Source organism: Pradoshia sp. (genome assembly GCF_051873915.1).
GTDB lineage: Bacteria > Bacillota > Bacilli > Bacillales > Pradoshiaceae > Pradoshia.
On record NZ_JBJEFJ010000086.1, the window covers coordinates 10,433 to 51,390 of the forward strand.

Sequence of the window (40,958 nt, forward strand, 5' to 3'; positions counted from 1 at the left end):
AACAGAGCCTTTCGTTCAAATGATAGGTCTGTGCATCCTTTCAAGGGCGACTAAACAGAAAAAATTTCACGTCCGACATTTAATTGACACAATTCCGTTTTAAAGTGATAGACAGGTTAGTTACATAACTGACGTTAGATAGAGAGGACGGAGAAGAAGGATGAACTTTATCAAACGAGCATTCTTGAGCGTAAAGGCCAAGAAGGGCAAAAGCATATTACAGTTATTTGTCTTTACGGTCATTTGCGTTTTGGTATTGAGCGGGTTATCTATTCAGAGTGCGGCAGAGAAATCAGCAGAGCTTGCTAAACAGCAGCTTGGCGGGACCGTCACACTGAGCTATGACCAAGAGAAAATGATGCAGGAGCAGCGTGAAGCAAGGGAAAGTGCTGGTTCAGAGGAAGACCGTGAGTCATTTCGTTTTGCTCAAACGCCTGTAGAGGTAGAGGATGCGGAGAAATTAACGACCTTATCCCAATTAAGCGGCTATAATTTCACTTCTCGCACACAGGCAGCGGCCAGCAGCTTTGACCCTATTGAAACATCATCAAGTGCCAGTTCGAGTAATTCGAATCCAATGGGTGGAAAAATGCCTGATAACGGCATGAGCGATGCAGATGTTACCCTGCAAGGGGTTGTTTTCACAGATGCAACAAGTGATTTCATGGATGGAAATGCAGAAATGACAGAGGGAACGCATATTTCTGATGAGCATATTGGTAAAAATGTCGCCATCATTGAGGAAACATTAGCAGAGGAAAATGATTTATCTGTCGGTGATACCATTGAAGTTGCCTCTACAAGCGATGAAGATACAACAGTAAAAGTCGAGATTATCGGAATCTACAAAACGACTTCCACATCGACTGATTCGATGGGGATGAGTTTTACTTCCATGAACCCATACAATAAAATCTATGTTCCTTATACAGTAGCCAATGAAATGAAAGGCGAAGATTATGAGGGCACAATTGATAGCGCTACATATTACATGGCAGATCCTGCTGATACAGATTCCTTCATTGAGGATGCAAAGGCAATGGATGTCATTGATTTCGATACATTTAAGCTGGATGCAAATGATGACCTTTATCAGCAAATGGTAGAGCCAATCAATAATGTCGCCTCATTTTCAAAAAACATTGTATATTTAGTGACCATTGCAGGTGCAATTATTCTTGGATTAATTGTGATGCTTGGCATTCGGGAACGAAAATATGAAATGGGTGTCCTTCTTGCCATTGGTGAGAAAAAGAGCAAGTTAATTGGACAATTTATCGTCGAGATTCTTATTGTTGCGATCTTTGCGATTGGGATAGCCTCCCTGACAGGTAATTTAGTGGCTGATAAGATTGGTGACCAGCTTCTATCACAACAAGAGGAAGCTTCAGCAAGTTCTAGTGCAGATACGAATCAGTTTGGCGGCAAAGGAATGCAAATGGGCGGCGGAGGCATGGGTGCTCCAGGCGGTTTCGGTGGTCCTGGCGGACAAGCTGGTGCAGCTGACGCAGAGGCGGCAACGGTTGACTTAGATGTTCAAGTGACGCCATCCGATCTCGCTAAACTGACGGGAATTGGTTTGTTGATTGCGGTCATCGCAACATTAATTCCATCATTATCTGTATTTAGACTGCAGCCGAAAGCGATTCTTTCAAGACAGGATTAAGGAGGAGAAATGAATGACGAATTTACTGGAATTTAAGGATGTAAGTTATTGGTATAAGTTTGAGAATAAGAGGCAAGACATACTAAAGAAAATTAATGTATCCTTTAATAAAGGCCTTTTCTATACCATTGTCGGTCCTTCCGGGTCTGGGAAGACAACCTTCCTGGCATTAGCGAGTGCGCTGGATATGCCGAAGGATGGGGAAGTGCTGTATGAAGGAAAGAATATCAAAAAAATCGGTTATTCCAAATTTCGAAATAAATATGTTTCTATTGTCTTCCAGGCATACAATCTGCTCCCTTATATGACGGCCCTGCAAAATATCACGACCGCTATGGAAATAACGGGAACTAAGGTGGATAATCGCAAGGCCTATGCACTGGAAATGCTTCAGAAGGTCGGGATCGATGAGAAGCAGGCTCATCAGCGTGTGCTTACCTTGAGCGGCGGCCAGCAGCAGCGTGTATCAATTGCGCGGGCTCTGTGCTGCCAATCGGAATTGATTGTGGCCGATGAGCCAACAGGAAACCTGGATGAGGACACAGCGAAGGAAATCATCGACTTATTCCTTGATCTGGCTCATAAAGAAGGAAAATGTGTCATTGTTGTAACGCATGATACTAATCTGGCCAAGATTTCGGATGTGAATATTCGCTTATCAAAAGGTGAAATCACGATTTCAAATAAGGAAGAACCCGTAATGGTGTAAAATAAGAGTAAAACAAAAATCTCCGGACATTTCGGGGATTTTTGTCCTATTCGTTTTTAGCGGGAGAGTGTTGCAGCATGCATAAAATCTTGATTGTTGAAGATGAGATCGCAATCAGCCAAGTGTTAAAGGCATATTTGAAAAAAGCGGGCTATGAGACGAAACAAGTTTATACAGGTGAAGAGGCAATCGATGAATTCCACGAGTATAAGCCGGATTTGGTGCTGCTCGATGTGATGCTTCCTGGTAAAAGCGGCTGGGATATCTTGAAGGAGATCCGCATAGAAAGCACATGCCCGGTGATTATGCTGACAGCCCTTGGTGATGTGAACTACCGGCTCACAGGCTTGAATGATGGAGCAGATGATTATATTACGAAGCCGTTTGTCGGTGATGAGGTTGTCGCAAGGGTACAGGCTGTACTTAGAAGGTCAGTGCAGGTCATTGATGATAAAGAACGGAAGCAATTTGGTTCATTAACCATCAATATGAAGGCTCATTCGGTCACTTTGCATGGTATTGAATTGGATTTGACTCCACGTGATCTCGCACTGCTCATTTTTTTGAGTCAGCATCCCAATCAATTATTCACACGGGACCAGTTGATTGAACATGTATGGGGTCTGGATTATGATGGCAGTGACCGGGCAGTTGATTTATCCATTAAGAGATTGAGAAAAGCCTTGAAAAATTGGCCTAGTACAGAAGGAGAAATTAAAACTTTGCGGGGATTGGGGTATCAGTTAAGTGTCTTCGATAAAAAATAAACTTCAGACTAAAATCACCCATCTCACCTATGCATGGAAAAATAAGTGGGCTAAGGAGCAGGAGGAACAAAAAAGGATCAGCCTCCTGCGCTATTGGACAATACGCTATCTCGTTACGCTTGTGATTGGCTTGGCGGTGATTGGCTTCGTCACGGGAATTATCATCCGGCAATCTACTTTAAATAAAAACCTTGAGATTGATCAATATTTGGCGGAGGAAGTGGCTGCGCGAATGCTTGATCAAATAGTTGGGACCGATATACCGACCGATGGAAATGATGAATTATTTTATAATCGGAAAAAATTACTTGAAACAAGCGGTAGTCCATCCATTTATATCGTCGACCCGTCCGGTACGATTCTTATGGAGAACCGCTCAGAGAATCATTTAAGGATTTCATCCTTTTCGGAGAAGTTAATTTCGAGCGAGGATGAGGTAAGAAAATTAAACAATATTGGCGGGAGAGATTATTATCTCATCAAACGACCGATTACCTTGAATAATTCCGTTCTTGGCTGGGTCGTAGTCATCCAGTCGGAGGCAGAGCTGACTGCTGTCGACCAGGAATACAAGTTGCTCTTTCTGATGATTCTCAGTGCAGCAATGCTTGGCTGGGCAGCGATATACTTCCTGTCTAAACGTCTGCTTAAGCCGATTGAGAATGTAGCAAAGGCAGCAAAGGAAGTCGAAGCAGGTAATTACGATGTTGAGCTGAATGAAAGGGTACGAGAACAAGAGGTGTATGATCTAGTTCATTCATTTAAAGAAATGGCCCTTAAGCTTGAACAGCTGGAATCCATTAGGGCTGAGCTGCTTGCCGGGGTGACGCATGAATTGAAAACCCCTGTCACCTCTATCAGCGGCCTCCTGCAGGCAGTGAACGATAAGGTTGTTACAGGAGAAGAAGCAAAGGAGTTTCTTGCTATTTCCTTGCAGGAGACGAATCGTCTGCAGAAGATGGTCGGGGATTTGCTTGATTTCAATTCTTTTGCGGCAAACGCCATTCCAGTGAATAAAAAACCATGCTTCATTGGAGAAAGCGTGAAAGAGATGGTCTATCAATGGAGCATTATTCAAGATAATTCTGATATAGAGGTTGCCATCGATAAGCCTGAGGAAGACTTCGAAGTGTATACTGATACGCTTCGTCTCCAGCAAATTCTCATTAACCTGCTTAATAATGCAAAGCAGGCTATTCAGGGGGATGGAAAAATCACGATCACCATTCACCCGACGGATGGTGAATGGCTGGCGATTGATGTTCAGGATAATGGCACAGGAATCCCTGATGCTGAGCAGGATTTGATTTTCGAGCGTTTCTACCGCGGTGAAGAAAAGAAATATAAGGTAAGAGGCTTGGGGCTCGGCCTGCCTTTCAGCAAGATGCTGGCAAGAGCCATGGGAGGCGACCTAAAGCTTTTAAAAAGCAACGGGGAAGGGACGACCTTTACCATCAATCTTCCTTACAGGGATGAATAAAGAGGCGGAAGCTGGCGGAGACCATCGCCAGCTTTTCCATTTATTAAAGGAAACACAAGAATAGACTTCCATTTATAATAAAGGTATCATTTTATAAAAATATTACACGCTGACATACCTCTGACACAAAGTGTGGGTATAGTAGGTAATGTAGTCAGGAAACTATTATTTTAACGTAATCATTAATTCATATACTTTCAGCATAATAGGTAAGGAGAGGAATTAGATGGATTTCACTAACCGAAATGAACGTGATGAATGGGAAGAAACAAAGCGAAATGATGAAGAAACGATAAATGAAACAACAGAAGCTGAGCCAACGAGCCGTTCTATTGATCCGACCTATGTATCCTATCAGGGATATCATGAGCTTGATTCCAGCCAAATTGGCAAAGGGCCATACGATCATGCAGCTGAGGAATCAATTGAGCCTGTTATTAGCAACGAACAACCGGACAAACAAGAGCCTCATGAAAGCCAGTCATCGAAAAGCAGAAAAAGATGGCTTACACCTGTGATTACAGCCATTCTTGGAGGAGCGATTGTCCTTGGCTCTGGTTCTTATTTTGGATTTGTTGATTTAACCGGATTCCTGCCTGGCAGCGGAGATGGAACCGTAGAATCAGTTGAAACTGCCGTTGCCCAAGTTGATGATAAGGATGGGCTGCAAATTGATGAGACAGCCATTTCCACAAGTGACACAATTAAGATGATCGAAGAAGTATCCCCTGCTGTTGTGGGGGTCGTCAATATCCAGAAAATGAGCACAGAAAACTACTATAACTATGGATTACCGACCACTGAAGGGGAGAGCTCAGACAAGGAAGAAAGCGGAACTGGTTCAGGTGTCATCTTTAAGAAGGAAGGCGATTATGCCTATATTGTTACGAATAATCACGTAATTGAAGATGCTGATACCATTGAAGTATATTTAGCTAATGAAACAAAAGTGGAAGCTAAGCTTGTTGGTACAGATGCGCTGACAGACCTTGCCGTCTTGCAAATCAGCAGTAAGAATGTCACGAAGGTAGCAGAATTCGGGGATTCCGATAAATTGAGTGTCGGACAGGAAGTGCTTGCTATCGGAAATCCGCTTGGCTTAGATTTCTCTGGTTCAGTGACACAAGGAATTATCAGCGGCCTGCAGCGTACAGTGACTGTTTCTACATCAGCTGGTGAATGGGATATGGATGTTATCCAGACGGATGCTGCCATCAACCCAGGGAACAGCGGAGGAGCACTTGTGAACTCAAGCGGTCAGGTCATTGGAATCAACAGTATGAAAATCTCCTCGGAAGATGTAGAAGGGATTGGATTTGCCATCCCAACTCAAGAGGTCAAAACAATTGTGAATGATCTGCTTGCTGACGGATCCGTCCAACGCGCTTATGTGGGCGTAGGCTTGCAGTCTATTGCAGAGATTCCGCAATACGTACTGGAGCGTCAGCTTAACCTTCCAGCTGACGTGTCAGAAGGGCTGGTGGTTACGCAAGTTGAAGCTGGGTCACCTGCTGATAAAGCTGGCATCGCAACATATGATGTGATCGTCTCAGTCGATGATACAGAGGTTTCGACTCTCAGTGAGTTCAGAAAATACCTATACAGCCATACAAAGAGCGGGGATACCGTAAAAATCAAACTATACCGTGATGGAGCGGAAAAAACCGTATCCGTAACGGTAACAGAGCAATAACATAACCCTTTGTGAATAATTGTTGCTATCTTTCCCCCTAGGATAGTAAACGTTATTTGAATAGAGAAGATTTCGCTAAAGAAGCTTGATAGACTCAAGTTTCTTTAGGCTATTCAGACAGATTCGTCAGAATCTGTCTTTCTTTATGCCTGTATTTCCTTAAGATGAGCTAGAAAGTATAGATTATTTAAATATAGTTAAAGTTGGATAGGTGCATGGACAGTTCATTTCGTGATCCCTTAGCATTATCCAAAATGATAAGGAATATCTCCGAAGTTAAGATGGGATTCGACAGGAGATAGGACATTCATATTTACTGATGATCATGATAATCAATAGAAAAAAGTAACAACGGTTTTATGGTGAAGAAATATAGGGGAATAAATGATAAAAAGGGGAAAAAAGACGGATAGACTCGAATATTTGGAGTTACAAAATATATTACTGTAAGAATATTTAGAAAAAAATGTCATTTTACATTTACATTGCATTTATTTTCCACTAAACTTCATTATAAGCCAACCTATTCAAAAGGGAGAAAAATATGATCAATGACCTTGTTGAAAGTTTCATCATCAACTTGTTTATCATCTTGATCTGCGTACAAATTAATTATTTTTGGCAGGTAAAAAGGGAAACGGACGAAAATAACAACTATTTGGCCTTATTTATCGCGCTTGCTGGCAGCCTCCTCATCAATAGGCTATTTTTTGTTTCTGAAATAAATTCATCCCTCTCCCTGCATATCGGGGATCTGGTTGTGATTATCGGAGTACTGTATGGTCGTGCCTGGATAGGAACCATGCTGTTTATTCTTTTAACTGTCATGTCGACATTGATCCATCCTTTGCAAGGACTTTATACCATCATGACGAGTTTGCCGCCTTTGTTAATCTCACTCTATTTACGAAAAATCTATATTAAGATTCCAATAAAAAAGAAATATACGCAAGCCTTTTTAATTGCGCTGATTTCCTCCATTATCAGTATGTCCTTGGCGAACGGCCTTTTCTCCAATAGGTGGACATGGCTCGACAGCATTCTCTATATGCTTGTCTATATAGGAGGACTTCTCGGCTTAGTGTATTATATGGAGAATTTAAAGAGGAGCAGAATGCTGAAGCGGGAGATCATCAACACGGAGAAACTTCAGGCTGTCAGTCATTTGGCCGCATCAATCTCTCATGAAGTTCGCAACCCTTTAACAGCAACAAAGGGGTTTTTGCAATTATTAAAGAGTGATGATAACCTGCCGGCAGAGAAGAAGCAGCAATTTATTGATATAGCCATATCTGAATTGAATCGGGCAGAGAATATCATCAATGATTATCTTGCCTTTGCAAAGCCTTCTATGGAACTGCAGGAAACCATTGAAATCCAATCTGAGATTCTCAAGGTGATTGAAATTGTGAAGCCGCTTGCGAATATGAATGCGGTCTTTATTCAATGTCATGTACCTGTGTTTTACGTGAATGGAGAAAAGCATTTATTCCAGCAATGCTTCGTTAATCTCGTAAAGAATGCAATTGAATCCATGCAGGAGGGCGGTGTCCTGATTTTGAAGGCAGAGCCAATCAAGAAAGGAATTAATATTACCATATCTGATACAGGAATCGGGATGAATGATGAACAGATCAGCCGGCTTGGTGAGCCTTATTTTTCTACTAAAGGTGTCAAGGGTACGGGCTTAGGGATGGTAGCTGTCTATCGGATTGTGAAGTCCATGCATGGCTCGATACGGGTCAAGAGCAAGCCGAAGGAAGGCACAACATTCACCATCTACTTGCCTGGTCATCCATAAGAAGGTAAGAATAAATCCCCTCGCAGCCAATGTGCGAGGGGATTTTGTATGTCATTTGGTCATCTTAATTCATATAAGTTATTAGGAACATCTTTGATAAATGGACTTGGCTCTCCGCATGAAAGAAGGTGGAGCTCATGCATCGCACGCGTACAGGCTGTATAGAATAAGTTCCGTTCTTGTTCACGATAGTATTGATCCTTCGATGCATTAAAGATAATAACTGCATCGAATTCAATCCCTTTTGCCAAATAGGCTGGAAGAATGAGAATGCCCTTTGTGAAGCTGTAAATGGATTTGTCCATCAGTTGAACGAATTCAATCCCTTTTAACCTTTCAAAGGCCATATCCGCCTCGTATTGTGTTTTGCATATAATAGCGATGGTTTGGTGTCCAGCCTCCTGCAGGCTCTTTAGCAGCTGAGTGATCAGCTTAAAGGATGCATCAATGTCGGTTCGTTGATAGAGGACAGGAAGCATTCCATTTCGATTGAAGGGCTGAATCTGAATATCACCTAGAATGGCACTGGTGAAGTCAATGATTTGGCGTGTGGAACGATAGCTCTTCAATAAGATAATTCTTTCCGTTTCGTCGGCTGGGTAAAGTTCCTCTGACAGCAGTGTCGGTGCTCCGTAGGAATGGGCGTAAATGGCTTGATTCATATCTCCTAATATCGTCATGCGCCCATTTGGAAAGAGCCGTTGAATGACTTCGAGCTGGAAGGCAGAGTAATCTTGTGCTTCATCAATGAAAAGGTAGCGAATCAGTCTGTTTGTTCTCACCCCTTCAAGCTCTTCTTTAAAGTATAGATACGGAGCAGCATCTTCATATGGAAGGCGATTTTGACCTGTTTCCTTAAGGGTAATTCCGCCAATCTCTCCCCAGCTGGCTGGAATAGAAGCTTCCATTTTCAGCTGCTCAGCGATATTTTCCTGAAACAAGTCTTTGTACATCTTCTTGACATTCAAGAAACGGAATTGCTTAACGGCTATTCGAATCGGCTTGAAGTATTTATGGGTAACCTTTTTGGCCAGCTCTTGCTGTTCCCTGTCAAAATCATCAAATGTCTCCTCTGTATAGGATTTCCTTTTGCGCAAAAACTGGAAGGTTTTGGTGTAGTCTGCTGTATCCAGAAGCTCAATCTCCTCCTCTACCCATTCGGAACGGCGCTCCAATTTTTCGATTTTGTACAGTTCCTTTAGAAGCCAGTCCTTTACAAACTCTAGGCGGTTCTGGATGGAGAGCGATGAATCAAGGGAATAAAAATAGTCAGCTATAGCAGAAGACGTTATCAGTGTCTTCTTACGCAAATTGATATTTCTGAACTGAAGCCCGGCATGGCTGAGAGATTGGATATATTGGTCAAGCAGTGCCTTAAATTCCAGTGTATTTTTGTAGCGGATGGCTTCAAGTCTAGCCTCGTAGAAATCATCATCTTCCTCATGCAGGACGTATTCCATTTGCTCAAACGGGTCGCTGACTTCATAGTCGTCCCCAATCATTTTCGCCATGTAATCAAAGAAGGTAACCTGCTGCATATTGTCTTCTCCGAGTGATGGAAGAACAGTGGCTGTGTAGCTGCTAAATAGCGGGTTAGGGGAAAAGAGCAGGATATTATCAGCCTTAATCTCATGAACATGCCGGTATAGAAGGAAGGCAACCCTTTGCAGGGCGGCGGACGTCTTGCCGCTGCCGGCTGCCCCTTGAACGACAAGGTAGCGCTTTTTGTCATTTCGAATCAACGTATTTTGTTCCTTTTGGATGGTGGCAACGATATTCTTCATCTGGCTATCTGCATTTTTGCCAAGCACTTCCTTCAGAATTTCATCCCCAATTGTAATGCCTGTATCGAACATGCTTTTCAGCTGTCCACCCTTAATAATGTATTGCCTTTTCTGCTCCATTTCTCCTTTGATGATGCCGCCAGGTGTTTCATACTGAGCAGGTCCGGGCGAATAGTCATAATAAATGCTTGAGATTGGTGCCCGCCAGTCATAAATAAGGAAATTCTCCTTCGCATCATCCATCAATGATGAAATGCCGAGATAGACAATATCAGTGATTGCTTCTCCTTCTTCGTGAAAATCAACACGTCCAAAATAAGGAGAATCCTTGAGGAGATTCAATGTCTTCAGCTGTCTGCTCATATGGCCGTGTGCCCGTTCACGTTCGGACAAGAGCTCTGCCTGCTGGCGGATACTCGCCAGTGTTTCCACAGCGTCCTCCGGGTCGTCAATATTAACGGTTACGTCGTCCCAGAAGGTTTGGCGGATCTCTGTTACATCCTGTCTGACTCCGCCCTGTGAATTTCTCACAGACTCAGCTCTTTTCTCTATTAAGGAAACGATGTCTGCTAATCTGGCTTTTTCAGCCTGCAGCGCTTCGTTTAAATCAGCTTTGTTCATATGGGACCCCTCCAGAAATATAAAATAAACATGAAACCATATTTCACAGTAATCACCGTTATTTGATTCGTATTTTATAGTTTGTTAAAATTAAATATTGTTATTCAAATCCTGCCAATGACTGGCATTTGGTTTTCTAGAAAGAAGGTAAGAGGATAATGGAAACAAAAACGTGTAATGAATCCAGAGTAGTAAAAACAAGCCGAATCTTTCCGAGTGATGTAAATGATCATAACACATTATTTGGCGGAAAACTTATGAGTGATATTGATATGACAGCTTCTATCTCGGCGACGCGGCATTGTCGGAACGCTGTTGTAACGGCTTCTACCGACTCTGTCGATTTCTTAGCTCCTATCTCTCCGGAGGATTCTGTCTGCTTGGAGTCCTATGTGAGCTGGACAGGGAATAGTTCCATGGAAGTGTTCGTTAAGGTCACTGCCGAGCATTTAATGACAGGTGAACGCAAAATAGCTGCCACAGCCTTCTTGACATTTGTTGCGATGGATGAGAGCGGAAAGCCGACACGAGTGCCAAAAGTCATTCCGGAAACGGAAGAAGAAAAGAAATTGAACGAAACTGCAGCCTTTAGAGCAGCTAAACGGAAGGAACACCGTAAGCAAAGTAAAGAACTCGCAGAATTCTTTAATACTAATCGTCCTTGGGAACGCTCATAATTCCTGCAGCAAGCAGGGTTAACAAGAAAGGAACCATCCTGGTGAAGCATTCGGGAGTGGTTCCTTTTCTTTATTCATGTTTCTTCATATATACGCTTCTGGGGCTTGGCTATTTCATCAAAATGTACAGCAAGTTCATCCAGCTTATGTGATAAATATTCTTCTAACAACGGCAGCCCATGGCCAGTGACAGCATATTTAGGTTTCAAGTCATTCAGTCTTCGGACGGATTCACGAGCAGCTTCCCAGTCAGTAGTGAAGTAGGCTGGCGGCCCGCTGATCTCCTGCTTCTGCGTAAGAACCTTATATAAGGATTCTTGTTTAACTCCAACGAAAGCATCCCCGGCAATCAGGAAGCAATCTTCTTCACGGAAGAGAGAGACGTGGCCAGGTGTATGACCGGGTGTGTGTAGCCATTGCCAGCCGGGCATATAAGGAACGGTTCCGTCGTCTGGCAATGGCTGTACCTTATTGCCTATGTCAATACCATGATTCGGGAAGAAACGGGCGATGTCTGGTACAAGTCCGCCGGCAGCCTTTGTATTCGGTTCAGGGTAATTGCGCTGTCCGGTTAAGTAGGGAAGCTCCAGTTTGTGTGCATAAACGGGGATATCCCATTTCTCAAGCAAGGCCTCGAGTGCCCCGACATGATCGAAGTGCCCGTGTGTCAGAATAATGGCCTTCGGCTTGCTGCCTTCGCCGAAGCGTTTTTCGACAGCTTCGATAATCTCATCATCGGCCTTGGGCATTCCTGCGTCCACTAACACGAAGTCCTCTTGGTTCGGCTGGCCGACTAATATAACATTCACAATCTGGGTGTTCAGTACATAAATATCTTCCTTGACTTCAATCCCCATTCCGCTGGTCATGGAGGTTAAAGGAATATATGTATGCTGGAATGTTTGTTTCGATTTTCGTTCCATGACATACTCCTCCTTCTTTCTTCGCTTTTTTCTCTTTACCCTCTTTATTTTTCTTAATAACGGGAAATCTGAAACTGGTACAAAATGGTGTGCAAAAAAGAAATGGATGCTCATTGGTATCAAAAAGTGTATAATATTAACTTTAGGTTATAAAATTGGCTGATATCCTTTAAGTTGTGATTTTAGCCTGTTCAAGTATAATAAGGGGTATGGCTTTACCTTAACTTTAGGATGAATATGGTGGGTTTACATGTCTAACAATAATAATCGAAATTTCACGTCTAAGATCGATTACGGTCTTTTGTTCATCATTTTCCTTCTATTTGTCACGAGCTGTCTGGCCATATATAGTGCCCAGACAACCGGTCAGTATGGGGAAAACTTTGTCGTAAAACAAATCATGTGGTACGTGGTCGGATTGACAATTGCCTTTTTAATTATGACATTGGATGCGGATCAGCTGAAGAAGATGTCATGGTATTTATATGGCTTTGGTCTCCTTCTCTTACTCGGACTTATTGTAGCTCCAGAAACCTTGGCACCGATTCGAAATGGGGCAAAGAGCTGGTATCAATTCCCAGGGGTGGGTTCTATCCAGCCTTCGGAGATGATGAAGGTATTTTTGATTATGGCCTTGTCAGCCCTTATACAAAACCATCATGCAAAGCACCGTATCAGGACTTTGCAGACGGATTTTATACTGCTGATGAAGATAGGATTAACGACAGGAGCACCATTATTGCTCGTCATGCAGCAGCCTGACCTTGGAACCTCACTCGTTATGATTGCCATCATGATTGGAATGATATTCGTATCAGGGATAACATGGAAGATGCTCGTGCCGATGTTCGGGGGAGGCTTCCTGCTGGTTGGCGTGATTTTTTATCTCGTTGTCTGGCATCCAGATATTATGGAGAAATACTTCCACGTGAAACAATACCAATTTGGCCGGATTTATGCGTGGCTGGATCCGTACAATTATACCTCCTCAGAGGGGTATCAATTAATTAAATCCTTACTGGCCATTGGGTCAGGAACGACCTCGGGCAAAGGATTTGGGAACCGTGAAGTGTACCTGCCGGAGGGGCATACAGACTTTATCTTTGCTGTCATTGGCGAGGAATATGGCTTCCTTGGTGCAAGCATTGTGATTATTCTTTACTTTATGCTTGTCTATAATATGACTAAAATCGGACTTGAAACGAAGAATGAATATAATACGTATATTTGCGTCGGTGTCATTTGCATGCTGACCTTCCACGTGTTCGAGAATATTGGAATGACGATCGGCTTATTGCCAATCACTGGTATTCCATTGCCATTCTTAAGCTATGGGGGGAGTTCACTCCTTGGTAATATGATGGCACTAGGACTGATTTTCAGCATCCGATATCACCATAAGAAATATATGTTTTCAACTTCATGAAGAAAAGGAGGGATTCATCCCTTCTTTTTTCTTTGTAGGACAATATGAAAAAATGGTAGAAATATACTGTGAACTAACCTATGATAAATAGAAAGATAAAAAGAATACAGGCCTAATGTAGAAAATGATAAATACGAGGGAAAGTTTTGGTGGCCAAATATGAAGCGAAAGATAGTAGAGATGATGGAAGAGCAATGGAGGAAGATTTTTCTGTACATAATTATGCTATTATTCTTTTTCAGCATTCTTCAAATGGCAGCGCTTTACCACTGGACAGAGTCTGTCCTTTATGTGCATTGGCTGCCGACACTTATACTTGTATTACTTCTTATTGCTCTGCTCTGTACCGCCATTTTCTCAGGAGGATGGAAAAGCTCAGTGGAAAAAGAGGATTGGGCTATTGGTATGAACGAGATTGACTATGGTGTGATTATCTATGACCGGAATGGAAATGTGTGTGAAATGAATGAAGTAGCTCTGGATATTTTGAACATGTTCTCTAAGGAGCAACTAGCATCGCCTTTTCCACTGTTGAACACGGAGTGGGAAATCACAGATGATCAAGGTAAAGGTATTCTCATAGAGGATATGCCGCTCACTGTGACGTTTAATACAAGAAACCATAGTAAGAAAAGAACGATGAGACTATCACATCCATCATTGAACAAGAGTATCTGGATTGAAGCATCTGCTACTCCTGTGCTGAATGGGACAGGAGAGATGGAGAAGGTTTTGGTAGGTTTTCTTGAAATAACTGAACAGAAAGAAAATGTTTTTCGTCTTTTGAAGAAAAATGAAGAGCTTCAGGTATTAGCTCTGACAGACTGTTCATTAAATATGCCCAATTCCAGGTATTTCCGCTCTTATTTGACGGAATTATGGGAATTTTCAAGGAAATCGGGCACACCCGTAACATTGATGATTATTACCTTGGATTTTTCCTTTGAGGCAAGACGGATGATAGATTTTTCCGTAGGAAAGAATCTCTTGAAGGATGCAGCAGAAGTGTTGAGAGTGATTGAGCGATATGGAGGAAAAGCTGTGAAGCTTGACGGCAATCTATTTGGTGTGATCTTATCCGGACTATTTGGCAATGAAGCTATTGATCTTGAAAGGACCCTGCATAAGGAACTTCTTAAATTAGGCGACTACTACAAATTGACTGGAGATCTAGGTGAATTTAATGTAAATATCGGTACATCCTCAATGGTTGCTGTTAGTCAGGCAGGGTGGGAGAGCTTGCTGAATGATGCTTTGAGCCAGCTTAATCAAGCTCGATTTGTATAAATGAATCATCTAAAACATGAATGGTATGTAGGAAACTCTCTACATACCATTTTATTATTTTGATATAATAAATTCAGAGATCATTTAGTACTAATTACTCGTAATACAATAAAGGTAGCAAGGAAGTACAGTTCCGTCTGTCAACAATTGATGGGTATTGCAGAAATGTTTGAAACAAGAATCAGGACAATGAAGCAAGCACAAAAATAGGATGAAGCGGGTGTACATTATGAGCGGTGAAATCATTGATCTTATTAAGGGAAAGGAATTGTTCTCGTCTTTAAGTAAGCAAGATTTAAGTGTATTAGAACCATTTTTATACGAAAGAACACTCAAGAAGGGACAGTATCTTTTTTGGCAGGGAGATCCGAGGCAAAGAATCTATTATTTGCTTGATGGTTATGTCACGCTGGAAAAGTCAAATAAGCAGGGCAGTATGCAATATAATCAATACATAAAGAAGGATACGTTGTTTCCTTATAATGGCTTATTTACGGGAAGCAAGGAATATTGTCATTCTGCTATTGCCGAAACAGATATCCATGTTGTCTACCTGTCTACAGATGTGTTTGAAAGCTTTTTGTCCAAGCATAATCGGCTGCTGCAAAAAGTAATTAAGGAATATGGAAAAATTCTCGAAGGGCAGGAGAAGCGAATACAGCATGGCATTATTCCTAATGCACAGGAGAGGGTGTTAAATTCAATTTCTTATTTAATGATGGACCTTGGAGTAGAGTATCCAGATTATATACGAATTGATTTTCCTTTTACAACTTCTAAGTTATCGGTGCTGTCAGGTACATCAAGAGAAACGGCCAGCCTTGTCATTAATAAATTGAAACGGGAAAAAAAACTAACCATCAAGGAGAAAATGATTTACATACACGAGCCCCAATATTTTGAAAAACTAGTTATATAGGTCTTAAGATACATATTATTTGAAAACACACATATATAACCAGTATTATAGGACTAATAACATTGGCTAGAATGGAAGTGCTACAATGATTAAAGTGTCCTATAATGTATTGGGAGCCGTTGTCTATGTGACTGGTCTGGCTCTTGTACTACAGTTTCCAGGTCAGAAGTCAATGGTCGGAAGCCAGTTGTTTGAAGAGTTCTCATTGCCAACGGAGGGATTTCTGGGTCTCTCTAATATATGGCTGCTGGCTGCCTTTATCCAATTTATTGGCGTATTGCTGCTCGTGAAATGGTTTGCCGAGGAATATCCTGCCCATCGAAGGAAATATCGTTTTATGGAGCCGGCTGTCTTGATATTGGCTGTCATCGTACCGTCTATTGCCTTTAACAACCTTTTCGAAATGGGGGAAGAGGTATATGCGCATTCCGGCCAATCAGGTGCGGAGGCCGTCGTCTATATTCAGGATGAAAGCTCATGCACAGAATTGACGGATAACGGAATGGTGGAATGCTCGATTGTCCTTCGGAATTTCCAGCATCATTCCCAGCATATCAGTCTCGTATTTCCAAAGGAAGCAGGCTTGAAGGCAAAAAAGGTTGAGACGGCTTATTTGCAGCAGCGTGAGAAGAAAGCTGTAAAGGTAACCTTCTCTCCTGAAGATATGGCGGATAAGGGTGAGATACCGACATTTTATATAGAAGGCTAAAGGGGGAGGTCTATGTCCAGTCAAATGGGGATAGGCCTCTTATGCAGTTCAACATGAGAAAGGATGACGATGATGAACAAGAAAGAAAGACATGCCTTAATAAAGAAAGTGATTACTCAAAATGAAATTAAGACACAGGAACAGCTTGTGGAGGAATTGGCGAAGAATGGGCTTGAGGTAACACAGGCAACGATCTCAAGGGATATTCGCGAACTGAACCTAGCAAAATATCCTGCGAAATCGGGCGGTACCCGATATGGTTTCATAGCTGAGTATAAATATTTAGATACGATGAAATTACGTAAAAAGCTAGAAGATGCGCTAATTGGAATGGAGCGAATTGAGTATTTTATCATTTTAAAGACGCTGCCTGGCCATGCTCAAACAATTGGAGCAGTATTGGATGAGCTGGATTGGACAGAAAAAGCTGGCACAATCTGCGGGAATGATACATGCCTCATTATTTGCAAAACGAAGGAACAGGCAAAAGTAGTAGAAAATCGGATGGTTACGCTAAGTCATTAAAAAAATTTTTTTGAATAGAAGATGTGTATTATACAGCTTTTTATTCAATTTTTCGTTTTAGGTAAGCGCTTTCTTAGATGGTGTTTAAATAATCATACGGTTATTTCGCTAATTATAAAGAATTTTGTGAGATTTTACACACTTTTTATGTGAAAATTATCACAATTTTAAAATGGAGTGTTTCTTATAATTAACTTGTAAGTTAAATCAAACGCGGGAGGTAAGGAGATTGAGCACCCCTATTCATGTAACTTCAGAAATTGGGAAATTAAAAACTGTGATGTTAAAACGTCCAGGTCAAGAAGTAGAAAACTTAACCCCGGAATATCTAGAGAGATTGCTTTTCGATGATATCCCTTATTTACCTAAAATCCAAGAAGAACATGATTATTTTGCTAAGACCTTGCAAGACCAGGGCATTGAAGTTTTGTACCTTGAAAACTTGGTGGCCGAATCATTAACCAACCCGGAAATTAAAAAGGAATTTGTCGGCCGTATGCTAAAAGAAAGCAATGCGACAAGTCCTCAAACTTTTGAGAATCTTCAAGAGTATTTATTATCATTCTCTAATCTCGATATGGTCAATAAAATTATGGCCGGTATTCGCAAGAATGAGCTTGAGATTGAGAAGAGAAAACATTTGTATGAAATGATGGAGGATCATTATCCATTCTACACCGATCCAATGCCAAACCTTTATTTCACACGCGACCCTGCTGCTTCAATCGGCAATGGCTTAACTATTAATAATATGAGAGAGCCTGCTCGTCGCCGTGAATCTATGTTCATGGAATATATCATTAAGCATCACCCAAGATTTGCGGGTCATGATATTCCAGTTTGGCTTGATCGCAATTATCATAATCCAATTGAGGGCGGCGATGAGCTTGTCTTGAGTGAAGAAGTCATTGCGATTGGCGTATCAGCACGTACATCTGCTAAAGCCATTGAGCGCTTGGCTTTGAACCTATTCAAACATCCTAAACAAGACAAAGTTAAGAAAGTCGTAGCCATTGAAATTCCAAAAAGCCGTGCATTCATGCATTTGGACACTGTCTTCACGATGGTCGACCATAATAGCTTCACCATGCATCCAATGATTCAAGGCCCAGGCGGTAAAATGAATATCTATATCCTTGAAAAAGGTGAAGATGAAAACCATGTAAATGTCACTCACCGCACAAACCTTCAAGAGGCGTTGAAAGAAGTCTTGAATCTTTCTGAGCTTGACCTGATTCTTTGCGGTAACGGTGATGAAATCGCAGCTGCGCGTGAACAATGGAATGATGGATCCAACACGCTTGCGATTGCACCAGGTGTGGTTGTTACATATGATCGAAACTATATTTCTAACCAATGCTTACGTGAACACGGCATTAAGGTTATTGAAGTCAAAAGCTCGGAATTATCCCGCGGTCGTGGGGGCCCACGCTGCATGAGCATGCCGATTGTACGCGAGGATATTTAATTACGACTAAAAGATAAATCATTCACCATTTATGGAAGGGGAATCGTCTAAATGCTAGTAACAAAACCAGATTTCAAAGGAAGAAGTTTCTTATGTGAAAAGGATTTTTCTGAAGAAGAATTATTATACATGATTGATTTTGCGGCTAATTTGAAAGAAATGAAGAAACAAGGCATTCCGCATCATTATATGGCTGGCAAGAACATTGCCCTTCTTTTTGAAAAACCATCAACAAGAACTCGCTGCTCTTTCACAGTTGCTTGTATCGATCTAGGAGCACACCCTGAATACTTGGGTAAAGATGATATTCAGCTTGGAAAGAAAGAATCTATTGAAGATACAGCAAAGGTTCTTGGCAGAATGTTTGACGGAATTGAGTTCCGCGGATTCGAGCATTCTAAAGTAGAGTTATTGGCTGAACACTCTGGTGTTCCAGTATGGAATGGCTTGACAGATATGTGGCATCCGACTCAAACATTAGCAGATTTCTTAACTGTTAAAGAAAATATCGGCCACTTAAAAGGTGCGAAATTTGTCTATGTCGGAGACGGCCGCAATAATGTTGCAAACAGCTTGCTGATTGGCGGAGCAATCGTCGGTATGGATGTGAGAATTTGCTCTCCTGAATCTTTATTCCCTGAAAGCTCTATCGTTGAGACAGCAAGAGAATTGGCAGAGAAATCTGGTGGACGTGTAACCATTACAGCAGATGTTGATGAAGCGGTAAATGGAGCAGATGTCATTTATACAGATGTTTGGGTATCCATGGGTGAAGAGGATAAATTCGCAGAACGCATCGCCTTGCTTTCTCCATATCAAGTGAACATGGAGATGATTAGAAAAACAGGCAATGATAATGTTATTTTCCTTCACTGCTTGCCAGCATTCCATGATCTAGAAACTTCCTATGGCCGTGCAGTGCATGAAAAACACGGATTAAGTGAAATGGAAGTGACAGATGAGGTATTCCGCAGCAAACACTCTAAAGTATTTGATCAAGCGGAAAACCGTATGCACACAATCAAGGCTGTAATGGCCCTAACATTGGGTGATATTGATTAATCACATAGATCAGGAGGCGGGGATTTGCTTCCCTGCCTTCACAATTTATCAAAGAGGTGAGAAACAATGGATGGTAACAAGAAGTTAGGTTTGGTTTCGTTAATCGCGATTGTTGTCGGTTCCATGATTGGCGGCGGAGCATTTAACTTAGCCTCCGACATGGCAGGAGCCGCATCACCTGGTGCCACAATCATTGGTTGGGTCATCACAGGTATCGGGATGATTGCTCTAGCATTCTCTTTTGAAAACTTGAATGAAAAACGCCCTGACCTGGATGGCGGGGTATTTAGCTATGCTACAGCAGGTTTTGGTAAATTCCTAGGGTTTAACAGTGCTTGGGGGTACTGGATTTCTGCTTGGCTCGGAAACGTAGCCTATGCGACACTCGTATTCTCATCCATCGGTTATTTCTTCCCAATCTTTGAAGGCGGCCAAACGATTGCTGCCATTATCGGGGCAAGTATACTTTTATGGTTCGTTCATGGTCTTGTATTAAGCGGTGTACACTCTGCAGCGCTTGTTAACGTCGTGACAACAATCGCTAAGCTTGTTCCTATTTTCCTATTCATTATTATCGGTATTTTTGCTTTTCATGCAGATATTTTCATCGATGATTTCTGGGGAACAGGCGGCGGATTCCAATTCGCTGATGTCATGGCTCAATCAAAAAGCACAATGCTAGTTACATTATGGGTATTCATTGGTATTGAGGGAGCGGTTGTTCTTTCAACTCGTGCCAAAGACAAAAAAGATATCGGTAAAGCAACTGTTATCGGTTTGGTAAGTACGCTCATTATTTATATTTTAATTTCCTTCTTGTCTATGGGTGTTATGGCTCGAGCAGATGTAGCTGGGTTAAGCAACCCTTCCATGGCCTATGTACTTGAAAGTATTGTTGGTCCTTGGGGTGCTATTGTCATCAACCTTGGCTTGATCATTTCCGTATTGGGAGCTTGGTTAGGCTGGACAATGCTTGCAGCTGAAATTCCATATTTGGCAGGTAAAGAAAAATTATTCCCATCTTGGTTTGCAAAAGTGAACAAGAATGGTGCGCCATCCAATTCTCTATGGCTGACAAACGGATTAATCCAAGTATTCTTACTTACATTCCTAGTATCTGAGGAAGCGTATAACTTTGCATTCTCATTAGCATCATCAGCTATTTTGATTCCATATGCTTTCACAGCATTCTATCAATTGAAATATTCCATTCAAGATAAAGCAGCCGATCGTACGAAGAATCTCGTTGTCGGGATTGTTGCGAGCGTCTATGCTATCTGGATGGTCTATGCAGCCGGTGTCGGTTACCTACTATTAACTATGCTGCTCTATGCACCAGGTATCATTATTTATTATCTCGTTCAAAAAGAAGCCAATGTGAAACAAGTATTCACCAAATCAGACTTGGCGATTTCTGCCGCACTTATTATCTTTGCGGTCATGGCTATTTATGAATTGATCACTGGAGGCATTACAATTTAATCCATTCATTTGATACGGTAGGAGGAATTCTTTTATGAAAAGGCAAAAGATTGTCATTGCTCTCGGAGGCAATGCTATACAGTCTGGAGATGCGAGTGCTAAAGCACAGCAAAAGGCGCTTGAGAAGACAGCCGAACAGCTTGTCGGCCTTGTCGAGAAAGGAAATGATATTTTAATCTCTCATGGGAACGGTCCGCAGGTCGGCAATATTCTTTTGCAGCAAAAAGCAGCGGACAGTGAAAAGAATCCAGCAATGCCTCTCGATACATGCGGTGCAATGTCCCAAGGGATGATCGGGTATTGGCTAGAAAATGCAATGGATAAAGCATTAGCCAAAAAGGGGCTGGATAAAGAGGTTGTCGGCATTGTTACACGAGTAGTGGTTGACGAGAATGATCCTGCCTTCATTCATCCGACAAAGCCGATTGGTCCTTTCTATACAAAAGAAGAAGCAGAAAAAATGATGTCCGAAACAGGGGCTTCTGTAAAAGAGGACGCAGGACGCGGCTGGAGAAAGGTAGTTCCTTCACCAAAGCCGATCAGCATTCAAGAGCATAAAAGCATCAATACACTTGTTGAAGACGGCAAAATTGTCATCTCAACAGGCGGCGGCGGAATACCGGTCGTAGAAAAGAATGGAGAATTAATCGGAGTCGAGGCTGTAATTGATAAGGACTTTGCTTCAGAGAAGCTAGCTGAGCTTGTTGATGCGGATGTTTTCCTCATTCTTACAGCTGTAGACAATATTTATATCAATTTCAATAAACCGAACCAGCTGATGCTTGAAGAAGTTGGTACGGAACAGTTAAAAGAATATGCGGCGGAAGGGCAATTCGCACCGGGAAGCATGCTTCCAAAGGTTGAGGCCGCCATTCAATTCGCAGAATCAAGGGAAGGCAGAACAACAATCATTACCTCCCTTGATCAAGTTGTGGAAGCCCTTGAAGGAAAAGCAGGAACAAGGGTTTCCATGGAATATAATAAAATGTACACCGTTTAATTAGGCAAACAAGGTTCATGGGCCCTGTACCATTCATATAATGGTATGGGGTCCATTATTTTTTGAATTGACTATTCTGGCTGTTGGACTTTCCATAACGCTTTTCTACATGCGGTCCAGCGTCTCCTTTCACGCTTGCCGCACTGACACCTGCTTTAGATGGATTTTTCTTTAATCGAGCCATTAGTGAATCACCTCCACATATAGCTTTTACTAAATGATGCAAAACAAAAATACCATTTTTATGGCTTTTTCATTGCAGAATTTACAAATATCTCTTATATTTATAAATATAGGATATTAATTTTCAAATTTTTTTGAGTTAAAAATGAATGAGCATTCATTCAAATTAAAGGGGGATTAATGTTGAACCTTCAAATTAAAAAAGCAGCCGTATTAGGCTCCGGAGTAATGGGATCTGGGATTGCCGCACATTTAGCCAATCTGGGGATTCCAGTTAAGCTACTAGATATCGTTCCGAGAGAGCTTTCTGGAGACGAACAAAAGAAGGGGCTTACACTCGAAGATAAGCAAGTTCGTAACCGACTAGCCCAAACAGCGATTCAAAAATTAGTCAAACAAAAGCCTGCACCACTGACTTCAAAGAAAAACCTATCATTAATCGAAGCAGGAAATTTCGAGGACGACCTACCGAATATCGGTGACTGTGATTGGATCATTGAGGTAGTTGTTGAAAGATTGGATATTAAACAAAGTGTATTTGCTCAAATAGATGAATATAGAAAGCCTGGGTCGATTATCAGTTCCAATACATCCGGCATTTCAATCGAAGCGATGGCAGAAGGACGCTCAGAGGACTTCCGGAAGCATTTCCTTGGAACTCACTTCTTTAATCCGCCGCGGTACTTAAAGCTATTGGAGATTATCCCGACAAAGGATACCGACCCGCAGGTCTTAAAGGCGATGAAATTGTTTGGTGAGGATGTACTTGGCAAAGGAGTCGTAGAGGCGAAGGATACACCGAACTTCATCGGGAACCGAATTGGAACCTATGGCTTGCTCGTCACTGTCCAGGAAATGATTGAAAGGGGTTACAGTGTTGGCGAGGTTGATTCTGTAACAGGCCCGCTGATTGGACGTCCGAAGAGTGCGACATTTAGAACGCTTGATGTAGTCGGTCTTGATACATTTGCGCATGTTGCGAGGAATGTCTATGACAATGTCAGCAATGAAAAAGAAAAGAACGTATTTGAAATACCAGAGTTCATGACAAAAATGCTTGAAAATGGATGGCTCGGAAGCAAATCAGGCCAAGGATTCTACCTAAAGAAGGGGAAAGAGATTCTTGAGCTGGACCCATCTACGCTTGAATATACAGAGCGCAAGAAACTGAAAGCGCCATCACTAGAGATGGCGAAGCAGGCGAAAGGCGCAGCTCGTAAATTGAAATCACTTGTCTATGCGAAAGACCGCGTGGGGGAATTATTGTGGAATATCACTAGCCCAACACTTGTGTACTCAGCACAATTATTAGGTGAGATTGCAGATGATATCGTCGCAATTGACCAAGCGATGAAGTGGGGCTTCGGCTGGCAGCTTGGGCCGTTTGAAATCTGGGATGCCATTGGGGTTGAGAAATCTGTAGCTAAGATGGAAGAAGAGGGTATGACGGTTCCTGCGTGGGTGAAAGAAATGCTTGAAGCTGGCCACACCTCCTTCTATAAAGAAGGGGAGAATGGCACGCTCTTCTATATAAATGGAGACTACAAGGAAGTCGCTGTTAATGAGAAAGCGATTAACTTGAAGCAGCTCAAAAAGCAAAAAGGAGTTATTAAGAAAAACAGCGGCGCCAGCCTGATTGATCTCGGCGATGGTGTTGCCTTGCTTGAATTCCATTCACCAAATAACGCGATTGGTTTTGACATTATCCAAATGATTAATTATGCGATTGATGAAGTCGAGAAGAATTACAAAGGCTTGGTAATTGGCAACCAGGGCAAGAATTTCTGTGTCGGTGCCAACTTGGCCATGATTCTCATGGAAGTTCAGGATGACAATATATTTGATGTTGATATGATTATTCGTCAATTCCAGCAAGCGATGATGAAGATTAAATATAGCAAGAAACCAGTAGTAGCTGCACCGCACAATATGACACTGGGCGGAGGAGCAGAAATTTGCTTGCCGGCAGCCCGCATTCAGGCCTCATCTGAGACCTATATGGGTCTTGTTGAAACAGGAGTCGGCTTGCTTCCTGGGGGAGGCGGAAATAAGGAATTGTATATCAAACATTTGAGCAGCCTGCCAAATGGGGTAGACTTTGACCTTACCCAAATAGCCATCAAGGTATTTGAAACCATTGCCACAGCGAAGGTATCCACATCCGGTGAAGAAGCCCGTGATAATAACTTCTTGAATGCGGCAGACGGCGTAAGTGCCAATCCTGATCATCAATTATATGATGCGAAGCAGGTCGTTTTAGGATTAGCCAATACAGACTATAAGCCGCCGGTTCGCAAGAAAATACCTGTATCCGGTGAGCCTGGATATGCAGCCCTGCTGCTAGGGGCACAAACGATGCTTTATTCCGGCTATATATCTGAGCATGATTTGAAGATTGCGCAGAAGATTGCCTATGTACTTGCAGGAGGCAAGGTTCCATATGGCACTGAGGTCGATGAGCAGTATTTGCTTGACCTTGAGCGCGAGGCTTTCATCAGTCTTGTTCAAGAAGCTAAATCACAAGCTCGTATGCAGCACATGCTCGTTAAAGGCAAGCCATTACGTAACTAAGAATAAATCGATTTATGAGGGGGATTGGCATGAGAGAAGCAGTAATAGTAGCTGGAGCAAGAACGCCGGTCGGAAGAGCGAAAAAAGGAACTCTTGCAAGTGTAAGACCGGATGATTTAGGTGCTTTGGTTGTTAAAGAAACATTAAAACGTGCAAATAATTATGACGGTCCAATTGATGATATGGTGTTTGGCTGTGCGATGCCTGAAGCAGAACAAGGCTTGAATGTTGCAAGAAACATTGGAGCATTGGCTGGGCTTCCATACAATGTGCCAGCTATCACCATCAACCGCTATTGTTCCTCTGGCCTTCAATCGATTGCCTACGGAGCGGAGCGCATTATGCTCGGCCATTCTGATACGGTGCTGGCCGGCGGGGTGGAATCGATGAGCATGGTCCCGATGATGGGTCATGTCGTCCGCCCTAATGCCACATTGGCTGAAACGGCTCCTGAATATTATATGGGTATGGGCCACACAGCTGAGGAAGTAGCAAAGAAATTCAATATCTCCCGTGAGGATCAGGATGCGTTTGCTGTACGAAGCCATGAGAGAGCGGCTAAAGCAATCGCTGAAGGAAAATTCAAGGATGAAATCGTTCCGGTTGACGTAACCCTTCGTCAGGTTGGGGCAGATAATAAATTGATTGAAAAGCAAATCCAATTCGATACTGATGAAGGTGTTCGACCAGGAACAACGGCAGAAGTACTTGGCAAACTGCGCCCAGCTTTCTCCGTCACCGGTACGGTCACTGCAGGGAATGCTTCTCAAACGAGTGACGGTGCTGCTGCTGTTTTGTTAATGGATAAGGAAAAGGCTATTGCTGAAGGATTAAAACCGCTTTTGAAATTCCATTCCTTCGCGGTTGCAGGTGTACCGCCAGAGATTATGGGAATTGGTCCAGTTGAGGCTATTCCAAAGGCACTTAAACTCGCTGGATTAAGCCTGTCTGATATCGGTTTGTTTGAATTAAATGAGGCGTTTGCTTCTCAATCCATTCAGGTTATCCGTCATCTAGGCTTGGATGAAGAAAAGGTCAATGTTAACGGCGGAGCCATTGCGCTTGGGCATCCGTTGGGCTGCTCTGGAACGAAATTGACACTCAGCCTTCTGCATGAAATGAAGCGCCGCAATGAGCAATTCGGTGTCGTGACCATGTGTATCGGCGGCGGAATGGGTGCTGCAGGCGTATTCGAATTACTGGCTTAATAGATGAATAGAATTCACTCCGGCAGAAGAGGTCAGTACCTTTTTGCCGGAGCCAAACATTAAGGAGGAACGAAGAAAATGGCTAACCAAACAGAAGAAGTGTTAAAAGGCGGAGCATTCTTAATTGAAGATATCGATGCAGAGAAAATGTTCACACCGGAAGATTACTCAGATGAGCATAAAATGATTGCGAAAACAACTCAAGACTATTTGGTCAATGAAGTCATTCCACAAGTCGAATACTTGGAGGAGCATGAATTTGACCGTTCTGTCAAACTATTGAAGCAAGCTGGAGAGCTTGGATTACTAGGAGCTGACGTACCAGAAGAGTACGGCGGCCTTGGTCTAGATAAGATTAGTTCTGCGCTAATTACAGAGAAAATGGCTCCTGCAGGAGGGTTCTCCATTACTCATGGCGCTCACGTTGGAATTGGTTCCCTTCCAATTGTCTTGTTCGGTAATGAAGAACAAAAACAAAAATACTTGCCGCTTCTTGCGACAGGTGAAAAATTGGCTGCCTATGCACTAACTGAGCCGAGCTCAGGATCTGACGCACTTGGTGCGAAAACAACAGCTAAATTGAATGAAGCGGGTACTCATTACATCCTTAACGGAGAAAAACAGTGGATCACGAATGCTGGATTCGCAGATGTATTCGTTGTTTATGCGAAAATCGACGGCGACAAATTCTCTGCTTTCATCGTCGAAAGAGAATATCCAGGCGTTTCTACAGGAGCAGAAGAAAAGAAAATGGGAATCAAGAGCTCTTCAACACGTACATTGATTTTGGAAGATGCTGAGGTTCCAGTTGAAAATCTTCTAGGCGAAGTTGGACGAGGACATGTCATCGCCTTTAATATCTTAAATATCGGACGTTACAAGTTGGGTGTAGGTGCAGTAGGTGCCTCCAAACGCGCTCTTGAGCTTGCATCAAGCTATGCAAATCAGCGTCAGCAGTTCAAAACACCAATTTCCTCCTTCAATCTGACTAGAGAGAAGCTTGCGACAATGGCATCCAAAATCTATGCTTCTGAAAGCTCTGTTTATAGAACAGTTGGTTTATTTGAAGAAAGAATGAGCCGCTTGAGCGATGAAGAAGTAAAAGATGGCAAAGCAGTTGCACAATCCATTGCCGAGTATGCCATCGAGTGCTCTCTCAATAAATTCTTTGCCTCTGAAGTATTAGATTATGTTGTCGATGAAGGCGTACAAATTCACGGCGGATATGGCTTTATGGCTGAATATGAGATCGAAAGAATTTATCGTGACTCTCGTATTAACCGTATTTTCGAAGGAACAAACGAAATCAACCGTTTGCTTGTACCAGGTACCTTCTTGAAAAAAGCGCTTAAAGGCGAACTGCCATTGCTTCAAAAAGCCCAAGAGATTTCTGAAGGCCTTATGATGATGATGCCGGAAGAAGCAGGAGAAGAGCCGCTTGATCAAGAAAAGCTGCTAGTGAAAAACGCGAAGAAAATCGGGATCATGATTGCCGGCCTGGCTGCTCAAAAATTCGGTACAGAGCTTGAGAAGGAGCAAGAAATCCTTGTGAATATTGCAGATATTGCTTCTTACATCTATGCTATGGAATCTGTTGTCCTTCGTACCGAAAAGGCCATTCGTGCAACTGGTCTAGAGAAGAACAAACAGAAGCTTCTTTACACACAAATCTTCTGCCAGGAAGCATTTGGAGAAATTGAGAAGCATGCGAAGGAAACCCTTGTTGGCACAGAAACAGGTGATACTCTTCGCATGATGACATCTGCCCTTCGCAAATTCACTCGTTTTACTCCAGTAAACGTGATTGCGCTTAAACGCGAAGCAGCAGAAAAAATCGTTGAAGCAGAGCGCTTTGTTCTTTAATGAAAAGTAGATGTTATGAAGCCCGGCATGTGCTGGGCTTTTTTCGTGCGGATATGATATGCTTCAAATGAGGTGAAGATAAATATGATGACGTTTTATTGGTACCCAAAATGCGGGACATGCAGGAAAGCGAAAAAATGGCTGGATGATCATGGCGCAGCCTATGAAGCCATCCATATCGCTGAAACCCCGCCGACAAAAGAAGAGCTTAAAGCGATATATGAAAAAAGCGGTTTACCTTTGACGAAGCTCTTCAATACAAGTGGAATGAAATATCGTGAATTAGGGTTAAAGGACAAACTGAAGGGAATGTCTGAGGATGAGATGCTCTCCTTATTGGTCTCTGACGGAATGTTAATCAAGCGTCCGATTGCGTATGACGGGGAAAAGGCAACCATCGGCTTTAAGGAAGAAAATTTTGAGTCTGTATGGGCATGAATTAATTGTCAAAAAAATCGTTTGATGTCATGATAGAGATGATGAAAGACTACATAATATGGGGGTAGAGCAAAATGAGCATACTGAAGGATTTGAAATACACAAAAGAGCATGAGTGGGTTAAGCAGGAAGATGGAACAGTGCGTATTGGAATCACTGATTTCGCCCAAGCGGAGCTTGGTGACATCGTCTTTGTTGAACTTCCTGAAGTGGATGATGAAATCACAAAAGACGAACCATTCGGAAGCGTAGAATCTGTTAAAACGGTCTCTGAGCTCTATGCGCCAATCAGCGGAAAGGTTGTTGCCATTAATGAGGAGCTGAGTGACAGCCCTGAATATGTCAACGAATCTCCATATGAAAAAGCATGGATGATTATTGTTGAACCATCTAACAGCAGTGAATTAGAGGATTTACTCAGCGCTGAACAATATGAAGAAGCCATTAATGAAGACTAATTCTTAAAGGATATGAGAAAGGGAAGGAGATGTCCTTCCTTTTTTTAATGCCTATCTATTTGTCCTTTGAATGCGGCTTGCCTTCTTAGAACTACATAATCTGCATACTAATAACATGCTTTTGATTGTTAGAGAACCGAGAAAAGCTTTATGCAAAGAGTTGGTTTGTTACATTTACCTTGCATGGGGTATGATACGTATAATAGAAGGAAGGCTTATAATAGCTCGGAAAAGGTGATGAAATGACGGACAAGGTCATCATTGTAGAAGGCAATCGCGACCGAAAGAAGGTATTGGCCGTTTTGGCTGAGGATATAGAAATCATTTGCACGAATGGAACAATAGGGCTTGAGAAGCTGGATGAATTAGTGGAATCTCTTGAGGATAAGGATGTATATATACTGGTGGATGCCGATGAATCTGGAGAGAAATTAAGACGTCAATTAAGAAGAGAGCTCCCGAATGCGGAGCATTTATATATAGATCGAGTGTATCGAGAGGTCGAGGATGCCCCTGCCCGTCATATTGCAGAGGTTCTAACAGAAGCCGATATTCTTGTGAAATCGTTCAATCAATAAAAGATAGAGAGGATCGAAGAAGATTCATGAAGAAAGCTATCTATGCGTATACCCCCTTATGCGGTACATGCCAAGTCGCAGGAAAGATGCTTGATGTGGCTGAAGAGCTAGTGTGCAATGTCGAAATCGAAAGAGTGAACTTAAATTATGCTAAGGAGCTTGCGGAACAATATCAAATTGAGAGTGTGCCATGCTTAATTCTCCTGGAAGGAGAGCTGGTGGTTGATAAAATATATGCCTTCCAGTCGGTTCCGTATCTTATTGCACGATTGCGTGATTTATAGAGTGTAAGAAAACAGATCTGTTATTTCGAGTAAACAGTCTGTTTTTTTGTGGGTATTAATAATTAAAAATTCAGAATTATCAATTGACTCCTTTTTTTTCCTATGCTATAGTTTTAATCAACTAAACTGAATAACTTATCGAGAGTGGCGGAGGGACTGGCCCGTTGAAGCCCGGCAACCGGTATCACTAAATGTGATGCACGGTGCTAAATCCTGCGGAATCATATTCCGGGAGATAAGGCGAGATGAATCGAATCTACCCTCTTCTCCTAAGTGAAGAGGTTTTTTATTTTCCGGGAAATCACAAAAGATGAAAAGGAGTGTCGAAGGATGGGAGAAAAGAAGAAGTATCGCTTTGAAACAGTAGGAATTCATGGAGGGCTGCAGGAAGATGCATTATCTGGAGCAAGGGCCGTGCCTATCTATCAATCCAATGCTTATTTATTTAAGGATACAGACCATGCGGCCAATTTATTCGGGTTATCAGAGCCTGGCTATATTTATACCCGGATTCACAATCCGACATCGAGTGTCCTTGAGGAAAGGGTTGCAGAGCTTGAGGGTGGAATTGGTGCGCTTGCTGTTGCGAGCGGTCAAGCAGCCGTCACATTGTCCATTTTGAATATTGCGGGTGCAGGCGATGAAATTGTGGCAGCTTCTACACTCTACGGGGGTACATATAATTTATTTGCGACAACACTCCCTAAATATGGAATAGAGGTGAAGTTTGTCGACCCAAGTGATCCGGAGAATTTCAGACAGGCTATCACGCCGAAGACGAAGGCTGTCTTTGGAGAAACAATCGGTAATCCAAGCTTGAGTGTACTGGATATTGAAAAGGTGGCAGAGATTGCCCATGAGGCTGGTATTCCGCTTATTGTTGACAATACATTTGCGACCCCGTATTTATGCCGGCCAATTGAGCATGGAGCAGATATTGTTGTTCACTCTGCAACGAAATGGCTGCTTGGGAATGGAACAACCTTAGGGGGCATTATTGTGGATGCAGGAAAGTTTGACTGGAATTCTCCGAAATTCCCAGGGTTTACGGAGCCTGATTCAAGCTATCATGACATCATTTACAGCGAGGCCATTGGGGCAGCTGCCTATATTATTAAAGCGAGAGTCCAGCTATTAAGGGATTTGGGTCCAGCCTTAAGTCCATACAATGCATTTCAATTTATTCTTGGTCTTGAAACCCTGCATGTCAGGATGAAGGAGCATATTGCCAATACTGAGGAGATCATTGAATACTTAAAGCAGCATCCAGCTGTAAGCTGGGTTCTGTATCCAGGTGATCCAGACCATCCTGATTATGAGCTCGCCAATAAATATTTGCCAAAAGGAGCGGGTGCTGTAGCTGTTTTCGGCATCAAGGGCGGAAGGGCTGCCGGAAAGACATTGATTGATACAATCGGCCTGTGGTCACATGTCGCGAATGTCGGAGATGCGAAGAGCTTGATTATTCATCCCGCAAGCACGACTCACCAGCAATTAAGGGGAGAAGATTTGAAGGCATCCGGGGTGACTGATGATCTCGTTCGTCTTTCCATCGGGATTGAGAATGTGGAGGATTTAATCGAAGAGCTTGAGCTTGCTATCGAGAAGGCAACAGGCATCAGCTCCCAATCCGTTACAACGAAATGATAGAATTTTGTGGTAAAATAAAAAGTCCTTATTGACACCTCGTTCTTCTCCATGGTAGGATAACATTCAGTAACAAGTGAATGAATCGAACGACTCTTATCCAGAGAGGTGGAGGGATGTGCCCTATGAAGCCCGGCAACCGGCAATCATGACAGCCATGATTGAAAAGGTGCCAATTCACACAGGATTATTAAGTCCTGGAAGATGAGAGAAAGGAACATGCATAAGTTAATTATTCATGCCTTTCTGCTCATAGCAGGAAGGCATTTTTTATTGAATTGGAATCTATGGAGCATAAGAGAAAGAGCAGGTGAAGGTTTAAGTGATCACGTTAAATGATGTATCCAAGACATATACAAAAACATTTAAAAAAGGTACATCCATTAAAGCCGTTGATCATGTGTCCCTATCAATTGAGCAAGGTGAGATATTTGGGATTATTGGATACAGCGGAGCTGGAAAAAGTACGCTTATCCGCATGCTAAACGGGTTGGAGAAACCGACAAAAGGAACAGTAAAGGTTGCCGGACGAGATATGGGCGCCATTAAAGGTAAGGAATTACGGAATGCTCGTAAGGAAGTGAGCATGATATTCCAGCACTTCAATCTTCTATGGTCACGGACGGTTAGTGAAAATATAGAATTTCCGCTGGAAATAGCGAGAGTGCCAAAGCATAAGAGGAAAGCTAGAGTGAAGGAGCTTATCAAGCTTGTCGGCCTTGAAGGGCGCGGAGATGCCTATCCTTCCCAATTGAGCGGCGGACAAAAGCAGCGTGTCGGCATTGCGCGTGCACTTGCCAATAATCCAAAGGTCCTTTTATGTGATGAGGCAACATCAGCACTCGATCCACAAACAACAGATGATATTCTCGATTTATTGGTTGATATCAATAAACGTTTAGGCTTAACCATTGTCCTTATCACCCATGAAATGCATGTCATTCGCAAGATTTGTCATCGTGTAGCAGTAATGGAGCTGGGCAAGGTTGTGGAAAGCGGGCAGGTGCTAGATGTGTTCAAGAAACCGGAAGCACCTATTACGAAGCGATTTGTTCAGCAGGTGACAGAGCCAGAGGAAACGAAGGAAACGATTGAGCACATGCTTGAAGCTTATCCGACAGGGAAGGTTGTTCAGCTATCCTTTATTGGTGAGTCAGCGGAAACCCCAGTGCTCTCTGAGGTCATTCGTTCTTACCAAATTAACGTAAATATTATGCAAGGGAAAATCTCTCAAACTCAAAACGGTTCCTATGGAACCTTATTCATTCATCTGGATGGAGAACAATCAGAAGTAGCGAAAGCCATCGAGTATCTCCATAATCAAGACATCGGTGTGGAGGTGATTTCAGAATGATGGAGACCTATTTTCCAAATGTCGTGTGGGAGCGTATTTCAGAGGCAACGATGGAGACGCTATACATGACAGGAATCGCTTTAGTCGCAACCTTTTTCCTAGGCATTATCCTGGGCCTTCTGTTGTTCTTGACATCAAAAGGAAATCTGTGGGAAAACAAATTCATCTATGGAATTGTGGGCGCCTTTGTGAATATTTTCCGCTCCATTCCATTTATTATCTTAATCGTTCTGCTTATTCCCTTCACAAAAGCCCTCGTGGGAAGCATTATTGGGGCAAATGCGGCACTGCCGGCTTTAATCATCGGTGCGGCGCCATTTTATGCGAGAATGGTTGAGATTGGACTTAGAGAAATTGACAAAGGGGTTATTGAAGCTGCCAAGTCGATGGGAGCAACCTCGTTCACCATCATTTGGAAGGTGTTGATTCCTGAGTCATTACCAGCACTTGTGTCTGGGATAACGGTAACGGCAATCGCATTAGTTGGCTATACAGCGATGGCAGGGTTGATTGGAGCAGGCGGACTTGGTAATTTAGCTTACCTGGAAGGGTTCAGCCGAGGACAATCCGATGTAACAATAGTGGCCACCATCTTAGTATTGATCATCGTGTTTATCCTCCAATTTATTGGAGATATCATAACCAGGAAACTGGATAAACGTTAAGGGAGGAAGATGGAGTTGAAAAAGAAATTATCATTCATTTTAGTACTTTGCTTCACTTTAATATTGGCGGCTTGCGGCAGTTCAGAGGATTCAGGTTCAGGTGATGGGGATACAAAGAAATTGACTGTAGGCGCATCTAATGTTCCTCATGCAGAAATTTTGGAAAAGGCAAAGCCATTACTTGAAGAAAAGGGCATTGACTTGGAGATTGAAGTATTCACTGATTATGTAATGCCGAATAAAGCGTTAGCGGATGGATCCATTGATGCAAACTACTTCCAGCACATCCCGTATTTCGAGCAGCAGGTTGAGGAGAATGAGTATGATTTCGCTAATGCTGGCGGAATTCATATTGAGCCAATCGGCGTTTACTCCAAGAAATATGACAGCTTAGATGACCTGCCAGAAGGGGCTGAAATTATTATGAGCAGCTCCGTTGCTGACCACGGCCGTATCCTATCTATGCTTGAGGCAGAAGGTTTAATCACATTGAAGGAAGATGTGAATAAAGTGAAAGCCACTGTAGATGATATTGAGAAAAACCCTAAGAAATTGAAATTTAAAACAGACATTGAAGCGCCAATGCTTACTCAAGTCTACAATAATGATGAAGGCGATGCAGTCTTAATCAACTCCAACTATGCGATTGACGCAGATCTTGTCCCAGCTGAGGATGCAATCGCACTTGAAAGTCCTGAAGATAACCCGTACGTGAACATTATTGCGGTTCGTACGGAAGATAAGGATAATGAAGCAATCAAGACATTGGTTGAAGTCCTTAAATCCGATGAGATTAAAGACTTCATCAATGAAGAATATAAAGGTTCTGTCATTCCAGCAGAATAAAAAAATACAAAAGGTGCATGTCCGATTCATTTCGGAATGCACCTTTTTTCTTCTATTATATATACCTGCTTGATAAGACATATCGTCCGGCATTTCTCAGAATGATGAAGCAATTCCATTGAGAAATCGACGAAATCACTTTTAACAATCGCTCAGCGTGGTATATAGACATTGAGAGCTCTCTAATAAAGTGATAACCTTAACTTAATAATTCGAAAGGGATGATTCATTATTTTTGACAATCAGCTGCATCTCAGAGTGACGAACGAAATGGAAAAGGCTATGAGGCAGGCGCACGGAGTTGGATATGAGGTGTACAACCAGAAGTTAGATGTGCGCATGCGAGTAGAGGAACGACGAGAAGACAGTTATTTGAAAAGTAATGAGATTGTAAATGATCTGAATCGACGAGTCTTCTAATTTTAGAAGATATTATAGAAAAATGGGAAAGAACCAGCATACAATTGCTGGTTCTTTTCTTTCTCATAATTTAACTTTATAATAGCCTTACGCAGTAATTGTTATGGCAGGAGAGTGTAGTTTTTTCAAGGATTTTTAAGGGCTCAAAAAGTTGAATCCAGATTCTATTTGTTATAATATTGGAATGAGAATAAATTGAGAATAGAAACAATCTAACTTTAGATAACTATATTATTGGAGGTATAAGTATGGCTGGTTCAGTACTTACAATTAAAGATTTACATGTTGCAATTGATGGCAAAGAAATTCTAAAAGGTGTTAACCTTGAAGTTAAAGGTGGAGAAATCCATGCAATCATGGGTCCTAACGGTACAGGGAAATCTACATTGTCCTCTGCAATCATGGGCCACCCTAAATACGAAGTAACAAGCGGATCAATCACAATGGACGGCGAAGATGTGCTTGAAATGGAAGTTGATGAGCGCGCTAAAGCAGGTCTATTCCTAGCAATGCAATATCCAAGCGAAATCTCCGGCGTAACAAACGCTGATTTCATGCGTTCTGCCATCAACAGCAAACGCGGTGAAGGGAACGAAATTTCCTTGATGAAATTCATCAAAGAAATGGATAAGAAAATGGACCTTCTAGAAATGGACCAAGATATGGCACAGCGTTACCTCAATGAAGGTTTCTCCGGCGGTGAGAAAAAGCGTAATGAAATTCTTCAATTAATGATGCTTGAGCCGGCTATTGCCATTCTTGATGAAATTGACTCCGGTCTTGATATCGATGCCCTTAAAGTTGTTTCTAAAGGAATCAACCAAATGAGAGGCGAAGACTTCGGATGCTTAATGATCACTCACTACCAACGCTTATTGAACTACATCACACCTGATTATGTTCACGTTATGATGCAAGGTAAGATCGTGAAATCCGGTGGTGCAGAGCTTGCACAGCGTCTAGAGGCTGAAGGCTATGAGTGGATTAAGGAAGAGCTAGGCATTGAAGACGAAACAGTAGAAATCGAAGCTTAAGCAATAGGAGGATCATTATGACAACAGAAACTACGTTACCAATTGAAAAAGATGCAATCACTTCTTTTTCAAAAGCACATAGTGAGCCTGCTTGGCTAGAAAGCCTTCGTCTTGAAGCCCTTTCTGAAGCCAGTGTGACTCCTATGCCAAAACCAGATAAAACAAAAATCGATAAATGGAATTTAGAGGATATGAAAGTGAGCGCGGTTGACAGTGAGCCGTATGCTGATCTTGATGGGCTCGCTGATGAAGTGAAAAGCTTGCTTAATCCAGCAGAGGACAGAAGCCTCTATATCCAAAGAAACCATACAGCTGCACACCTGACACTTTCGAAAGAACTTCAGGAAAAAGGCGTTATCTTCATGAATCTTCAAGCTGCAGCAAAGGAACATCCTGAGCTTGTTCAAAAATACTTCATGACGAAGAGTGTTCCAGTTACAACAAATAAATTGACTGCTCTTCATGCAGCGTTATTCAATGGCGGCGTATTCTTGTATGTACCTAAGAATGTCGTGATTGAAGAGCCTATTCAAGCAGTCTTTGTTATTGATAATAAAGAAGCAGATCTATATAACCACGTGTTGATCGTTGCAGAGGATAACAGCTCTGTTACGTATGTGGAAAACTATATATCCTTAGCAGACGGCAAGCCGGTTCTTGGAAACTTAATTTCTGAGGTCATTGTCGGAAACAACGCACAAGTAAAATACGGTGCAGTGGATACCCTATCTAAGGATATGCAAACATATGTCAACCGTAATGCATATGTTGAGAATGACGGCCGCGTTGAATGGGCGCTTGGCTTGATGAATGACGGTAATACGATTTCTGAAAACATCACAAATCTTCATGGAAATGGAGCGTATGGTGATACAAAAACAGTCGTTGTCGGAACAGGGAACCAAATACAGAACTTCACAACGAAGGTTATTCATTTCGGTAAACATTCTAATGGCTACATCTTGAAGCATGGCGTAATGAAAGATGCTGCTTCATCTATCTTCAACGGCATCGGCAAAATTGAACATGGTGCAACGAAAGCAGATGCGGTTCAAGAATCACGCGTATTGATGCTTAGCCCAGAGGCGCGCGGGGATGCAAACCCGATTCTTCTTATTGATGAAGATGATGTAACAGCAGGTCACGCAGCTTCCGTTGGACGCGTCGATCCAACTCAGCTTTACTACTTGATGAGCAGAGGAATCGCCAAAACAGAAGCAGAGCGCTTGATCATTCACGGCTTCTTAGCTCCTGTTGTTAATCAATTACCTGTAGAAGCAGTTAAGAAACAATTGACTGAGGTAATTGAAAGGAAAGTTAAGTAATGATAAGACCTGATATTAAAGAGCTTTTTCCCATCCTTAAGCAAGAAGTCAATGGTCATGAACTTGTTTATCTAGATAGTGCAGCGACATCACAGAAGCCGCTATCTGTCATTCAGACCATCGAAGACTACTATAAACGCTATAATTCCAATGTCCATCGCGGTGTTCATACATTAGGAACCATCGCGACGGATGCTTATGAAAATGCGCGCGAGAAGGTAAGAAAGTTCATTAATGCCCATTCTATTGAGGAGGTTGTTTTCACGAGAGGGACAACAACCTCCATCAATACGGTTGCTGTCAGCTATGGACGAGCTAACCTGAAGCCTGGAGATGAAATTGTCATCAGCATGATGGAGCATCATAGCAATATCATTCCATGGCAGCAAACAGCTAAGGCCACAGGGGCAACCTTAAAGTACATTCCCCTGCAGGAAGACGGAACGATTTCACTTGAGGAAGCAAGAAAGGTAATTACACCTAACACGAAAATCGTCTCTGTTATGCATGTGAGCAATGTTCTAGGCGTTATCAACCCAGTGAAGGAACTAGCGGAGATTGCCCATGAAAACGGTGCGGTCATGGTCGTGGATGGAGCACAAAGTGCCCCGCATATTAAAGTGGATGTCCAAGATCTTGATTGTGACTTTTTCGCTTTTTCAGCTCATAAGATGTGCGGGCCGACTGGTGTCGGTGTCCTATACGGAAAGAAAAAATATCTAGAAGAGATGGAGCCAGTTGAATTCGGCGGAGAAATGATTGACTTCGTAGGATTGCAAGACTCCACTTGGAAAGAACTTCCGTGGAAATTTGAGGCGGGAACGCCGATAATCGCTGGGGCAATCGGACTTGGAGCTGCAATTGATTTTGTGAATGAAATCGGACTCGAAAATATCGAAGCGCATGAACATAAGCTTGCTGCCTATGCTCTTCGGAAATTAGGGGCTATCGAAGGACTCACCATCTATGGTCCGAAAAACCCCGAAGCAAGAGCTGGCGTTATTACATTTAATCTTGATGATGTCCATCCGCATGATGTTGCTACCGTTCTGGATTCAGAGGGTATTGCTATCAGAGCAGGACATCACTGTGCACAGCCATTAATGAAATGGTTACATGTTTCGTCAACGGCACGGGCAAGCTTCTATCTATACAACACAGAACAAGACGTCGACCGCTTGGCCGAAGGACTCGTTAAAACAAAGGAGTATTTCAGTAATGGCTTCTAATAATTTAGATAACCTTTACAGACAAGTAATCATGGATCACTATAAGAATCCTCGCAATAAAGGGTCTCTTGAAGGGGATAGCCTAGTGATTGACATGAATAATCCAACTTGCGGAGATCGAATTCACTTAACTCTTCAGGTGGAGGATGGCATTGTCAAGGATGCAAAGTTTGATGGTGAAGGATGTTCCATCTCCATGTCCTCTGCTTCTATGATGACGCAAACCATCAAAGGCAAGAGTGTGGATGAGGCAATGAAGCTCGCTTCCATTTTCTCTGATATGATGCAAGGCAAGGATTATGATGAAGATAATCTAGACCTCGGTGATATAGAAGCCCTCCAAGGCGTGAATAAGTTCCCGGCACGAATCAAATGTGCCACACTTGCTTGGAAGGCAATGGAAAAAGGTCTGAAGGAATAAATAAAACACGGGTTAGAGGATTTCCTTTAACCAGAAAGAATGGAGGAAGCGATCAATGGCAAAAAAAATGCCTGAAATCGGTGATTATAAATACGGCTTTCATGATAAGGACGTTTCCATCTTCCGTTCTAAACGCGGCCTAACAAAAGAGATCGTTGAAGAGATCTCCCGCATGAAGAACGAACCGCAATGGATGCTTGACTTCCGCTTGAAGTCACTTGAACATTTCTACAAAATGCCTATGCCGCAATGGGGCGGTAACCTTAACGGGCTTAACTTTGACGAAATCACGTACTATGTTAAGCCATCTGAGAAATCAGAGAAATCTTGGGATGAAGTACCTGAAGAAATCAAACGCACATTTGATAAATTAGGTATTCCTGAAGCGGAACAAAAATACTTGGCTGGTGTCTCTGCCCAATATGAATCAGAAGTTGTTTACCACAACATGAAGGAAGACCTCGAAGAAATGGGTATTATCTTCAAGGATACAGATTCGGCTCTCCGTGAGAATGAAGATATCTTCCGTGAACACTGGGCAAAGGTTATCCCGCCATCTGACAATAAGTTTGCTGCTTTGAACTCAGCAGTATGGTCAGGCGGATCATTCATCTATGTACCGCCTGGCGTGAAAGTGGATACGCCATTACAGGCTTACTTCCGCATCAACTCTGAAAACATGGGTCAATTCGAGCGTACATTGATCATTGTTGATAAAGATGCATCTGTGCACTATGTTGAAGGATGTACAGCACCAGTTTACACAACAAACTCCCTTCACAGTGCGGTCGTTGAAATCATCGTGAAAGAAAATGCTTACTGCCGTTATACAACCATCCAAAACTGGGCGAACAACGTATACAACTTGGTTACAAAACGTACCGTTGTTGAAGCGAACGGAACAATGGAATGGGTTGACGGAAACATCGGTTCTAAGCTTACAATGAAATACCCTGCATGTATCCTTAAAGGCGAAGGCGCACGCGGCATGACCTTGTCTATCGCAATCGCTGGTAAAGGTCAGCATCAGGATGCAGGTGCGAAAATGATGCACTTGGCGCCAAACACTTCTTCCACAATTGTTTCGAAATCTATTTCTAAACAAGGCGGAAAAGTAACCTACCGCGGTATTGTCCACTTCGGCAAGAAAGCGGACGGCGCACGCTCTAACATCGAGTGTGACACACTCATTATGGATAATGAATCTACTTCAGATACAATTCCATACAATGAGATTCATAATGATAATATCTCCCTTGAGCATGAAGCGAAGGTTTCCAAGGTTTCTGAAGAACAATTATTCTATCTGATGAGCCGCGGAATCTCTGAGCAAGAAGCGACAGAGATGATCGTTATGGGCTTCATTGAGCCATTCACAAAAGAATTGCCAATGGAATATGCTGTTGAAATGAACCGCCTAATCAGCTTTGAAATGGAAGGTTCCATCGGTTAATATCGTATAAAAAGCCTTGGTAGACACTTGTTTACCAAGGCTTTTTCTATTTCACATTATAGGTCAGTCTATTTATAAGACTACCCTCAAGGAAATGACGAGAGACGAAGAAGCATAGCAATCAGAGGAACGAAGAGAAGTTTTCCTTACTAGAAATAGCTCCGCTTGATAAATGGATAAGCTGCATCCATTTATCGATCGGAGCTATCTTTGTGAAGACAATAGAAAGGGCTGTCAGAAGAGGGAAGGTGAAAAACGAACCAAGTTCTAGAGCGAGGGTATCGTTTTTGGCAAATGACAGGAAGAGTAAATTTTACGATAACTGCATGGTTGTAATACAAGTATTGTCGCCTTCAAAAGTGGAGAGCTCAGATATGGCTGTTTTCCCATCAAATTCAATCTTCACTGTATAGGTTTGATCACGGGGCAACCATAAATCGATGAAACCATTTTTGTATGACTTCTTGGTTTCATTCATAACTACATGACCTTCCTCATCTTGTATGTATAAATTGAATTCCTTTTCAGCTAATTCTCCTTGGCAGCCGGTTAAGCTGTGATTGGTGCAAGGGTGGGTATTGGTGATAAATGGTGCGATTGATACAAAAAACTCATCCTCTGGAAGGTCATACACTGTTTCTTTATCCTCACCCTTTACAAGAAGTTCCTTCGATGTGATGGAAGCAGATTCATCATCCGAATTTCCAACACTGTAATCATGGACCATTTTCTTGATATTCTGTGTTTCCCGATCAATTGCTTCATGCTCTCCACAAGCAGAGACTAGCAGGACGAGCAATAAGCTAAGTGCTGTCAGCAGCCCTTTTTTCATCTAATTGGTCAACTCCTATTTATGAAAGTGGGTGTTAAACTGGGTATTATTTTAGCATAAATGACTCTTTAGCAGAATGAATAAATGGAATTATATTGAATTTTTGTTAATGAGAAAGGGCTGCTCCAACAATCAATCTTCACTGACTGT

General features: G+C 42.4%; 36 protein-coding genes and 2 riboswitches. Of the genes, 32 read left to right on the forward strand and 4 right to left on the reverse strand.

The annotated features are described in order from the left end of the window. Window positions 1-160 precede the first annotated feature (160 nt). The 6 genes from ACI35L_RS07985 (at window position 161) to ACI35L_RS08010 (ending at window position 8,116) form a co-directional block, all read left to right on the forward strand. The gene (locus ACI35L_RS07985; protein ID WP_439802624.1) at window positions 161-1,666 is read left to right on the forward strand and encodes an ABC transporter permease; all 1,506 of its coding nucleotides are present in this window, start codon (window positions 161-163) and stop codon (window positions 1,664-1,666) included. Between the two features lie 13 nt (window positions 1,667-1,679). Beyond that, on the forward strand, window positions 1,680-2,375 hold the full coding sequence (locus ACI35L_RS07990) for an ABC transporter ATP-binding protein (RefSeq protein WP_439802625.1): 696 nt from the start codon (window positions 1,680-1,682) through the stop codon (window positions 2,373-2,375). A gap of 77 nt (window positions 2,376-2,452) precedes the next feature. Further along, window positions 2,453-3,142, forward strand: coding sequence for a response regulator transcription factor (locus ACI35L_RS07995; RefSeq protein WP_049669602.1), 690 nt, complete (start codon window positions 2,453-2,455; stop codon window positions 3,140-3,142). Further along, window positions 3,123-4,622: an ATP-binding protein gene (locus tag ACI35L_RS08000; protein ID WP_439802626.1), complete on the forward strand. Its 1,500-nt coding sequence runs from the start codon at window positions 3,123-3,125 to the stop codon at window positions 4,620-4,622. The genes ACI35L_RS07995 and ACI35L_RS08000 overlap by 20 nt, the downstream gene beginning before the upstream one ends. Window positions 4,623-4,848: 226 nt before the next feature. Next, the gene (locus ACI35L_RS08005; RefSeq protein ID WP_439802627.1) at window positions 4,849-6,315 is read left to right on the forward strand and encodes a S1C family serine protease; all 1,467 of its coding nucleotides are present in this window, start codon (window positions 4,849-4,851) and stop codon (window positions 6,313-6,315) included. A 544-nt stretch (window positions 6,316-6,859) separates the two neighbouring features. After that, the gene (locus tag ACI35L_RS08010) at window positions 6,860-8,116 is read left to right on the forward strand and encodes an ATP-binding protein (RefSeq protein WP_439802628.1); all 1,257 of its coding nucleotides are present in this window, start codon (window positions 6,860-6,862) and stop codon (window positions 8,114-8,116) included. A gap of 59 nt (window positions 8,117-8,175) precedes the next feature. On the opposite strand, the gene helD is transcribed toward ACI35L_RS08010, so the two are convergent. Next, on the reverse strand, window positions 8,176-10,521 hold the full coding sequence (gene helD / locus ACI35L_RS08015) for an RNA polymerase recycling motor HelD (protein WP_439802629.1): 2,346 nt from the start codon (window positions 10,519-10,521) through the stop codon (window positions 8,176-8,178). 158 nt (window positions 10,522-10,679) lie between these two features. Between helD and ACI35L_RS08020 the strand changes: the two genes are divergently transcribed. Continuing rightward, window positions 10,680-11,198, forward strand: a complete 519-nt coding sequence (locus tag ACI35L_RS08020) for an acyl-CoA thioesterase (RefSeq protein WP_439802630.1) — start codon at window positions 10,680-10,682, stop codon at window positions 11,196-11,198. A 74-nt stretch (window positions 11,199-11,272) separates the two neighbouring features. Here the strand turns inward: ACI35L_RS08020 and ACI35L_RS08025 are convergent, their stop codons facing one another. Then, window positions 11,273-12,121, reverse strand: a complete 849-nt coding sequence (locus ACI35L_RS08025; RefSeq protein WP_049669606.1) for an MBL fold metallo-hydrolase — start codon at window positions 12,119-12,121, stop codon at window positions 11,273-11,275. Between the two features lie 250 nt (window positions 12,122-12,371). Between ACI35L_RS08025 and rodA the strand changes: the two genes are divergently transcribed. From rodA to arcC, 9 genes are all read left to right on the forward strand, one after another. Then, a complete protein-coding gene (rodA, locus tag ACI35L_RS08030; protein WP_049669607.1) occupies window positions 12,372-13,547 on the forward strand; it encodes a rod shape-determining protein RodA in 1,176 nt (391 codons plus the stop codon). A gap of 159 nt (window positions 13,548-13,706) precedes the next feature. Further along, on the forward strand, window positions 13,707-14,834 hold the full coding sequence (locus ACI35L_RS08035; RefSeq protein WP_439802631.1) for a diguanylate cyclase domain-containing protein: 1,128 nt from the start codon (window positions 13,707-13,709) through the stop codon (window positions 14,832-14,834). Window positions 14,835-15,063: 229 nt separating this feature from the next. Next, window positions 15,064-15,753, forward strand: a complete 690-nt coding sequence (locus ACI35L_RS08040) for a Crp/Fnr family transcriptional regulator (RefSeq protein ID WP_197089895.1) — start codon at window positions 15,064-15,066, stop codon at window positions 15,751-15,753. 85 nt (window positions 15,754-15,838) lie between these two features. Next, window positions 15,839-16,462, forward strand: coding sequence for a hypothetical protein (locus ACI35L_RS08045; protein WP_439802632.1), 624 nt, complete (start codon window positions 15,839-15,841; stop codon window positions 16,460-16,462). Window positions 16,463-16,531: 69 nt separating this feature from the next. Then, window positions 16,532-16,987 (forward strand): arginine repressor, encoded by a 456-nt coding sequence (gene argR, locus ACI35L_RS08050; protein WP_439802633.1) that lies wholly within the window; start codon window positions 16,532-16,534, stop codon window positions 16,985-16,987. A 229-nt stretch (window positions 16,988-17,216) separates the two neighbouring features. Next, entirely contained in the window at window positions 17,217-18,455 is a 1,239-nt protein-coding gene (gene arcA, locus ACI35L_RS08055; protein WP_082196991.1) for an arginine deiminase, read from the forward strand. A 51-nt stretch (window positions 18,456-18,506) separates the two neighbouring features. Further along, window positions 18,507-19,517 (forward strand): ornithine carbamoyltransferase, encoded by a 1,011-nt coding sequence (gene argF / locus ACI35L_RS08060; protein WP_439802634.1) that lies wholly within the window; start codon window positions 18,507-18,509, stop codon window positions 19,515-19,517. A 66-nt stretch (window positions 19,518-19,583) separates the two neighbouring features. Then, window positions 19,584-20,999, forward strand: a complete 1,416-nt coding sequence (arcD, locus tag ACI35L_RS08065; protein ID WP_049669613.1) for an arginine-ornithine antiporter — start codon at window positions 19,584-19,586, stop codon at window positions 20,997-20,999. Between the two features lie 34 nt (window positions 21,000-21,033). Beyond that, window positions 21,034-21,999 carry a carbamate kinase gene (gene arcC / locus ACI35L_RS08070; protein ID WP_439802635.1) on the forward strand — a complete coding sequence of 322 codons (966 nt, stop codon included), beginning with the start codon at window positions 21,034-21,036 and terminating at the stop codon, window positions 21,997-21,999. A gap of 55 nt (window positions 22,000-22,054) precedes the next feature. On the opposite strand, the gene ACI35L_RS08075 is transcribed toward arcC, so the two are convergent. Continuing rightward, window positions 22,055-22,183, reverse strand: a complete 129-nt coding sequence (locus ACI35L_RS08075; protein WP_082196992.1) for a YuzL family protein — start codon at window positions 22,181-22,183, stop codon at window positions 22,055-22,057. Window positions 22,184-22,362: 179 nt separating this feature from the next. Here ACI35L_RS08075 and ACI35L_RS08080 point away from each other — a divergent pair, with 179 nt between their 5' ends. From ACI35L_RS08080 to sufB, 16 genes are all read left to right on the forward strand, one after another. Next, the gene (locus ACI35L_RS08080) at window positions 22,363-24,753 is read left to right on the forward strand and encodes a 3-hydroxyacyl-CoA dehydrogenase NAD-binding domain-containing protein (protein ID WP_439802636.1); all 2,391 of its coding nucleotides are present in this window, start codon (window positions 22,363-22,365) and stop codon (window positions 24,751-24,753) included. 29 nt (window positions 24,754-24,782) lie between these two features. Next, window positions 24,783-25,961, forward strand: a complete 1,179-nt coding sequence (locus ACI35L_RS08085) for an acetyl-CoA C-acetyltransferase (RefSeq protein ID WP_049669616.1) — start codon at window positions 24,783-24,785, stop codon at window positions 25,959-25,961. A 78-nt stretch (window positions 25,962-26,039) separates the two neighbouring features. Then, window positions 26,040-27,824, forward strand: a complete 1,785-nt coding sequence (locus ACI35L_RS08090) for an acyl-CoA dehydrogenase family protein (protein ID WP_049669617.1) — start codon at window positions 26,040-26,042, stop codon at window positions 27,822-27,824. Between the two features lie 84 nt (window positions 27,825-27,908). Beyond that, a complete protein-coding gene (locus ACI35L_RS08095; protein ID WP_049669618.1) occupies window positions 27,909-28,262 on the forward strand; it encodes an arsenate reductase family protein in 354 nt (117 codons plus the stop codon). 74 nt (window positions 28,263-28,336) lie between these two features. Continuing rightward, window positions 28,337-28,720: a glycine cleavage system protein GcvH gene (gene gcvH / locus ACI35L_RS08100; RefSeq protein ID WP_049669619.1), complete on the forward strand. Its 384-nt coding sequence runs from the start codon at window positions 28,337-28,339 to the stop codon at window positions 28,718-28,720. A gap of 242 nt (window positions 28,721-28,962) precedes the next feature. Continuing rightward, window positions 28,963-29,298 carry a toprim domain-containing protein gene (locus ACI35L_RS08105; RefSeq protein ID WP_049669620.1) on the forward strand — a complete coding sequence of 112 codons (336 nt, stop codon included), beginning with the start codon at window positions 28,963-28,965 and terminating at the stop codon, window positions 29,296-29,298. Window positions 29,299-29,324: 26 nt separating this feature from the next. Then, the gene (locus tag ACI35L_RS08110; protein ID WP_049669621.1) at window positions 29,325-29,582 is read left to right on the forward strand and encodes a thioredoxin family protein; all 258 of its coding nucleotides are present in this window, start codon (window positions 29,325-29,327) and stop codon (window positions 29,580-29,582) included. A 132-nt stretch (window positions 29,583-29,714) separates the two neighbouring features. Then, window positions 29,715-29,824: riboswitch (SAM riboswitch) on the forward strand. Window positions 29,825-29,912: 88 nt separating this feature from the next. Then, window positions 29,913-31,229 (forward strand): O-acetylhomoserine aminocarboxypropyltransferase/cysteine synthase family protein, encoded by a 1,317-nt coding sequence (locus ACI35L_RS08115; RefSeq protein ID WP_049669622.1) that lies wholly within the window; start codon window positions 29,913-29,915, stop codon window positions 31,227-31,229. A 93-nt stretch (window positions 31,230-31,322) separates the two neighbouring features. Then, window positions 31,323-31,440: riboswitch (SAM riboswitch) on the forward strand. Window positions 31,441-31,551: 111 nt separating this feature from the next. Continuing rightward, the gene (locus ACI35L_RS08120; RefSeq protein ID WP_439802637.1) at window positions 31,552-32,583 is read left to right on the forward strand and encodes a methionine ABC transporter ATP-binding protein; all 1,032 of its coding nucleotides are present in this window, start codon (window positions 31,552-31,554) and stop codon (window positions 32,581-32,583) included. Continuing rightward, a complete protein-coding gene (locus ACI35L_RS08125) occupies window positions 32,580-33,248 on the forward strand; it encodes a methionine ABC transporter permease (RefSeq protein WP_049669624.1) in 669 nt (222 codons plus the stop codon). Before ACI35L_RS08120 ends, ACI35L_RS08125 begins: the two co-directional genes overlap by 4 nt. Window positions 33,249-33,263: 15 nt before the next feature. Next, the gene (locus ACI35L_RS08130) at window positions 33,264-34,094 is read left to right on the forward strand and encodes a MetQ/NlpA family ABC transporter substrate-binding protein (protein WP_049672748.1); all 831 of its coding nucleotides are present in this window, start codon (window positions 33,264-33,266) and stop codon (window positions 34,092-34,094) included. 668 nt (window positions 34,095-34,762) lie between these two features. Continuing rightward, window positions 34,763-35,548: a Fe-S cluster assembly ATPase SufC gene (gene sufC / locus ACI35L_RS08135; RefSeq protein WP_049669625.1), complete on the forward strand. Its 786-nt coding sequence runs from the start codon at window positions 34,763-34,765 to the stop codon at window positions 35,546-35,548. Window positions 35,549-35,565: 17 nt separating this feature from the next. Then, the gene (gene sufD / locus ACI35L_RS08140) at window positions 35,566-36,873 is read left to right on the forward strand and encodes a Fe-S cluster assembly protein SufD (RefSeq protein WP_049669626.1); all 1,308 of its coding nucleotides are present in this window, start codon (window positions 35,566-35,568) and stop codon (window positions 36,871-36,873) included. After that, entirely contained in the window at window positions 36,873-38,102 is a 1,230-nt protein-coding gene (locus ACI35L_RS08145; protein WP_049669627.1) for a cysteine desulfurase, read from the forward strand. The genes sufD and ACI35L_RS08145 overlap by 1 nt, the downstream gene beginning before the upstream one ends. Beyond that, window positions 38,092-38,523, forward strand: coding sequence for a Fe-S cluster assembly sulfur transfer protein SufU (sufU, locus tag ACI35L_RS08150; RefSeq protein WP_049669628.1), 432 nt, complete (start codon window positions 38,092-38,094; stop codon window positions 38,521-38,523). The genes ACI35L_RS08145 and sufU overlap by 11 nt, the downstream gene beginning before the upstream one ends. 55 nt (window positions 38,524-38,578) lie before the next feature. After that, the gene (gene sufB / locus ACI35L_RS08155) at window positions 38,579-39,976 is read left to right on the forward strand and encodes a Fe-S cluster assembly protein SufB (protein WP_049669629.1); all 1,398 of its coding nucleotides are present in this window, start codon (window positions 38,579-38,581) and stop codon (window positions 39,974-39,976) included. A gap of 313 nt (window positions 39,977-40,289) precedes the next feature. On the opposite strand, the gene ACI35L_RS08160 is transcribed toward sufB, so the two are convergent. Continuing rightward, complete coding sequence (locus ACI35L_RS08160) at window positions 40,290-40,808, reverse strand: CueP family metal-binding protein (RefSeq protein WP_439802638.1); 519 nt, start codon at window positions 40,806-40,808, stop codon at window positions 40,290-40,292. Window positions 40,809-40,958: the final 150 nt, after the last annotated feature.

Coding starts and splice junctions, on each gene's coding strand:
- rodA (WP_049669607.1), top strand. CDS start 12,372: ATGTCTAACAATAATAATCGAAATTTCACGTCTAAGATCGATTACGGT.
- ACI35L_RS08160 (WP_439802638.1), bottom strand. CDS start 40,808: ATGAAAAAAGGGCTGCTGACAGCACTTAGCTTATTGCTCGTCCTGCTA.
- ACI35L_RS07985 (WP_439802624.1), top strand. CDS start 161: ATGAACTTTATCAAACGAGCATTCTTGAGCGTAAAGGCCAAGAAGGGC.
- ACI35L_RS08010 (WP_439802628.1), top strand. CDS start 6,860: ATGATCAATGACCTTGTTGAAAGTTTCATCATCAACTTGTTTATCATC.
- sufU (WP_049669628.1), top strand. CDS start 38,092: ATGGCTTCTAATAATTTAGATAACCTTTACAGACAAGTAATCATGGAT.
- ACI35L_RS08005 (WP_439802627.1), top strand. CDS start 4,849: ATGGATTTCACTAACCGAAATGAACGTGATGAATGGGAAGAAACAAAG.
- argR (WP_439802633.1), top strand. CDS start 16,532: ATGATGAACAAGAAAGAAAGACATGCCTTAATAAAGAAAGTGATTACT.
- ACI35L_RS08020 (WP_439802630.1), top strand. CDS start 10,680: ATGGAAACAAAAACGTGTAATGAATCCAGAGTAGTAAAAACAAGCCGA.
- ACI35L_RS08095 (WP_049669618.1), top strand. CDS start 27,909: ATGATGACGTTTTATTGGTACCCAAAATGCGGGACATGCAGGAAAGCG.
- sufC (WP_049669625.1), top strand. CDS start 34,763: ATGGCTGGTTCAGTACTTACAATTAAAGATTTACATGTTGCAATTGAT.
- gcvH (WP_049669619.1), top strand. CDS start 28,337: ATGAGCATACTGAAGGATTTGAAATACACAAAAGAGCATGAGTGGGTT.
- sufD (WP_049669626.1), top strand. CDS start 35,566: ATGACAACAGAAACTACGTTACCAATTGAAAAAGATGCAATCACTTCT.
- ACI35L_RS08075 (WP_082196992.1), bottom strand. CDS start 22,183: ATGGCTCGATTAAAGAAAAATCCATCTAAAGCAGGTGTCAGTGCGGCA.
- ACI35L_RS08035 (WP_439802631.1), top strand. CDS start 13,707: ATGAAGCGAAAGATAGTAGAGATGATGGAAGAGCAATGGAGGAAGATT.
- ACI35L_RS08080 (WP_439802636.1), top strand. CDS start 22,363: ATGTTGAACCTTCAAATTAAAAAAGCAGCCGTATTAGGCTCCGGAGTA.
- ACI35L_RS08115 (WP_049669622.1), top strand. CDS start 29,913: ATGGGAGAAAAGAAGAAGTATCGCTTTGAAACAGTAGGAATTCATGGA.
- helD (WP_439802629.1), bottom strand. CDS start 10,521: ATGAACAAAGCTGATTTAAACGAAGCGCTGCAGGCTGAAAAAGCCAGA.
- ACI35L_RS08105 (WP_049669620.1), top strand. CDS start 28,963: ATGACGGACAAGGTCATCATTGTAGAAGGCAATCGCGACCGAAAGAAG.
- arcC (WP_439802635.1), top strand. CDS start 21,034: ATGAAAAGGCAAAAGATTGTCATTGCTCTCGGAGGCAATGCTATACAG.
- ACI35L_RS08025 (WP_049669606.1), bottom strand. CDS start 12,121: ATGGAACGAAAATCGAAACAAACATTCCAGCATACATATATTCCTTTA.
- ACI35L_RS08125 (WP_049669624.1), top strand. CDS start 32,580: ATGATGGAGACCTATTTTCCAAATGTCGTGTGGGAGCGTATTTCAGAG.
- argF (WP_439802634.1), top strand. CDS start 18,507: ATGCTAGTAACAAAACCAGATTTCAAAGGAAGAAGTTTCTTATGTGAA.
- ACI35L_RS08145 (WP_049669627.1), top strand. CDS start 36,873: ATGATAAGACCTGATATTAAAGAGCTTTTTCCCATCCTTAAGCAAGAA.
- arcD (WP_049669613.1), top strand. CDS start 19,584: ATGGATGGTAACAAGAAGTTAGGTTTGGTTTCGTTAATCGCGATTGTT.
- ACI35L_RS08110 (WP_049669621.1), top strand. CDS start 29,325: ATGAAGAAAGCTATCTATGCGTATACCCCCTTATGCGGTACATGCCAA.
- ACI35L_RS08040 (WP_197089895.1), top strand. CDS start 15,064: ATGAGCGGTGAAATCATTGATCTTATTAAGGGAAAGGAATTGTTCTCG.
- ACI35L_RS08090 (WP_049669617.1), top strand. CDS start 26,040: ATGGCTAACCAAACAGAAGAAGTGTTAAAAGGCGGAGCATTCTTAATT.
- sufB (WP_049669629.1), top strand. CDS start 38,579: ATGGCAAAAAAAATGCCTGAAATCGGTGATTATAAATACGGCTTTCAT.
- ACI35L_RS07990 (WP_439802625.1), top strand. CDS start 1,680: ATGACGAATTTACTGGAATTTAAGGATGTAAGTTATTGGTATAAGTTT.
- ACI35L_RS08045 (WP_439802632.1), top strand. CDS start 15,839: ATGATTAAAGTGTCCTATAATGTATTGGGAGCCGTTGTCTATGTGACT.
- ACI35L_RS08085 (WP_049669616.1), top strand. CDS start 24,783: ATGAGAGAAGCAGTAATAGTAGCTGGAGCAAGAACGCCGGTCGGAAGA.
- ACI35L_RS07995 (WP_049669602.1), top strand. CDS start 2,453: ATGCATAAAATCTTGATTGTTGAAGATGAGATCGCAATCAGCCAAGTG.